General features: G+C 63.0%; 48 protein-coding genes and 4 pseudogenes (1 of these 52 cut by a window edge). 23 read left to right on the plus strand and 29 right to left on the minus strand.

The annotated features are described in order from the left end of the window. Positions 1 to 395 (minus strand): annotated as a pseudogene (locus ACYVD0_RS12930) (helix-turn-helix domain-containing protein); the annotation flags it as partial. Positions 396 to 674: 279 nt separating this feature from the next. Then, positions 675 to 1001, minus strand: a complete 327-nt coding sequence (grxD, locus tag ACYVD0_RS12935) for a glutaredoxin family protein (protein WP_460427179.1) — start codon at positions 999 to 1001, stop codon at positions 675 to 677. 303 nt (positions 1002 to 1304) lie between these two features. On the opposite strand from grxD, the gene argF reads away from it, so the two are divergent. Next, complete coding sequence (gene argF / locus ACYVD0_RS12940; RefSeq protein ID WP_460427180.1) at positions 1305 to 2225, plus strand: ornithine carbamoyltransferase; 921 nt, start codon at positions 1305 to 1307, stop codon at positions 2223 to 2225. Further along, positions 2222 to 3331, plus strand: a complete 1110-nt coding sequence (locus ACYVD0_RS12945; protein WP_460427181.1) for an ABC transporter ATP-binding protein — start codon at positions 2222 to 2224, stop codon at positions 3329 to 3331. Before argF ends, ACYVD0_RS12945 begins: the two co-directional genes overlap by 4 nt. Before the next feature lie 39 nt (positions 3332 to 3370). On the opposite strand, the gene ybaK is transcribed toward ACYVD0_RS12945, so the two are convergent. Beyond that, on the minus strand, positions 3371 to 3838 hold the full coding sequence (gene ybaK / locus ACYVD0_RS12950; protein WP_460427182.1) for a Cys-tRNA(Pro) deacylase: 468 nt from the start codon (positions 3836 to 3838) through the stop codon (positions 3371 to 3373). 46 nt (positions 3839 to 3884) lie between these two features. Here ybaK and glpD point away from each other — a divergent pair, with 46 nt between their 5' ends. Next, positions 3885 to 5495: a glycerol-3-phosphate dehydrogenase gene (gene glpD, locus ACYVD0_RS12955; RefSeq protein WP_460427183.1), complete on the plus strand. Its 1611-nt coding sequence runs from the start codon at positions 3885 to 3887 to the stop codon at positions 5493 to 5495. On the opposite strand, the gene ACYVD0_RS12960 is transcribed toward glpD, so the two are convergent. Next, positions 5419 to 6408, minus strand: coding sequence for an alpha/beta fold hydrolase (locus ACYVD0_RS12960; protein WP_460427184.1), 990 nt, complete (start codon positions 6406 to 6408; stop codon positions 5419 to 5421). The genes glpD and ACYVD0_RS12960 overlap by 77 nt on opposite strands. 143 nt (positions 6409 to 6551) lie before the next feature. Next, the gene (gene metE / locus ACYVD0_RS12965; RefSeq protein ID WP_460427185.1) at positions 6552 to 8846 is read right to left on the minus strand and encodes a 5-methyltetrahydropteroyltriglutamate--homocysteine S-methyltransferase; all 2295 of its coding nucleotides are present in this window, start codon (positions 8844 to 8846) and stop codon (positions 6552 to 6554) included. 107 nt (positions 8847 to 8953) lie between these two features. Between metE and metR the strand changes: the two genes are divergently transcribed. Continuing rightward, positions 8954 to 9880 (plus strand): LysR family transcriptional regulator, encoded by a 927-nt coding sequence (gene metR / locus ACYVD0_RS12970; RefSeq protein WP_460427186.1) that lies wholly within the window; start codon positions 8954 to 8956, stop codon positions 9878 to 9880. A 126-nt stretch (positions 9881 to 10006) separates the two neighbouring features. Further along, a complete protein-coding gene (locus ACYVD0_RS12975; RefSeq protein ID WP_460427187.1) occupies positions 10007 to 13099 on the plus strand; it encodes a transglycosylase domain-containing protein in 3093 nt (1030 codons plus the stop codon). A 64-nt stretch (positions 13100 to 13163) separates the two neighbouring features. Here the strand turns inward: ACYVD0_RS12975 and putA are convergent, their stop codons facing one another. Both putA and ACYVD0_RS12985 read right to left on the minus strand, forming a co-directional pair. Further along, positions 13164 to 16331 (minus strand): bifunctional proline dehydrogenase/L-glutamate gamma-semialdehyde dehydrogenase PutA, encoded by a 3168-nt coding sequence (gene putA, locus ACYVD0_RS12980; protein WP_460427188.1) that lies wholly within the window; start codon positions 16329 to 16331, stop codon positions 13164 to 13166. 68 nt (positions 16332 to 16399) lie between these two features. Continuing rightward, positions 16400 to 18475 (minus strand): TonB-dependent receptor, encoded by a 2076-nt coding sequence (locus tag ACYVD0_RS12985; protein WP_460427189.1) that lies wholly within the window; start codon positions 18473 to 18475, stop codon positions 16400 to 16402. A 179-nt stretch (positions 18476 to 18654) separates the two neighbouring features. Between ACYVD0_RS12985 and lon the strand changes: the two genes are divergently transcribed. The 3 genes and pseudogenes from lon to ACYVD0_RS13000 form a co-directional block, all read left to right on the plus strand. Continuing rightward, positions 18655 to 21057 (plus strand): endopeptidase La, encoded by a 2403-nt coding sequence (lon, locus tag ACYVD0_RS12990; protein WP_460427190.1) that lies wholly within the window; start codon positions 18655 to 18657, stop codon positions 21055 to 21057. 515 nt (positions 21058 to 21572) lie between these two features. Further along, a pseudogene (locus tag ACYVD0_RS12995) lies at positions 21573 to 22336 on the plus strand (dehydroquinate synthase/iron-containing alcohol dehydrogenase family protein); the annotation flags it as partial. Between the two features lie 57 nt (positions 22337 to 22393). Next, positions 22394 to 23236, plus strand: a pseudogene (locus tag ACYVD0_RS13000) (aldehyde dehydrogenase family protein); the annotation flags it as partial. Here ACYVD0_RS13000 and ACYVD0_RS13005 read toward each other — a convergent pair. Next, a pseudogene (locus tag ACYVD0_RS13005) lies at positions 23236 to 23766 on the minus strand (IclR family transcriptional regulator); the annotation flags it as partial. The pseudogenes ACYVD0_RS13000 and ACYVD0_RS13005 sit on opposite strands and share 1 nt — an antisense overlap. A gap of 199 nt (positions 23767 to 23965) precedes the next feature. Between ACYVD0_RS13005 and ACYVD0_RS13010 the strand changes: the two are divergent. The 4 genes from ACYVD0_RS13010 to ACYVD0_RS13025 all read left to right on the plus strand — a co-directional run bounded on the left by ACYVD0_RS13010 (position 23966) and on the right by ACYVD0_RS13025 (position 26400). After that, positions 23966 to 24361 (plus strand): protease inhibitor I42 family protein, encoded by a 396-nt coding sequence (locus tag ACYVD0_RS13010; RefSeq protein WP_460427191.1) that lies wholly within the window; start codon positions 23966 to 23968, stop codon positions 24359 to 24361. 88 nt (positions 24362 to 24449) lie between these two features. After that, on the plus strand, positions 24450 to 25193 hold the full coding sequence (gene cmoA / locus ACYVD0_RS13015) for a class I SAM-dependent methyltransferase (protein ID WP_460427192.1): 744 nt from the start codon (positions 24450 to 24452) through the stop codon (positions 25191 to 25193). Then, complete coding sequence (cmoB, locus tag ACYVD0_RS13020; protein WP_460427193.1) at positions 25190 to 26149, plus strand: tRNA 5-methoxyuridine(34)/uridine 5-oxyacetic acid(34) synthase CmoB; 960 nt, start codon at positions 25190 to 25192, stop codon at positions 26147 to 26149. The genes cmoA and cmoB overlap by 4 nt, the downstream gene beginning before the upstream one ends. Before the next feature lie 44 nt (positions 26150 to 26193). Beyond that, complete coding sequence (locus ACYVD0_RS13025) at positions 26194 to 26400, plus strand: DUF2905 family protein (protein ID WP_460427194.1); 207 nt, start codon at positions 26194 to 26196, stop codon at positions 26398 to 26400. Here ACYVD0_RS13025 and pdxJ read toward each other — a convergent pair. The 13 genes from pdxJ to rpoE form a co-directional block, all read right to left on the minus strand. Beyond that, a complete protein-coding gene (gene pdxJ, locus ACYVD0_RS13030) occupies positions 26397 to 27143 on the minus strand; it encodes a pyridoxine 5'-phosphate synthase (RefSeq protein WP_460427195.1) in 747 nt (248 codons plus the stop codon). The two genes, ACYVD0_RS13025 and pdxJ, sit on opposite strands and share 4 nt — an antisense overlap. After that, on the minus strand, positions 27136 to 27828 hold the full coding sequence (gene recO, locus ACYVD0_RS13035) for a DNA repair protein RecO (protein WP_460427196.1): 693 nt from the start codon (positions 27826 to 27828) through the stop codon (positions 27136 to 27138). The genes pdxJ and recO overlap by 8 nt, the downstream gene beginning before the upstream one ends. Positions 27829 to 28038: 210 nt before the next feature. After that, a complete protein-coding gene (locus ACYVD0_RS13040; RefSeq protein ID WP_460427197.1) occupies positions 28039 to 29430 on the minus strand; it encodes a polysaccharide lyase family 7 protein in 1392 nt (463 codons plus the stop codon). A 1239-nt stretch (positions 29431 to 30669) separates the two neighbouring features. Continuing rightward, positions 30670 to 31584: a GTPase Era gene (gene era / locus ACYVD0_RS13045; protein WP_460427198.1), complete on the minus strand. Its 915-nt coding sequence runs from the start codon at positions 31582 to 31584 to the stop codon at positions 30670 to 30672. Continuing rightward, positions 31571 to 32260 (minus strand): ribonuclease III family protein, encoded by a 690-nt coding sequence (gene rnc / locus ACYVD0_RS13050; RefSeq protein WP_460427199.1) that lies wholly within the window; start codon positions 32258 to 32260, stop codon positions 31571 to 31573. The genes era and rnc overlap by 14 nt, the downstream gene beginning before the upstream one ends. Beyond that, the gene (locus ACYVD0_RS13055; RefSeq protein ID WP_460427200.1) at positions 32257 to 32634 is read right to left on the minus strand and encodes a DUF4845 domain-containing protein; all 378 of its coding nucleotides are present in this window, start codon (positions 32632 to 32634) and stop codon (positions 32257 to 32259) included. Before ACYVD0_RS13055 ends, rnc begins: the two co-directional genes overlap by 4 nt. A gap of 91 nt (positions 32635 to 32725) precedes the next feature. After that, entirely contained in the window at positions 32726 to 33577 is an 852-nt protein-coding gene (lepB, locus tag ACYVD0_RS13060; RefSeq protein ID WP_460427201.1) for a S26 family signal peptidase, read from the minus strand. A gap of 4 nt (positions 33578 to 33581) precedes the next feature. Further along, positions 33582 to 35381, minus strand: a complete 1800-nt coding sequence (gene lepA / locus ACYVD0_RS13065) for an elongation factor 4 (protein ID WP_460427202.1) — start codon at positions 35379 to 35381, stop codon at positions 33582 to 33584. 147 nt (positions 35382 to 35528) lie between these two features. Further along, on the minus strand, positions 35529 to 36950 hold the full coding sequence (locus tag ACYVD0_RS13070; RefSeq protein WP_460427203.1) for a DegQ family serine endoprotease: 1422 nt from the start codon (positions 36948 to 36950) through the stop codon (positions 35529 to 35531). A gap of 12 nt (positions 36951 to 36962) precedes the next feature. Beyond that, positions 36963 to 37436, minus strand: coding sequence for a SoxR reducing system RseC family protein (locus tag ACYVD0_RS13075; protein ID WP_460427204.1), 474 nt, complete (start codon positions 37434 to 37436; stop codon positions 36963 to 36965). Continuing rightward, on the minus strand, positions 37433 to 38380 hold the full coding sequence (locus ACYVD0_RS13080; protein WP_460427205.1) for a MucB/RseB C-terminal domain-containing protein: 948 nt from the start codon (positions 38378 to 38380) through the stop codon (positions 37433 to 37435). Before ACYVD0_RS13080 ends, ACYVD0_RS13075 begins: the two co-directional genes overlap by 4 nt. Before the next feature lie 8 nt (positions 38381 to 38388). After that, entirely contained in the window at positions 38389 to 38976 is a 588-nt protein-coding gene (locus tag ACYVD0_RS13085; protein WP_460427206.1) for a sigma-E factor negative regulatory protein, read from the minus strand. Between the two features lie 32 nt (positions 38977 to 39008). Further along, positions 39009 to 39590 (minus strand): RNA polymerase sigma factor RpoE, encoded by a 582-nt coding sequence (gene rpoE, locus ACYVD0_RS13090; RefSeq protein ID WP_460427207.1) that lies wholly within the window; start codon positions 39588 to 39590, stop codon positions 39009 to 39011. Positions 39591 to 39950: 360 nt separating this feature from the next. Between rpoE and nadB the strand changes: the two genes are divergently transcribed. Further along, on the plus strand, positions 39951 to 41567 hold the full coding sequence (gene nadB / locus ACYVD0_RS13095; protein WP_460427208.1) for an L-aspartate oxidase: 1617 nt from the start codon (positions 39951 to 39953) through the stop codon (positions 41565 to 41567). On the opposite strand, the gene ACYVD0_RS13100 is transcribed toward nadB, so the two are convergent. Both ACYVD0_RS13100 and ACYVD0_RS13105 read right to left on the minus strand, forming a co-directional pair. Further along, entirely contained in the window at positions 41536 to 41988 is a 453-nt protein-coding gene (locus ACYVD0_RS13100) for a protein YgfX (RefSeq protein WP_460427209.1), read from the minus strand. The two genes, nadB and ACYVD0_RS13100, sit on opposite strands and share 32 nt — an antisense overlap. Next, positions 41972 to 42226 carry an FAD assembly factor SdhE gene (locus ACYVD0_RS13105; RefSeq protein WP_460427210.1) on the minus strand — a complete coding sequence of 85 codons (255 nt, stop codon included), beginning with the start codon at positions 42224 to 42226 and terminating at the stop codon, positions 41972 to 41974. The genes ACYVD0_RS13100 and ACYVD0_RS13105 overlap by 17 nt, the downstream gene beginning before the upstream one ends. 124 nt (positions 42227 to 42350) lie before the next feature. Between ACYVD0_RS13105 and ygfZ the strand changes: the two genes are divergently transcribed. Continuing rightward, positions 42351 to 43292 carry a YgfZ/GcvT domain-containing protein gene (ygfZ, locus tag ACYVD0_RS13110; RefSeq protein ID WP_460427211.1) on the plus strand — a complete coding sequence of 314 codons (942 nt, stop codon included), beginning with the start codon at positions 42351 to 42353 and terminating at the stop codon, positions 43290 to 43292. A 13-nt stretch (positions 43293 to 43305) separates the two neighbouring features. Here ygfZ and ung read toward each other — a convergent pair whose 3' ends face one another. Beyond that, on the minus strand, positions 43306 to 44004 hold the full coding sequence (ung, locus tag ACYVD0_RS13115) for a uracil-DNA glycosylase (protein ID WP_460427212.1): 699 nt from the start codon (positions 44002 to 44004) through the stop codon (positions 43306 to 43308). A gap of 216 nt (positions 44005 to 44220) precedes the next feature. Between ung and ACYVD0_RS13120 the strand changes: the two genes are divergently transcribed. From ACYVD0_RS13120 to ACYVD0_RS13135, 4 genes are all read left to right on the plus strand, one after another. Next, entirely contained in the window at positions 44221 to 45384 is a 1164-nt protein-coding gene (locus ACYVD0_RS13120) for an acyl-CoA dehydrogenase family protein (protein WP_460427213.1), read from the plus strand. A 41-nt stretch (positions 45385 to 45425) separates the two neighbouring features. Then, entirely contained in the window at positions 45426 to 46244 is an 819-nt protein-coding gene (locus ACYVD0_RS13125; RefSeq protein WP_460427214.1) for an enoyl-CoA hydratase, read from the plus strand. A 1046-nt stretch (positions 46245 to 47290) separates the two neighbouring features. Then, the gene (locus ACYVD0_RS13130; RefSeq protein WP_460427215.1) at positions 47291 to 47512 is read left to right on the plus strand and encodes a cysteine-rich CWC family protein; all 222 of its coding nucleotides are present in this window, start codon (positions 47291 to 47293) and stop codon (positions 47510 to 47512) included. Beyond that, positions 47502 to 48194, plus strand: a complete 693-nt coding sequence (locus tag ACYVD0_RS13135; RefSeq protein ID WP_460427216.1) for a pseudouridine synthase — start codon at positions 47502 to 47504, stop codon at positions 48192 to 48194. The genes ACYVD0_RS13130 and ACYVD0_RS13135 overlap by 11 nt, the downstream gene beginning before the upstream one ends. A gap of 179 nt (positions 48195 to 48373) precedes the next feature. On the opposite strand, the gene groL is transcribed toward ACYVD0_RS13135, so the two are convergent. The 4 genes from groL to ACYVD0_RS13155 all read right to left on the minus strand — a co-directional run bounded on the left by groL (position 48374) and on the right by ACYVD0_RS13155 (position 51950). Beyond that, the gene (gene groL, locus ACYVD0_RS13140) at positions 48374 to 50023 is read right to left on the minus strand and encodes a chaperonin GroEL (protein WP_460427217.1); all 1650 of its coding nucleotides are present in this window, start codon (positions 50021 to 50023) and stop codon (positions 48374 to 48376) included. 46 nt (positions 50024 to 50069) lie between these two features. Further along, complete coding sequence (locus ACYVD0_RS13145; RefSeq protein WP_460427218.1) at positions 50070 to 50363, minus strand: co-chaperone GroES; 294 nt, start codon at positions 50361 to 50363, stop codon at positions 50070 to 50072. Between the two features lie 312 nt (positions 50364 to 50675). Further along, the gene (locus ACYVD0_RS13150) at positions 50676 to 51143 is read right to left on the minus strand and encodes an FxsA family protein (RefSeq protein ID WP_460427219.1); all 468 of its coding nucleotides are present in this window, start codon (positions 51141 to 51143) and stop codon (positions 50676 to 50678) included. Between the two features lie 75 nt (positions 51144 to 51218). Continuing rightward, entirely contained in the window at positions 51219 to 51950 is a 732-nt protein-coding gene (locus ACYVD0_RS13155) for a HugZ family pyridoxamine 5'-phosphate oxidase (RefSeq protein ID WP_460427231.1), read from the minus strand. Between the two features lie 110 nt (positions 51951 to 52060). On the opposite strand from ACYVD0_RS13155, the gene ACYVD0_RS13160 reads away from it, so the two are divergent. From ACYVD0_RS13160 to ACYVD0_RS13170, 3 genes are read left to right on the plus strand one after another with little or no spacing between them, the layout of a single operon-like run. Next, entirely contained in the window at positions 52061 to 52819 is a 759-nt protein-coding gene (locus ACYVD0_RS13160) for an SDR family oxidoreductase (RefSeq protein ID WP_460427220.1), read from the plus strand. 39 nt (positions 52820 to 52858) lie between these two features. After that, positions 52859 to 53269 (plus strand): MGMT family protein, encoded by a 411-nt coding sequence (locus ACYVD0_RS13165; RefSeq protein WP_460427221.1) that lies wholly within the window; start codon positions 52859 to 52861, stop codon positions 53267 to 53269. Then, positions 53259 to 54806: an MFS transporter gene (locus ACYVD0_RS13170; RefSeq protein ID WP_460427222.1), complete on the plus strand. Its 1548-nt coding sequence runs from the start codon at positions 53259 to 53261 to the stop codon at positions 54804 to 54806. Before ACYVD0_RS13165 ends, ACYVD0_RS13170 begins: the two co-directional genes overlap by 11 nt. Positions 54807 to 54889: 83 nt before the next feature. Here ACYVD0_RS13170 and ACYVD0_RS13175 read toward each other — a convergent pair whose 3' ends face one another. Further along, the gene (locus ACYVD0_RS13175) at positions 54890 to 55369 is read right to left on the minus strand and encodes a YajQ family nucleotide-binding protein (protein ID WP_460427223.1); all 480 of its coding nucleotides are present in this window, start codon (positions 55367 to 55369) and stop codon (positions 54890 to 54892) included. 164 nt (positions 55370 to 55533) lie between these two features. Between ACYVD0_RS13175 and ACYVD0_RS13180 the strand changes: the two genes are divergently transcribed. Together ACYVD0_RS13180 and ACYVD0_RS13185 are read left to right on the plus strand one after the other, a co-directional pair. Then, positions 55534 to 56484, plus strand: coding sequence for a 2-dehydropantoate 2-reductase (locus ACYVD0_RS13180; RefSeq protein ID WP_460427224.1), 951 nt, complete (start codon positions 55534 to 55536; stop codon positions 56482 to 56484). 45 nt (positions 56485 to 56529) lie between these two features. Then, a protein-coding gene (locus ACYVD0_RS13185; RefSeq protein WP_460427225.1) for a sensor histidine kinase crosses the window boundary here: on the plus strand, positions 56530 to 56884 show its start. 1661 nt of this gene lie beyond the right edge of the window; 355 of the gene's 2016 nt are visible here — the first part of the coding sequence; it begins with the start codon at positions 56530 to 56532; its stop codon lies off the right edge, out of view.

The raw sequence follows: 56884 nt of genomic DNA on the forward strand, positions 1-56884 counted from the left end.
CATACCCCAGATTTCAAAGCCCGCTTGACCGTGGCCGTGCAGGAGGTTTTGCCGGTTTCCTGCTGCAGGCGTGCCTGGACGGTTCTTATCCGGTGGAGATGCTCGGCCACCAGGGCTTGCAGCCGTTTCCGGTCGCACTCGTCGTAGATGGCCGGCCGACCGCTGCGGGCCTTGTCCCTGAGCCCCTCCAGGCCATCGGCTTGCCAGGCATCGAACCAGATGCGACACGGTCTCGCGCGTGACCGCCAGAATGTCGCTGATCGGGTTGATGCTGCAGCCCTTGTGACTGAGCACGATGGCATGGGCACGACGGCGCAAGGCTGGCTTCTCGCCTTGCGTATGGGCATCCATCAACGCCTGGAGTCTGTGTCGGCAAGAGGCGACACGAATTTCATGGGGTGCTCCGGGAGCCACAGGGACAAGGCAACCAGTATGCCGGAAAATTTCCGTTCAGATACTTAGCAGCGCGACGTGCTCCCGGCACCCGAATCGGCTTCTTGAGTAAAGCTCCTGCAGCCCAGAGTCATTTTCCAGACCGAGCTTCGGCTTCAGATACGGTGCATAAATGTAAAGTGCCCGCATTTCTCAATACGGGCACTTTCTAGACTGCCACTTTGAACTATCAGGTTCTCACTCAGCTTATCCGGACGGATGCCTTCGCAGTTTCATGCGCCTCAGGCGTCGGCTTTATTGGCCGTACCCTTGACAACCTGTTGCAACTCACCCTTCTCGAACAGTTCGAGGATGATATCACTACCACCGATCAGCTCACCATTGACCCATAGCTGTGGGAAAGTCGGCCAGTTGGCGTACTTAGGAAGGGTGGTGCGAATTTCCGGGTTCTGCAGAATGTCGACATAGGCGAATCGCTCGCCGCAGGCCATCAAGGCCTGCGCAGCACGGGCCGAGAAGCCGCACTGTGGTGCATTCGGCGAGCCTTTCATGTACAGCAGTACGCTGTTGCTAGCGATCTGCTCTTTGATGGTTTCGATGATATCCATTGAGTCACCTCGGCTGGGCTTTCCGACGAAATCGGCACGATGGCGGCATTGTAACGGAAAACCCAGCTACGCGCTCAACCTTCATGAAACCACCCATGGGACAATCGCCCCTCCAGGCACAATACAGGCATAGACTTTGCTTTTATCGCTTCAAGGGGCGGTTTGCGCGGTTTTGCCTTTTCCCTATAAGATCGCCGCTTTCCCATTTTTCGCCACCTCTTAGTGGCCGCTGCAGGCACAGTCATTTCCGGCGGAGATCCGCCTCGACCTGCGGCTTGTACCGATATAAGAAAGGAACCGATGATGAGCGCAAGGCACTTTCTCTCTCTGATGGACTGCACGCCCCAGGAGCTGGCCAACCTGATTCGTCGCGGCATCGAGCTGAAGGATCTGCGCAACAGCGGTGCCCTGTTCGAGCCCCTGAAGAATCGAGTGCTGGGCATGATTTTCGAGAAGGCCTCGACCCGCACCCGTCTGTCCTTCGAAGCGGGGATGATCCAGCTCGGCGGCCAAGCCATCTTCTTATCTCCGCGAGACAGCCAGTTGGACCGCGGCGAGCCCATCAGCGATACGGCCATCGTCATGTCGCGCATGCTCGACGCCGTGATGATCCGCACTTTTGCCCACAGCACCCTGATCACCTTTGCCGAAAACTCCCGGGTACCAATCATCAATGGCCTATCCGATGACCTGCACCCCTGCCAGCTGCTGGCCGACATGCAGACCTTCTTCGAGCATCGGGGCTCGATTCAAGGCAAGACTGTGGCCTGGATCGGCGATGGCAACAACATGTGCAACAGCTATATCGAAGCCGCACTGCAATTCAATTTCCAACTCATGATTGCCTGCCCCGAAGGTTTCGACCCTAAGCTCGAGTTCGCCGCCATTGCTCCCGAGCGTGTGCGAATCGTCCGCGATCCGCGCGAAGCGGTTGCTGGCGCTCATCTGGTCAGCACCGACGTATGGGCCTCCATGGGCCAGGAGAAGGAAGCCGAAGATCGGCTGGCCCTCTTCAAGCCTTATCAAGTGACCAGCGAGCTGCTCGACCTTGCTGCCGACGATGTCCTCTTCATGCACTGCCTGCCAGCCCATCGCGGCGAGGAAATCAGCCTTGACCTGCTCGACGATCCCCGCTCGGTGGCTTGGGACCAGGCGGAAAACCGCCTGCATGCACAGAAGGCGCTGCTGGAATTTCTCATCGAACCAGCCTACCACCACGCATGACCCATTCCCTACTGCTCAACCTTCGTGACCTCGTCTGTGGTTACCAAGGCCACAGGATCGTCCAACAGATCAATCTGCACCTGAATGCGGGGGATATCGGTTGCCTGCTCGGCCCCTCCGGCTGCGGCAAGACCACCACCCTGCGCGCCATCGCCGGCTTCGAGCCGGTGCAGGAAGGCGAGATCCAGCTGGCCGGCGAAGTGATCTCCCGCGCCGGATTCACCCTGGCGCCGGAGAAGCGCCACATCGGCATGGTGTTCCAAGACTACGCGCTGTTCCCACATCTCACTGTGGCCGAGAACGTTGCCTTCGGCATCCGCAAGCACTCCCGGCGCGAGCGCATAACCGCCGAACTGCTGGAGCTGGTCAAGCTCGCCCAACTGGCCCTGCGCTACCCGCACGAGCTTTCCGGCGGCCAGCAGCAGCGGGTGGCCCTCGCCCGCGCCTTGGCGCCGGAGCCGCAACTGCTGCTGCTCGACGAGCCCTTCTCCAACCTGGATGTGGAACTGCGCCGCAAGCTCAGCCATGAGGTGCGCGACATCCTCAAGGCACGCGGCACCAGCGCGGTGCTGGTGACCCATGACCAGGAAGAGGCCTTCGCCGTCAGCGACCACGTCGGGGTATTCAGGAATGGCCACCTGGAGCAGTGGGACACTCCCTACAATCTCTACCACGAACCACTCACTCCCTTCGTGGCCAGCTTCATCGGCCAGGGCTACTTCATCCGCGGCCAGCTGCTGGCCCCGGAGACGGTACAGACCGAGCTTGGCATGATCCAGGGCAACCGCGCCTACACCTGCCCCATCGGCAGCACCGTGGAGGTCCTGCTGCGCCCGGATGACATCGTCTACGCGCCCGACAGCGAATTGAAGGCCACCATCACCGGCAAGACCTTCCTCGGCGCCTCCACCCTCTACCGCCTGCAGCTGCCCACCGGCAGCCCGCTGGAAGCCATCTTCCCCAGCCACATCGACCATCTGCCCGGGGAGCAGGTTGGCATCAGCGTGGCGGCCGAGCACCTGGTGGTCTTCCCCACCCAGGGCAATGGTACCCTCCAGCCCGAGCTGGCCAGCTCCGGCGTGCGCCGCTACAGTGAAGAGCCCTGATCCAGAGCAGGGCCGGAAGCCGGCCAGCGGCCGGTGGACTCAGCGCCCGATGGCGGCGAAGCTCGCCCGGGCATGGTCGGCCAGCACCTGCGCCGCCAGCTCCACCTCCAGCCCCCGACGGCCGGCACTGACGAAGATGCTCGGGAAGCCCCCGGCCGATTCGTCGACGAAGGTGCGCAGGCGCTTCTTCTGTCCCAGCGGACTGATGCCCCCTACCAGGTAGCCAGTGCTGCGCTGGGCGACGCCCGGATCGGCTATATCGACCCTCTTGACCCTGGCAGCGTTGGCCAGGGCCTTCAAGTCCAGACTGCCGGCGACCGGCACCACCGCTACTAGCAGCTCGCCCTTCTCGGTCGCGGCCAGCAGCGTCTTATAGACTTGCTCCGGCGGCAGGCCCAGCTTCTCGGCCGCCTCCAGGCCGTAGGAAACGGACTTGGAATTATGAGCGTAACTGTGCACACGAAATTCAGCATGCGCTTTTTTCAGCAGATCGATAGCAGGAGTCATGTTCGAAAGTGGAAAATGGGACTATTGAACCGTTACCTTAGCTGAAATGGACAACAACTCCCCAGTTTCCCCTGAACCCCCCGGCGATCCACTCTACGATCTGGTCGTGGTCGGCGGCGGCATTAACGGCGTCGGCATCGCCGCCGATGCCGCCGGGCGCGGCCTGCGCGTACTGCTGTGCGAACAGCACGACCTGGCCGCACACACCTCCTCGGCCAGCAGCAAACTGATCCACGGTGGCCTTCGCTACCTTGAGCATGGCGAGTTCCGCCTGGTGCGCGAAGCGCTAGCCGAACGCGAGGTGCTGCTGGCCAAGGCACCGCATATCATCCGGCCACTGCGCTTTGTCCTCCCCCACCGCCCGCAGCTGCGACCGGCCTGGATGATCCGTGCCGGCCTGTTCCTCTACGACCGCCTGGGCGGCCGCGGGCACCTGCCCGCCTCGCACGCGCTGCGCTTCACGACAGACAGCCCGCTCAAGCCGGAAATCCGCCGCGGCTTCGAATACGCCGACTGCCAGGTGGACGATGCCCGCCTGGTGCTGCTTAATGCCATGGCCGCACGGGAAAGGGGCGCGACCATTTACCCCCGCACCCGCTGCCTGTCCGCACAGCGCCAGCAGGGCCTCTGGCAGATCGAGCTGCAGCGGGCCGATGGCCGTCGCCAGAGTGTCCGCGCCCAGGCTCTGGTGAATGCCACCGGCCCCTGGGTGACCCGCTTCATCGAGGACGCCCTGCACCAGCGCCCGCCCCATCGCATCCGCCTGGTCCAAGGCAGCCACCTGATCGCGCCGCGCCTCTACGAAGGCGACGAGGCCTACATCCTGCAGAACGAGGACCGACGCATCGTCTTCGTCATTCCCTACCTGCAGCGCTACAGCCTGATCGGTACCACTGACCGGGAGTTCGCTGGCGATCCGGCCCAAGTCGCCATCAGCGAGACGGAAGTCGACTACTTGCTGCGGGTGGTCAACGCCCACTTCAAACGGCCGCTACAGCGCAGCGACATCCGCCACAGCTTCTCCGGCGTGCGCCCGCTGCTCGACGACGAATCGCCCGATCCGGCCGCCATCACCCGCGACTACAGCCTCAGTCTCTCCGCCGAGCAGGGCCAGGCTGCGTTGCTTTCGGTGTTCGGCGGCAAGCTGACCACCTACCGCCGGCTCGCCGAAGCGGCGCTGGAGCAGTTGGCACCCTTCCTGCCGCCAATGGGACCGAGCTGGACCGCCAGCACAGCACTGCCCGGCGGCGAAGAGTTGGAGGAGCCGGAAGTACTGGCCGGCACCCTGCTGCAGGAGTTCACCTGGCTGCCCGACGGACTCGCCCAGCGCTGGGCCCATACCTACGGCAGCCGCACCTATCGCCTGCTCGGAGGCGCCCACCACCCCGCCCATCTCGGCGAGCACCTGGGCGGCGGACTGTACGGCCGGGAAGTAGACTACCTGTGTCGCGAGGAATGGGCAGAGCAGGCCGACGACATCCTCTGGCGACGCACCAAGCTTGGCCTGCTGCTGCCGCCGGCCGCGCAACGGCGGCTCGCCGAGTATCTCTGCGAAGGCCCGACCGCCATGCGCAGCACGGCTACAGCCGGGCCAGGGCCCTCTCCCTGCGCTGGCTGTGCAGATACGACAGCACCGCCGCCAGCAGCGGCTCCTTGAAAGCCTCCTGGAAGCGGTGGGCCAGGCCGGGGATCAGCCTCAGCTCGCTGCCCCGCACATGCGCAGCGACATGCACGCCATGCATCACTGGCAGAAGGGGATCGGCAGTTCCGTGCACCACCAGAGTCGGCAGGCGGAGGCGCTTGAGCAGCTTGACGCGACTCGGCTCGGCGAGCAGGGCGAGGATCTGCCGCTTGACACCCTCCGGATTGAAGGCACGGTCGTAGGCCGCCGCCGCCTGCCGCCGGAGCTGCTCGCGGTCGGCCTCGACCTGCGGGCTGCCGAGTGCAGTGAGCAGCTCGACCTGACGCTCGATCGCCACCTCGCGACTGTCCGCCCCACGCCGCGCCAGCAGTTTCAGCAGCGCTTCGCTGGGACCAGGCAGGCCCAGCGCACCGGAACTGGTCATCACCAGGGTCAGGCTCTGCACCCGTTCAGGGGCCAGATCAGCCATGTGCTGGGCGATCATTCCGCCCATGCTGACGCCGAGCACATGGAAGCGCGGCACCTGCAGCTGCTCCATCAGCGCCAGCGTATCCCGGGCCATGTCGCGCAGGGCATAGGGGGCGGACACCGACAACCCGAGCCGATGACGCAATAGCCCGTAGGTCAGGCTGACCTGCGGCACCTCTCCCACCCAGGTGGAGAGGCCGACGTCGCGGTTATCGAAGCGGATCACCCGGAAGCCCTGCCGGCACAGGCCGAGCAGCACCTCGTCGGGCCAGTCGATCAGCTGGCCGCCAAGCCCCATGATCAACAGCAGCGCCGGGTCGGAGTCTCGCCCGATACTCTGGTAGGCCAGCCGCACCGCGCCCGAATCGGCCAGCGCGGTCGGCGCCTGGAGATCGCAGCGGGATGCCGCCAAGCTTGGCAGGCCGCACAGCAGGGCGGCCAGAAGGAGCAATGTGCGCATCGCAAACACCCGGAAAATAAAATTCCATTCAAGCAAAATTATCTGGATGTTCGTTCGAGCGCGTTACCACAGAACCATGACAATTTAATGAAGCCCGCCGAACGGTAGAACTCCGGATTGTCCCTCCCGCCGCGACCGGTCGATCAGGCACCGCCCTCGACCGCCTTACGCATCGCCAGCGCCGCCGCCACCATGTTGGCCAATGCCTCCTCGGTCTCCGCCCAGCCGCGGGTCTTCAGGCCGCAGTCCGGGTTCACCCACAAGCGCTCTGGCGGGATGCGTTCGGCGGCCTGCCGCAACAACGCGAGCATTTCCTCCCGGCCCGGCACCCGCGGCGAATGGATGTCATAGACCCCCGGGCCGATCTCGCTGGGGTAAGCGAAATCCTCGAAGGCCTCGAGCAGGTCCATCTGCGAACGCGAGGCTTCGATGGAGATGACGTCGGCGTCCAGCGTCGCAATGGCCTCGATCATGTCGTTGAACTCGCTGTAGCACATGTGGGTATGAATCTGGGTTTCGTCGCGCACCCCTGAGCTGCACAGGCGGAAGGCCTGCACCGCCCAATCCAGGTAGCCCCCGCGCTCGGCCTGGCGCAGCGGCAGGCCCTCGCGGAAGGCCGCCTCGTCGATCTGCACGATGCGGATGCCGGCGGCCTCCAGGTCCTGCACCTCATCGCGGATCGCCAGGGCCAGCTGCAGCGCCTGCTGCTCGCGCGGCAGATCCTCGCGGGGAAAGGACCACATCAGCATGGTCACCGGGCCGGTGAGCATGCCCTTCATTGGCCTCTCGGTGAGGCCTTGCGCATAGCGGATCCACTCCACCGTCATCGGCCACGGCCGTTGGATATCGCCGACAATCAACGCCGGCTTGACGCAGCGCGAGCCGTAGCTCTGCACCCAGCCGAAGCGGGTGAAGGCATAGCCATCCAGCTGTTCGGCGAAGTACTCGACCATGTCGTTGCGCTCGGCCTCACCGTGCACCAGCACGTCCAGCCCGAGGCGCTCCTGCACCTCGACCGCCTGGCGAATCTGTGCCTGCATCGCCGTGCGATAGCCGGCTTCGTCCAGCGCCCCGCGCCGGTAGGCCTGGCGCGCCTGGCGGATTTCCGCGGTCTGCGGAAAGGAGCCGATGGTGGTGGTGGGGAACGGCGGCAGGTCAAGCTGCGCGCGCTGCCTGCCAATGCGCTCGGCGAACGGCGCCGAGCGCCGCCAATCACTTTCGGCGACTTCCCGCAGACGGGCCTGCACGGCCGGCTTGTGGATGCGCGGGGAATGCCGGTGCGTTTCCCGAGCGGCCCGGCTGTCCGTCAGCGCCACGCGCACCTCGAGCGCCTCGGGCTCCTCAATGGCCCGGGCAAGGATGGCCACCTCCCGGCACTTCTGCACGGCGAAGGCCAGCCAGCCCTTCAGCTCCTCGTCGAGCCGATCCTCCTGCGCCAGGTCCATCGGACTGTGCAACAGCGAGCAGGACGGCGCTACCCACAAGCGCTCGCCAAAGCGCTCGGCGGCCAGCTGCAGCGACTGCAGGGCCTGTTCCAGATCACAGCGCCAGACGTTGCGACCGTTCACCACCCCGAGGGACAGCACCTTGTACGGAGGCAGGCGGTCGAGCACCCCGGCCAGTTGCTGCGGGGCGCGGACCAGATCGATGTGCAGGCCGTCGACCGGCAGGTTCGTCACCAGGCCGAGGTTGTCGTCCAGCGCGCCAAAATAGGTCGCCAGCAGCTTCTTCAATGGTGCCTGCTGGAGCAGGTGATAGGCGCGCTCGAAGGCACTCTTCCAGGCCTGCGGCAGATCCAGCACCAGGATCGGCTCGTCGATCTGCACCCACTCCACGCCTAGCGCGGCGAGCCGGCCGAGGATTTCGCCATAGACCGGCAGCAGCCGCTCGAGCAGCTCCAGCCGGTCGAACGCGCCGTCCCGTGCCTTGCCCAGCCAGAGGTAGGTCAGCGGGCCGATCAGCACCGGCTTGACCCTGTGGCCCAGCTGCCGAGCCTCGGCCACCTCCTCGAACAGTTGCTCCCAGCTCAGGCGGAAGCGCTGGTCGTGGGTGAATTCGGGGACCAGATAGTGGTAGTTGGTATCGAACCATTTGGTCATCTCCAGCGCCTGGGTACCGGCGCAGCCAGACCCGGCGCCACGCGCCATAGCAAACAGGGTGTCCAGGGTGATCCGCCCGTCGGCCGGGCGGAAGCGCCGGGGAATTGCGCCGACCAGCAGCGAATGGGCGAGTACCTGGTCGTACCAAGCGAAGTCGCCGACCGGCAGCAGCCCGATGCCAGCGTCCTGCTGGGCCTGCCAGTGGGCGGCGCGCAGCGAGCGGCCGACCGCGCGCAGGCCGCTTTCATCCAGCCGCCCCTGCCAGTAGGCTTCGAGGGCCTGCTTCAATTCGCGATTGCGACCGATGCGGGGGAATCCGAGGGTGTGTGCCAAGGCCATGCGCTTTTCTCCATATCAGTGAGGGCGGCATTGTCGACAAGGTACCAAGCATGAGACAAACTCAGCTTATTACAGATCATCTTTATAAATTTTCATGAGAGGCTATCATGCTCGAACTGCGCCACCTGCGCACCCTGCACGCACTACGCGAGGCCGGCAGCCTGGTAGAGGCCGCCGAGCGCCTGCACCTGACCCAGTCGGCACTGTCCCACCAGTTCAAGGAACTGGAGGATCGCCTCGGCCTGCAACTCTTCATGCGCAAGACCAAGCCGCTGCGCTTCACCAGCGCCGGGCTGCGCCTGCTGCAGTTGGCCGACGCCCTGCTGCCCCAACTGCGCGGCGCCGAGCGCGATCTGGCGCGCCTCGCCGGCGGCACCGCCGGCCGCCTGCACATGGCCATCGAGTGCCACAGCTGCTTCCAGTGGTTGATGCCGACCATCGACCAGTTCCGCGACGCTTGGCCCGAAGTCGAGCTGGATCTCGCTTCCGGCTTCCCCTTCGCCCCGCAGCCAGCACTGGCCCGCGGCGATCTCGACCTGGTGGTGACCTCCGACCCGCTGGAGATGCCCGGCATCGCCTACGTGCCGCTGTTCACCTACGAGGCGCTGCTCGCTGTGACCAACCAGCACCCACTGGCCGCCAAGCCGTACATCCGACCTGCCGAGCTAGCCGGGGAAGTGCTGATCCACTATCCTGTGGAGCGCAATCGCCTGGACATCTTCACGCATTTTCTCGATCCGGCCGACGTCGAGCCAGCCGGCGTGCGTACCGCCGAGCTGACGGTAATGATGCTGCAGCTGGTGGCCTCCGGACGCGGAGTCTGCTGCCTGCCGAACTGGGCGCTGCACGAGTACAGCGCGCGCGGCTACGTCACCGCCAAGCGACTCGGCGAGAAAGGCCTGTACGCCACGCTGCATGCGGCAATCCGCGCCGACATGCTGGATGCGCCCTTCATGCGCGACTTCCTACTGACCGCCAAGGACACCTCCTTCGCTACCCTGGAGGGGGTCAGCGCGGCGCAGAAAGGCCGCTGAATGCCGGCCGTCCAGACAACGCACAAAAGGGCGGCAAAAGAGCCCCCTCCGAGACCTGCAGGCAACGGCTAAGCTAATGATCTGACGGACAAACAGACAGGCGAGAACCGCCAGGTACAGGTCGATATGGGTGTAATTTGGCAGAGAGATGAACAACGACCCGCGCTCCCCGCGCACGATCTGCCGACCTCCGCTCCGCCCCCTTCCCCCCGACTGCGCTGGCGCCTGCTGCTTTGGTTTGTAGTACTGGCCGGTGCCGCCGTGCTCGGCATGCTGGCCTACTCCGAACTGCAAACCTCGCGCCTGCAGTCCCGGGAATTCAGCCGCTACGCCGGCACCCTCAGCTACTCGGTGGGTGCCGGCCCGAGTCCGGCGATCCACTTCCCCGAATACGGCCCCTACGACCGTCGCCTGGGCTACACGTCGTTGCCCGAATGGCTGCCGCGGCTCGAACAGCGGGGCTTCGAGATCACCCACCAGGCGCGCCTTTCCCAGCCGTTGCTGGATTACAGCCGCCGCCGCCTGTTCCCGCCTTATGAGGAAAAGCCCCAGGCCGGGCTGACCATCAGCGACTGCCGCGGCGTGCCACTCTACAGCTACCGCCTGCCACGGGAATTCTATGCCAGCTACGCCGGCATCCCGCCGCTGGTGATGCACAGCCTGTTATTCATCGAAAACCGCCATCTGCTTGACCCCGCGCAGCCGCTGGCCAACCCCGCGGTGGACTGGCCGCGCTTCGCCAAGGCCACGCTCTCCCAGGTTCGCGAGCTGTTCGGCCTGTCCGGCCAGTCGGCCGGCGGCAGCACCCTGGCAACTCAGATCGAGAAATACCGCCACTCGCCGGACGGATTGACCGACTCGGCCATGGAAAAATTGCGGCAGATGTTCTCCGCCAGCGTGCGCGCCTACCAGGACGGCCCGCAGACAATGGAAGCGCGGCAGAATGTCGTGCGCGACTACCTGAACAGCGTGCCGCTCGCCGCCGCGCCGGGCTACGGCGAGGTGCACGGCCTGGCCGACGGCCTGCGGGTTTGGTACGGCGCCGACTTCGCCCGGGTCAACCAGCTACTCGCCACGCCGGACGCCAGCCCCGCCGAGCGCGGCCTGGCGCTGCGCCAGGTGCTCTCGCTACTGATCGCCCAGCGCCGTCCCACCCACTACCTGATCGTCGGTCGCGAAGAACTGGCCGCCCTCACCGACAGCCACATCCGCCTGCTGCACAAAGGCGGGCTGCTCGACGCCACCCTGGCCGAGGCCGCTCTGGCCCAGCGCGCCGTGTTCCGTGACTGGCTGCAGGAGCCAGCCGTCCAGCCCATCGAAACCACCAAGGGCATCAGCGTCGCCCGCAGCCGTCTGGCCACCCTGCTGCAGCGCTCACTGTACGACCTCGACCGTTTCGACCTGTCTGCCAGCACTCCCCTACAGGGCGAGTTACAGGACGCCGTCACCCGCTACCTTGGCCAGTTGGCCGACCCGGCCTTTGCCGAAGGCGTCGGCCTGTTCGGCGAACGCCTTCTGTCACCGGAGAAAACCACCGAGGTACGCTACAGCTTCACGCTGCTCGAACGCAGCGGCGACAGCTTCCTCGTGCGGGTGCAGACCGACAGCACCGCGCAGCCCTTCGACATCAACGAGGGAAGCAAGCTGGAGCTGGGCTCGACCGCCAAGCTGCGGGTGCTGGCCACCTACCTGGAGATCGTCGCCGAACTGCACGCGCGCTTCGCCGGGCTGGACAGGACCGCGCTACGGTCGGCGGAAACGGTGGTGGAGCCGCTGGACCTACTGACCCGCTGGGCGCTGGAGTGGCTGATGGCGAATCCGGGGGGCAGCCTGCCAGCCATGCTGGATGCCGCCCTCGAGCGGCGCTACTCGGCAAGCTCCGGCGAGAGCTTCTTCACCGGTGGTGGCCTGCACACCTTCGCCAACTTCCGCAAGGAAGACAACGGGCGCCGGCCGACCATGCGCGAAGCGCTACGCGAGTCGATCAACCTGCCCTTCGTGCGCCTGTTGCGCGACATCGTCCGCTACACCATCTACCAGTCGCCGAACAACAGCGTCGCCCTGCTCAAGGACGACCGCGATCCTCGCCGCCTGGAGTACCTGACCCGCTTCGTCGACCGCGAAGGTACGGTGTTCCTGCGCCGCTTCTGGAACAAGTATCGAGACAAGAGCAGCGACGAGCGCCTCGCCACCTTCCTCGAGGGCCTGCGCGTCACCCCGGTGCGGCTCGCCGCGGTGCACCGCTACCTGCTGCCGCAGAGCAGCCGCGCCAGCTTCGACGCCTTCCTGCGCGCCCACCTGCCGAATGACCGTACCCTCACCGAGAAGCGCCTCGACAGCCTTTACCGCAGCTACGGCCCCGGCGCCTTCAACCTGCCGGACCAGGGCTACATCGCCCGCGTCCACCCCCTCGACCTGTGGCTGCTGGGCTACCTGATCCAGCACCCGGCGGCCAGCTACAAAGAGGTGGTGGAGGCCAGCCGCGACGAGCGCCAGGAGGTCTACGGCTGGCTGTTCAAGAGCCGTCACCGCAGCGCCCGGGACAGCCGCATCCGTACCATGGTGGAGGTGGAAGCCTTCCTCGACATCCATCAGCGCTGGCAACGGCTGGGCTACCCCTTCCCCCATCTGGTGCCCTCGCTGGCCACCGCCCTGGGTAGCTCGGGGGATCGCCCGGCAGCACTCGCCGAGTTGATCGGCATCATCCTCAACGACGGCGTGCGCCTGCCGGTGGTGCGCATCGACAGCTTGGAATTCGCCGTCGACACACCCTACGAGACCCGTCTCGGCCTCGCCCCGGACCGCGCTCACCGGGTACTCGCCCCCGAAGTCGCGGCAGCTCTGCGCGGCGCCCTCGCCCAGGTGGTGGAGAACGGTACCGCGCGGCGCCTGCAAGGCAGCTTTCGCCAGGCCGACGGCACACCCCTGACCGTCGGCGGCAAGACCGGCACCGGCGACAACCGCATCCAGCGGGTCGCCCGCGGCGGCTACGTGGTCAGCTCGCAGGCGCTGAACCGCACCGCCACCTTCGTCTTCTATCTCGGACCGAGCCACTTCGGCACGCTCACTGCCTACGTCCCCGGCCGCGCCGCGGAGAAATTCCGCTTCACCTCGGCGCTGCCGGTGCAGGTACTCAAGGGCATGGCGCCGATCCTCCAGCCCTACCTGCAGGGACAAAACAGCCTCTGCCAGGCGGCGCCGGCGACGGTGCAAAACTAAGGCGGACAGTTGCTGCGCTCCCCTGCCCAGGCGGGGAGCGCTGGCGATCACGAAAACGGAGCCCTCACTCTTCCTCGCTCAGGGACAGCAGCGAGGCATTACCGCCCACCGCGGTGGTGTTCACCGCGGTGGAGCGTTCGTGGACGAAGCGCAGCAGGTAGTTCGGCCCACCAGCCTTCGGCCCGGTGCCGGACAGGCCGCAGCCGCCGAAGGGCTGCACGCCGACCACCGCGCCGATCTGATTGCGGTTGATGTAGAGGTTGCCGACCCGCGCCAGGGCCTCGATGCGCCGGGCGGTCGCCTCGTTGCGGCTGTGCACGCCGAGGGTCAGACCGTAACCGCAGGCATTGATCGCCGCGACCACCTGTTCGAGATCCTCCGCGGCATAGCGCACCACATGCAGGAGGGGACCGAAATGCTCCTTCCTGAGCTCGCCGATGCCGCCAATCTCGAACGCCATCGGGGCTAGGAAGTGGCCGTTCAGACCGGGCGGCAGGCTCGCCTCGGCAATAAGGCGGCCCTCGCCCTTGAGCGTGTCGACATGCTCCAGCAGCCCCTGGCGGGCCTCCGCGTCGATCAGCGGGCCGATATCGGTGTCACGGCGCTGCGGCGGGCCGACCCGCAGCTCGGCCATGCCCCCCCTGAGCAGGTCGATCACCGGCCCGGCGATTTCGTTCTGCAGGTAAAGCACGCGCAACGCCGAGCAGCGCTGCCCGGCGCTGGTGAAGGCCGAATGCAGGGCATCCTTGACCACCTGCTCGGGCAGCGCGGTGGAGTCGACGATCATCACATTCTGCCCTCCGGTTTCGGCGATCAGCGTGATCAGCGGCCCGTCGCGCCAGGCCAGGCGGCGGTTGATCAGCCGCGCAGTGTCGGTGGAGCCGGTGAAGCAGACCCCGGCCAGGTGCGGATCGGCGCAACAGGCGGCGCCCAGGCTGGGGCCGTCGCCGGGCAGGAAAGCGATCGCCTCCTTCGGCAGGCCGGCGGCGAACAGCAGCTCCAGGGCACGCGCAGCGATCAGGCTGGTCTGCTCGGCCGGCTTGGCCAGCACGCAGTTGCCGGCGACCAGCGCGGCGGCGATCTGCCCCAGGTAGATCGACAAGGGAAAGTTCCACGGGCTGATGCAGAAGAACAGGCCACGCCCCTCATAGAAGAGTTCGTTGCGCTCGCCGGTCGGCCCCCTGAGCTCCGTGCGCCCCAGGGTCAGGCGCGCCTGGCGGGCGTAGTAGCGACAGAAGTCCACCGCCTCGCGCACTTCGTCGAGACCGTCCTGGATGGTCTTGCCGGCTTCCAGGATGCACAGCGCCACGAGCTCGGTGCGGTGCTCCTCGAGAAGCTCGGCGAGCCGCTCGAGAATCGCAGCGCGCTGCTCCACCGGCGTGGTGTTCCAGCGCGGCCAGGCGGCGGCAAGCCGCTCCATGGCCCGGCCGACCAGCTCGCTGCCGGAACACCACAGGGTCCCGACTACCCGGTCAAGGTCCTGGGGGCAGCGCACCTCGCGCACCTCGCCGGCGAGGACCTGCCCGTCGATTAGCGGTGTCGCCTGCCAGCGGCACTCCAGCTGCACCTGCAAGGCCCGCTCGAACGGCCTCCATTGGCTGTGCACGTTCAGGTTTATTCCCTGTGAGTTTTTCCGCTCCGTTCCGTGAATATCCGCCGGCAGCAGGATGCGCGGGTTGGCCAGGGTGCTGCAGCGGCGCAGCTGCTCCACCGGATGCTCGATCAACGTCTCCACCGGGATGTGCGGATCGACCAGCCGGTGCACGAACGAGGAGTTGGCGCCGTTCTCCAGCAGGCGGCGGACCAGGTAGGGCAGCAGCTCGCGGTATTCTCCCACCGGCGCGTAGATGCGCACCCTGGCCCGGTGCTGCTCAAGGAGGCAGTCGTACAGCGCATCGCCCATGCCATACAGGCGCTGGAACTCGAAGTCGCGTGGCGGGCGGGCCTCGCCGGCCATGGCCAGGATGCAGGCGACGGTGTGTGCATTGTGGGTGGCGAACTGCGGATAGAGCACCCCGCGGGTGTGCTCGCCGAGCAGGTAGCGGGCACAGGCCAGGTAGGAGGTGTCGGTACCCTCCTTGCGGGTGAACACCGGGTAGCCGTCCAGCCCCTGCACCTGACACTGCTTGATCTCGCTGTCCCAGTAGGCGCCCTTGACCAGGCGCACCGGGATGCGCGTATCCAGCTCGCGGCCCAGCAGGGTCAGCCAGACCAGTACCGGCAGGCAGCGCTTGGAATAGGCCTGCACCACCAGGCCGAACTCGCCCCAGCCGCGGATCGCCGGGTCGCAGAGGAGCTTCTCGAACAGCTCCAGGGACAGCTCCAGGCGGTCGGCCTCCTCGGCGTCGATGGTGATGCCGACGTTCATCGAGCGGGCCAGCTCGGCCAGTTCGCGCACGCTGGCGAAGAGTTCGACGAGCACCCGCTGGCGCTGCGCCGCTTCGTAGCGCGGATGCAGCGCCGAGAGCTTGATCGAGATCGACGGCCGCGGCCCGCTGCCGACTTGCGGCTCGCGACCGAGGGCCTCGATGGCCAGGCGATAGTCTGTCAGGTAGCGCTCGGCAGTCCCCTCGGTCAGGGCGGCCTCGCCGAGCATGTCGAAGGAATGGCTGTAGCCCCGCTCGCGGGCCCGGCGACTGTTGCGCAGCGCCTCGGCGATGTTGCGTCCGAGGACGAACTGGCTGCCCATCAGCCTCATCGCCTGGCTCAGCGCCGCGCGGATCACCGGCTCGCCGGAGCGCTGCAGGAGCCGGCCGAGCACCCTCTTCGGCCGGCCGTCGGCGCTTTCCGGGCTGACCAGCCGGCCGGTCATCAGCAACCCCCAGGCAGCGAAGTTGACCAACAGGTTGTCGCTGTGGCCGAGGTGCTGCGCCCACTGTGCCTCGCTCAGCTTGTCGCGGATCAGCGCCTCGGCTGTGGCCGGATCGGGCACCCGCAGCAGCGCCTCGGCCAGGCACATGAGCATCACCCCCTCCTGGGTATCCAGGCTATACTCGCGCAGCAGGGCGTCCAGGGTGTCCTCCGCGTTGCCACGGCGACGCACCGCCTCGATCAGCGTGCGAGCACTCTCGTGGATCGCCGCAATGCTGGCCTCGCCGGGATCGGCCAGCGGCAGCAGCTCGTTCAGCCAGGCTGCCTCGTCGACGCAATAGTTGGCGCTGATGACCGGAAAGAACTCCCCGGCGCTGGTGTCGAGCACATCGTCCTGCAGGACCCGACTGGCTTTGAACATCACCCACCTCCTTTCGCCATACTCGGATTAGACGATAGCAAGTGGCAAGCAGGCCAGTCGCCCCGGACTCAGAAGGTTATCCGCATCCCCAAGGTCAGATTGCGCCCCGGCTGCACGACGTCGTCCTTGATGAAGGAGCTGTGGTCACGGGCCTTCTCGTCCAGCAGGTTATCGCCCTTGAGGTAGACTTGGTAGTCGGCATGCTGGAGCGAGCCGCGATGGGTGAGACTGGCGCCTAGCATGCTGTAGCCGGAGGTTTCGGTCTCGAAATCGGCCAGCCGATGCTGATGATTCACCCGGTAGAACTCCAGCTGGCCGTCGAGACTGGGCATGAAGCGGTGGTCCAGGCGCACGCCGAGACGCCCGGCGGGAATCCGCGGCAGATCGCCGCCGCCATCGAGCAGCTTGCCGCGCACCTGATCGCCGAACAGAGTCACTGCCGTGGCGTCGCTGGCCTGGAAACGCACCTCGCCCTCGGCGCCGGTGAACAGCGCATCCTCCTGGCGGTACTCGATCTCCCGATAGCTGGAGCCGATATCGCGACCGGTGTCAGCGGCGTAGATATAGTCGTCCACCTGGTTGCGGTACAGGGTGAGGCTGAAGGTGGTGCGTCCGGCGAACTTGCGCAGGGTCAGCTCGGCGTTGTGCGAAGTTTCCTCGTCCAATTCAGGGTCGCCCAGCTCGACGGTGCGGGTCGCCGCGTGCGGGCCATTGGCATAGAGCTCCTCCGCGCTCGGCAAGCGCTGCGAACGGCTCAGCGAGAAGCCGAGCGAGTACTCCGGGGCGAAGGTCCACACCGCGCCGGCGGAGAACGAGGTGCCGCGGTGATCCTTGTCCGGCCGGCCCTCGGCCTCGATGTCCTGCCACTCGTGGCGCAGGCCCACCTCGTAGCGCCAGGCGCCGGCGGTGTATTCCTCGAGCAGGAACAGCGCGTGGTTGCGGGTGATGGTCGGCGGTACGTAGGCCTCCTCGCCGCTGGCCTCGAAGTCGCGGCGCAGGGTCTGCCCGCCGAGCACGCCGCGCCAGCCGAACAGCGGCTGGTGGGTCAGTTCCAGGCGGGCATCGCTGGCGTCGTTCTTGAAACGGGTGCTGACACTGCCACCCTCGACCTCCTTGTGCCCATAGCGGGTATGGGCGGCGCGCAAGCGCGCCAGCTCGAAGCCGGGCAGCGGGTCGCTCAACTCGCCGCGCAGGTCCCAGCGTCGCTGGTGCATGTCGATATAGGGCCGTCCTCCCCCGTGATCATGGTCATCATCGTGCCCGTCGTCATGATCGTCATGATCGTCATGATCGTCATGATCGTCATGATCGTCATGATCGTCATGATCGTCATCGTCGTCCCCGCAGTGCCAGGCCGCGGGCCCGTCGAGATGACAGTCCGCGTGCTGGTGGCCAAGCAGTCCATAACGGTTGTCCTGCTCGCTGTAGGCCGCGCCGAGATAACCGCGCTCGCCGACGAAGCTGGCGCCCAGGCTATAGGTGTCGGTGTCGTTGAAGGAGCCCTCCTGCTTGCTCGGTGAGCCATGGATCTCGTAGTCGTCGGCCTGGCGCTTGACCCCCTCCACGCGCACCGCGAAGTGGCCGCTGCCGGCGGTGATGCCGAACACCCCGGAGCCCTCGTTGGCGACGCTGTTGGCACGCAATTCCAGTTCGCCCTCGTAGCCGTTTTCCGGGACGTAGGTGGGCACCTTCTTGTCGATCACGTTGACCACCCCGCCAATCGCACCGCCACCGTAGAGCAGGGTCGCCGGGCCCTTCAGCACCTCGATGCGCTCAGCCAGCAGCGGCTCGCTGGTCACCGCGTGGTCCGGGCTGATGTTCGAGGCGTCGAGCACGTCCACACCGTCGCTCAGCATCTTCACCCGCGCGCCCTGCTGGCCGCGGATGATCGGCCGCCCGACACCCGCGCCGAAGCTCGCCGAACGCACGCCGGGAAGGCCTTCCAAAGTCTCGCCGAGAGTCGCCTCGCGGCGCAGGATCAGCTCGTCGCCCTCCAGCACCTCTGCCGGGGTAGTCATTTCGTGGGGCTTCTTGGCCAGGGCGCTGGCGCTGACCACGGTGGACTCCAGCTCCACCGGCTCGCTCGCCCAGGCGGCCGGGACCAGGGTCAGCCCCAGGGTCCAGACGAGGGGATGGCGCTTCATGCTTGTCTCCAGAGTGCGGACGGCGAAAGGCCAGGCAGAGGGCCGGGCCGCGTCGGGGCGGTGAATCTAACATGTTATATCGTAACAATTAAGCCCCCTGCCGACGGCCGTCCTGCGGATTGAAAAAACCGCTCCAGCGCCCCATCTATAGTCGGCAAAGCTGCCAGACAAGGTGAGTCATGAACGACCAGGAAATCGCGCCCGAGATCGTCGAGGAAGAAACCGCGACCAACAGTCTCGTCCTGCCCGAACAGACCCCGCCCGACCAGGTGTACATCATCCCGATCCACAACCGTCCGTTCTTCCCGGCCCAGGTGCTGCCGGTGGTGGTCAATCCCGATCCCTGGGCGGAAACCCTCAAGCGCGTTGCCAAGACGCCGCAACGCAGCCTGGCGCTGTTCTACATGGATCCGCCGCCGGAGAGCGCCGAGGACTTCGACCCGGACAAGCTGCCCGAACACGGCACCCTTGTGCGTGTGCACCATGCCAGCCAGGAGGGCGGCAAGCTGCAGTTCGTCGCCCAGGGTCTGACCCGCGTGCGCATCCGCGGCTGGCTGAGCCGCAAGCCGCCTTATCTGGTCGAGGTGGACTACCCGAAGAGCGCCCAGGACCCACGCGACGAGGTCAAGGCCTACGGCATGGCGCTGATCAACGCGATCAAGGAGCTGCTGCCGCTCAATCCGCTGTACAGCGAGGAGCTGAAGAACTACCTGAACCGCTTCAGCCCCAACGATCCCTCGCCCCTGACCGACTTCGCCGCCGCGCTGACCAGCGCGCCGGGCGACGAGCTGCAGGAGGTGCTGGACACCGTGCCGGTGCTCAAGCGCATGGAGAAGGTCCTGCCGCTGCTGCGCAAGGAGGTGGAGGTCGCGCGCCTGCAGAACGAGCTGTCCGCGGAGGTGAACCGCAAGATCGGCGAACGCCAGCGCGAATTCTTCCTCAAGGAGCAGTTGAAGATCATCCAGCGCGAGCTGGGTATCACCAAGGATGACAAGAGCGCCGACGCCGACGAATTCCGCGCCCGCCTGGAGGGCAAGACGGTGCCGCCGGCAGCGCAGAAGCGCATCAACGAGGAGCTCAACAAGCTGTCGATCCTCGAAAGCGGCTCGCCGGAATACGCAGTCACCCGCAACTACCTGGACTGGGCAACCAGCATCCCGTGGGGCGTCTACGGCGAGGACCGGCTCGACCTGGCCCATGCCCGCAAGGTGCTCGACCAGCACCATGCCGGGATGGACGACATCAAGGCCAGGATCATCGAGTTCCTGGCCGTTGGCGCTTTCAAGGGCGAGATCGCCGGCTCCATCGTGCTGCTGGTCGGCCCGCCGGGAGTGGGCAAGACCAGCATCGGCAAGTCGATCGCCGAATCCCTCGGCCGTCCGTTCTACCGCTTCAGCGTCGGCGGCATGCGCGACGAGGCGGAGATCAAGGGCCACCGTCGCACCTACATCGGCGCCCTGCCGGGGAAACTCGTACAGGCGCTGAAGGAAGTCGAGGTGATGAACCCGGTGATCATGCTCGACGAGATCGACAAGCTCGGCGCCAGCCATCAGGGCGACCCGGCTTCGGCGCTGCTGGAGACCCTCGATCCCGAGCAGAACGTGGCCTTCCTCGACCACTACCTGGACCTGCGTCTGGACCTGTCCAAGGTGCTGTTCGTCTGCACGGCGAACACCCTGGACTCGATTCCCAACCCGCTGCTCGACCGCATGGAGGTGATCCGTCTGTCCGGCTACATCGCGGAGGAGAAGTTCGCCATCGCCAAGCGCCACCTGTGGCCGCGCCAGCTGGAGAAGGCCGGAGTGCCGAAGAGCCGCCTGTCGATCGGCGACGGCGCGCTGAAGGCGGTAATCGAGGGCTATGCCCGCGAGGCCGGCGTACGCCAGCTGGAGAAGCAGCTCGGCAAGATTGTGCGCAAGGCGGTAGTCAGGCTGCTGGATGATCCAGACGCCAAGGTGAAGGTCGGCCCCAAAGACCTCGAGGACTACCTGGGCATGCCGCTGTTTCGTAAGGAGTGGCACCTGAAGGGCGTCGGTATCATTACTGGCCTGGCATGGACCAGCATGGGCGGCGCCACCCTGCCGATCGAGGCAACGCGTATCCATACCCTCAACCGCGGCTTCAAGCTGACCGGCAAGCTCGGCGATGTGATGAAGGAGTCGGCGGAAATCGCCTACAGCTACATCAGCTCGCACCTCAGGCAGTACAAGGGCGATCCGACCTTCTTCGACCAGGCCTTCGTCCACCTGCATGTGCCGCAAGGCGCGACGCCCAAGGACGGCCCCAGTGCCGGCATCAGCATGGCCAGCGCCCTGCTTTCTCTGGCACGCAACCAGGCGCCGAATCAGGGCGTGGCGATGACCGGCGAACTGACCCTCACCGGTCAGGTGCTGGCCATCGGGGGGGTACGCGAGAAAGTGATCGCCGCCCGGAGACAGAAGATCTTCGAGCTGATCCTGCCGGAAGCCAACCGTGGCGACTTCGAGGAGCTGCCGGACTATCTCAAGGAAGGCCTCACCGTACACTTCGCCAAACGATTCTCCGACGTGGTCAGGGTGCTGTTCCCCCAGGACAAGCCCTGATCCTCCGAGTGGGCGCCCCCGTCCGCTATTCCTGCTTCAGAGTTCAGAGCCGGACAGGCCGACCACCAAGCCGTCTGCCCGGCCCCTTTCCCCACCATCCCCCTCCTCCTGCCTGTCTCCCAAGCCTGCCCGGTTGACGGGTGGATCTGCTCTGCCTCAGCCCCGTCCCTGCTTGACACAAGGCAAACCATGAATAACGATAAAAAAACATATCGTTTTCCACAAAAACAATAAAGGAACAACGCTATGCTCGCCATCTCCGGCATAGCTCCATCCCTCGTTCTGCTCATATGCTTCGCCTACCGGGGAATCAACGCCCTGGTTCTCGCCCCGTCCCTGGCGCTGCTGGCCGTGCTGCTCAGCGGCGAATCTCGCCCCTCACCATCGTGCTCACCTGCGGCATCCTCATCTACGGCGGGGCCTCGCTGTTCGTCGTCGGCTTCGCCGTCTACCCCATCGCCGCCCTTTTCCGTGAGACGGACGCGCCCAAGCGGCTGATTCCCGGCGCCATCGCCCTGGGAGCGCTGACCTTCACCACCACCGCCGGCACCGGCTCCGAGGTGACCCGCTTCACCATCATCACCGACGAGGCCAGTGACGAGAAAATGCTCTGCGCCGGAATCGGCTTCATGCCGCTGGCTGCACTGATCGACTACGACCTGACCCTCTCGCTGCCGGCCCGGACCACCGCCGACACCGGCATCGATGCCTTCACCCACGCCATCGAGGCCTACGTCAGCCGCAAGGCCAATCCTTACAGCGACAGCCAGGCCATCGCCGCCATGCGCCTGATCGGCCCGACGCCTACCGCGACGGCAGCGACCGGGCAGCGCGCGAGGCGCTGATGCTCGGCTCGACCCTGGCCGGGGTGGCCTTCTCCAATGCCTCAGTGGCCCTGGTGCACGGCATGAACCGGCCGATCGGCGCCTTCTTCCATGTGCCGCACGGGCTGCCCAACGCCATGCTGCTGCCCAGCGTCACCGCCTTCTCGATCCCCGCCGCCGAGCGGCGCTACGCTGAGTGCGCGCGCGCCATCGGCATAGCCGGCGAGACGGACGGCGATGCCAGGGCCAACGAGCGGCTGCTGGCCTTCCTCCATGAGCTGAACGCCGAACTCCAGGTGCCGACTCTGGAGCAGTTCGGCGCCGAACGTGCGCGCTTCGAACAGCTGCTGCCGACCATGGCCGAGCAGGCACTGGCCTCCGGCTCGCCCGGCAACAACCCGCGCGTGCCCGACGCCGCACAGATCGTCGAGCTATACCAGGGCCTCTGGCGCTGAACGCCAGGCTCTTCACCCCCCCTATCGAGAACAAGAGAACCAACGCCATGCCCCCTCATCGGACATTTGATCGACGGCGAGCGCCGCAGCGACGCAGCCCACACCCAGGACGTCTTCAACCCGCCACCGGCCAGGCCGAAAAGTGCGTGGCACTGGCTGCCAAAGCCACCGTGGAGGACGCCATCGCCGCCGCCCAGGCGGCCTTCCCCGCCTGGCGCGACAGCGCGCGCGGATCATGTTCCGCTTCAAGGAGCTGCTGGAGCAGAACGCCGCCCGGATCTGCCAGTTGATCGGCGAGGAGCACGGCAAGATTGTCCATGACGCCGCCGGCGAGTTGCAGCGCGGCATCGAGAACGTCGAATACGCCTGCGGTGCGCCAGAGCTGCTCAAGGGCGAGCACAGCCGCAACGTCTGCCCGGACATCGACTCCTGGAGTGAATTCCAGCCGCTCGGCGTGGTGACCGGCATCACCCCGTTCGACTTCCCGGTGATGGTGCCGCTGTGGATGTTTCCCATGGCCATCGTTTGCGGCAACCGCTTCGTCCTCAAGCCCTCCGAACGCGCCCCCAGCTCGACCCTGTTCGTCACCGAACTACTGAGGCCGGCCTGCCGCCGGGCGTGCTGAACGTGGTCAACGGCGACAAGGAAGCGGTCGACGCCCTGCTGCACGATCCGCGCGTGCAGGCGGTCAGCTTCGTCGGCTCGACGCCCATCGCCGAGCGCATATACCGGACCGCTGCTGCCAACGGCAAACGTTGCCAGGCACTGGGCGGCGCGAAGAACCATGCCATCGTGATGCCCGATGCTGACCTCGACAACGCGGTCAACTCGCTGCTGGGCGCCGCCTTCGGCTCCTCCGGCGAGCGCTGCATGGCCCTCTCGGTAGCCGTGGCGGTGGGCGTGATGGTGTTGCGTGACAGCCGCTGCAGCGGCAGGCTGCGCAGGATCTGTTGGCGGCGCGCCCTGGGAAAGCTGCTCAGGTACAGCTTGCCGCTGGCCGAGCACCACACCGGGACATGGGAACCGACGGGCAGATGGATCTGCAGCGGCCAGTTACTCTGCACCCGGTCGTAATAAACCATGTCGATGCCATCGGGTATGGCGATACCGCAGGTTTCACCGGTTTCCTTCGCCAGGCGCTGCAGGATCGACTGGCGCAGCGCCTTGTGTCGGCTGGCGTACAGCACCCCCATGGCGATCCGCTGCAGGCGATCGCTGGGAACGATCAGTCCGCGCAGGTTCACCTGCAGGTAACCGTCGGCCTGCAGCTGCTGCAGCAGGCGATGGATACTGAGCTTGGGGATATCCAGCATGAAGGCCAGCTCGGCCGGGGAAAGCGCACGCTCCGCCTGCGCGACGGCCTCGATGATTTCCAGGACGCGCGAGATGGAAGACCCCTTGCTCTTGCGCTCCGCTTGTTCACCTGTCACCCGAAACCTCTCCAATTGCCGAACCGCCCTATCCACCGGTGCGCTTGCACCGTCACCATTTTCCTTCCCGCCCGACACGCCTATCCAACCGTGCCGGACAACTTCTCTACACATCACGGCAATAGGCCGCTTTTGCAGCACTGCAGACGCCCGTGGTTCCGGCTATTCTCCTCCCATCGCCCTCGCCAGGAGCTCTTGCATGCGCCTCGCCCTGCCATACCTGCTGCCCATCGGCCTCGTCTGGCTGACGGGCTGCGCGCACAGCGGCAGCGCCACCGTCACCCTCGAGGAGGACGATGACTGCCCGCTGCAGCTGGAAAGCCACCAGCAACTGGTGCTGACGCTGCCCAGCAACCCCTCCACCGGCTACCGCTGGCAGGTGCGCGAATCCGCCTCGCGGGTACTGCGCAGCCTCGGCCCGGAGGTCTACAGCTCGGCGGAACAACCCGCTGTGGTCGGCAGCGCCGGGCAGTCGACCTGGCGCTTCCAGGCCGTGCAGGCCGGCCAGGACAGCCTGCTGCTGGTCTACCGGCGGCCCTGGGAGACTGGCGTGGAACCGGAGAAGGTCTTCGACTGCGCCATTACCGTCGAATGACCGCTTGGCGCACGCCGCTCGGCACCGCTGTATGGGCGGGGCGCTCTTGGCTAAAATGCCGCGCCCTGCCATCAGCTGCGGAAGCCATGTGAAACACTCCCCCGACCGCCTTTTCGCCCACCCCCTCGCCGAAGTGCCGGACTTCACCTTCAACGAGGACGTGGCCCGGGTGTTCCCGGACATGATCAAGCGCTCGGTGCCGGGCTACCCGGCCATCGTCGAGAACATCGGCGTGCTCGCCGCGCAGTTCGCCGGCCCCGGCACCCGCCTCTACGATCTCGGCTGCTCCCTCGGCGCCGTCAGCCAGGCGCTGCGCCGTCACGTGAAGAGCGAAGGCTGCCGGGTGATCGCGGTGGACAACTCACCGGCCATGCTCGAACGCTGCCGCGAATACCTGTACGCCCAGGACGCCATGTTCCAGGAGCTGCTGCCGGTAGAAACCGTCGAGGCGGACATTCTCGCTCTGGACCTCGAGCCGGCGTCCCTGGTGGCGATGAACTTCACCCTGCAGTTCATCCCGCCCGAGCGGCGCCTGGAACTGCTCGGCCGCATTCGCCGGGCCCTGCTGCCGGGTGGAGCGCTGATCCTCTCGGAGAAGCTGCGCTTCGCGGATGCCGAGGAACAGGCCCTGCTCGGCGACCTGCACATAGCCTTCAAGCGCGCCAACGGCTACAGCGAGCTGGAGATCGCCCAGAAGCGCAGCGCCATCGAAAAGGTGATGCTGCCGGACAGCCTCGAGGAACATCGCCGACGCCTGCAGACCGCCGGCTTCCGCAAGGTAGTTCCCTGGTTCCAGTGTCTCAACTTCGCCTCGCTGATTGCCCTGCCATGATCGACCTGACGCCCCTCCTCCGCCGCCTCACCGGTACTCCCCTCGCCGCCTGGGCCGACACGCTCCCGGCGCAGTTGGATGACCGGCTGACCCGCAGCCATGGCGACCTACAACGCTGGCAGGCGGCATTGCAGGCCCTGCCCGAGCTGACTGCCGAGCGCATCGAGCTGGGCGAGCGGGTACAGCTCACCGGCGCCTGCGACGAAGCGATCCGCACCACCCTGCGCCAGGCCCTGCTCAGCCTGTCACCCTGGCGCAAGGGCCCCTTCGACGTGTTCGGCGTGCATGTCGACACCGAGTGGCGCTCGGACTGGAAGTGGCAACGGGTCGCTCCGCATCTGGAGCTAAGCGGCCGGCGCATCCTCGATGTCGGCTGCGGCAACGGCTACTACATGTGGCGCATGCTTGGCGCCGGTGCCGACTGCGTGGTCGGCATCGATCCCAACTGGCTGTTCTTCTGCCAGTTCCTCGCGCTCCGGCGCTACCTGCCGGAACTTCCCGCCTGGCACCTGCCCCTCGCCCTGGAGGACCTGCCAGAGAAGCTGGAAGGCTTCGACACGGTGTTCTCCATGGGCGTGCTCTATCACCGCCGCTCGCCCATCGACCACCTGCTGGCGCTCAAAGACTGCCTGCGCCGGGGCGGTGAGCTGCTGCTGGAAACCTTGGTGGTGGAAGGCGACGCCAGTACCGTGCTGGTGCCGGAGGACCGCTATGCGCAGATGCGCAACGTCTGGTTCCTGCCCTCGGTGGCATCCCTGGAACTGTGGCTGCGCCGCGCCGGCTTCGTCGAGGTGCGCTGCGTGGATGTCGCCGTCACTTCCGTCGAGGAGCAGCGTGCCACCGAATGGATGACCTTCCAGTCGCTGCCGGACTTCCTCGATCCGGCCAACCACGGCAGGACCGTCGAAGGCCTGCCCGCACCGACTCGCGCCACGCTGCTGGCACGCAAGCCATAAGACCGGGCGGCCAGTCCGCCCCTCACCCTGACGGAGATGATCGGATGGCCCGCTGGTTGATGATCCTCGGAGCAGCCCTGCTGCTGCTTGGCATCGCACTGTACTACGCACCCTGGCTGTTCGGCTGGTTCGGCCGGCTACCGGGCGACATCCGCATCGAAACGGCGCGCGGCAAGTTGTTCATTCCCTTCACCTCGATGCTGCTGGTCAGCCTGGTGGCAAGCCTGCTGCTGAACCTGTTCCGCCGCTAGCGGCGCCCTGCGGCGCCCTGCATCAATGCCTTCATCTCCCGCACCGCTTCCTTGAAGCCGACGAACAGGGCTTGCGCAACTATAGCGTGGCCGATGTTCAGCTCGTGCATTCCTGGAATCGCTGCCACCGGCTCGACGTTGTAATAATGCAGACCGTGACCGGCATTGACGATCAGCCCATGGCTCAGTCCGTACTCCACACCGTCGCGGATGCGCGCCAGCTCGCGGGCCGTTTCCGCCGGAGTGTAGGCGTCGGCGTAGCGTCCTGTGTGCAGCTCGATAGTCGGTGCGCCGATCCGCGCGGCGGCCTCGATCTGCTGTGGCTCGGCGTCGATGAACAGCGATACCTCACAGCCGATCCGCGCCAGACGTTCCACCGCAGCGCGGATGCGCGCCTCCTGACCGGCGACGTCCAGCCCCCCCTCGGTGGTCAGCTCCTGACGGGTTTCCGGAACGAGGCAGGCGTGCGCCGGGCGGATCTGCTCAGCGAAGGCGAGCATTTCCTCGGTGACGCCCATCTCGAAGTTCATCCGCGTCTGCAGCACCTCCTTGAGCACCCTCACATCGCGGTCCTGGATGTGCCGGCGGTCCTCGCGCAGGTGCACGGTGATGCCGTCGGCGCCGGCCTCCTCGGCATCCAGCGCGGCCTTGACCGGATCCGGATAACGGGTGCCACGGGCCTGGCGCAGGGTCGCCACATGGTCGATGTTCACGCCGAGCAGAATGCGGTTGGCTTCAGTCACGGGGGGGCTCCTTGGGATTCATGAAGAGCTCGCGGCTGACCAGCGGCCGGCCGCCAAGATGGGGCGCCAGGGCCTGGCGCATCAGGCGCTTGGCCGCGGCCAGGGCGCCGGGGAACTGCCAGTCGGTCTCGGCCATGGCAAGCAGCTCGCGGCCCTGGAACAGGCCAGGTTGCAGCTGCTCAACCGGCTCCAGACCGGCATCGGGCAGCAGCCGGTAGAGACTGTCGGCAAGCACCGGCCGGCCGTGCAGATCGCGATCCAAGGAAAAACCATAGCCCAGTTCCGCCAGCAAGCGCCATTCGAAGGCACGCAACAGCGGCTCCAGCGGGCGTCCGCCGGCCAGGGCATCTAGGGTCAGGGCGTAATGGTCGAACAACGACGGCAGGGGATCCTCGGCGGGCAGCAGACGGATCAGCAGTTCGTTCAGGTAGAGCGCGCCGAACAGGCTCGCGCCGGTCAGCCAGTAGGAAATACCGCTGCTTTCCAGACGGGCGACGGTTTTCAGCTCACCCCGACCGCGCAACTCCAGTTCCAGTGGCACAAACGGTCGGGCCAGGCTGCCAGACTTGCCGCGCGCAGCGCGCAATACGGCGCGCAGTCGCCCTTGCGGGGTAAAGAAATCCGCCAGCGCGCTGCTTTCCTTGTAGGGGCGGCTATGCAGGATAAAAGCAGATTGGCTAATCATGGTATGAGAAGGCAGGAAAGATCCATTTCCTGCCTTTTTCCGGCTCTAGCAGTTTGCTGAAAAACCCCTTGGCCAGCATGAAGCTGCGCTTTTTTCAAGTGGGGACGAGACATCTTACACTGGATTGTATCTGTCTTTTACTCGGAATCAGCGAATAAATTGAATCATGACACTGAATCGAGGTTTTTTCAGCAAACAGCGAAATAGCCGCTAGACAACAAGAGCACTGGCATCAAGCATGCTGTCATCAATACCAATAACCTTCACGAGCATGACATCTTCGGCAGAACCTTCGGCTCCATCAGCATCAACGTAAAGCTCGTGGGTATTATCGGCCACTTCCTTGAAGCTGATAAAACCATTAGCGCTCAGCTCCTTCAAAGACATATCATCGCCGCCACGCGAGAAGCTCTCCACCAGGGCAGAAATATCAATCAAGTCTCCCGCTCGGAAATCGGTAATAGTATCGCCTGCATCCTCAAGACTCGCGAAAGCGAATTTGTCTGTACCGCTCCCACCTTCGAGCAAGTCTTTGCCAGGGCCGCCCTGCAATACATCGTTTCCTGCAGTGCCATACAGCTTATCATCGCCGGCATTTCCATATATCTTATCATTGCCGCTGTTTCCATGCAGCTCATCATCACCATCACGGCCGTACACTTTGTCGTCGCCGGCATTTGCACGAATGACATCATTCCCCGTGGTTCCAGTGAGTGCATTGTCGCCATCATCACCCGTCAAGGTTTGAGACGAGTCTGAAACAGAATTCGTGCTGCCAGCAGCGCTGCTACTGGTACCAGTATCGGTGCTGCTATTGGCTTGGGTATCGGTATTAGTAGTGCTGCTAGTACTTTTTGTAACCTGATCCAGCAGACCGCCAAGACCACCACCACTGGTGTGAGCAAAATCTAGGCCATAGAACGATACTTGGGCCTCCCCCTTACCGCTACTCTCATTGACCCCCAAGTAAGCGCCCGCCTTGAAATAAAGCTTATCCGACTGCCAGACAGAGTTAATCTTGGAGGTTGACGTGTATGTCTTCCCATCGGCATAAACCTCAACCGTCAAGGCATCTCCCTTGGCATCGATTTTATAGGAAAACCTCTCGTCCAGAGATATGTTGGGTTCGTTGCCATTGGAATCCTTGAGGGCAAATGTCGTCTCGGCATTCTTGGGTCCGGCTCGATCATTTACAAAATATACTTTTCCATTTTCATAATAAAGACGGACAAGCTCATCATCCTCACCATGAATCTGACCGACAACCACCCGGCCCGGGCTACCATCGGACTTTTGCGGGACCTTATCTACCTCAAGGGTCGCCGTCATGGTGCCCCCCTCGCTGAGTTTCCAAGCGGCACGCTCGCTTCCATTCATTTCGCGCAGCTCGGAACGCGCATACTTGGAGCCGCCGGTCGTTGCGCCATCTACCATGGCGGAAAAAACCATGGCCCCATCCGGCGCATCATAAAAATACTTAGAGTTTTCATACCCCAAAAGATTTTTTACTTCTACGGCCACACCACTGGTGCCGCCCTTACTATCAACCGGCAAAGTAATCTTCCAGTTGCGAAGGTCGATAAGATCCGAGTTGTAAGCCATTTTTCCTCTCAGTTATTCATCTAATTTAAACACATCCTGTGAGTTGGTTAAAAAAAGCGTCAAGTCGAGCAGCAGACCACCGCCTCCAATCTGGAGGAGCAATGAGCCAAGCCGCAAATACAGCTAAACCGACTGACGCGAGACAGCCGCCAAAACTGGCCGCAATACTTGAGTAGTCCGAATAAGGTTCACCCCCTGCTACCAGATTCGGTCTCGAAGAATACATCAGGACACATGACAGCCCGATATAAAGAATGAATCAGTCGCGATACCAGCCCCCTACTGACGAAGTTCAGCCACCAGCATCAACTACAACTTTTGGCGCAAAATGCTTCCTCAAACCAATTATCGGCAAGCTGCATAGACATAGCATGGGACATTTACTATTTGAATACCCCTATTTTTACCACCATAAAAAAAACCAAAGCGACTCCATGGCTCACCAACCGTGAACCACACTAGAAAATTCTTGTCGTCTATATATCAAAACAATTTTTACCTGCAGACCGCCCAGCAGCATGGACTGGCCGACAGATATCCTGAATGCACTAAGCCATCCACCTATAGTTGCGAAAAGTGACAGGCACCCACAAACATGTCAACCACTCCAAGAACAGCCGTATGCGATCTCCCATGAGGGGGATATAGCACTAATCCACCGAATAACGCACCTACTTCCTCCTCAATACAGTAACCGTATTGCACTTACCTCTTTTAAGAGCCACCGATTCTGACCAACTTTTCCCGACGTTTCCAGTCCATTCGTCGCCTCGCTTAAGCGATACGGCAGTCAAAAGCCAATAGATCACTATATCGTTATGAAAAATATAAAGTGCCGACGAAGTTTAAACGAGCGAATTATCCAAAGAATACACCCGATAATGCTGCCGATTGGTCAGGATGATTTTGTACATACCAGCCTTCGGCCCTCCTTCGAGGACGCAGGGAGTCATGGTTTGAACTCAAGCAGTAACAGGGGGAAATATGCAGGAAGTCCGCCCGGAGCGGCTCGGCCTCGACTGTATGCCCAGCAGCCAGGGCATCCTTCTGTAACCCCTCTGGGAAGGGCCACTGCGCGCATAGGCTCAAGGGCACGAGGCCATTACTTGGCAGGAGTGAGGTGGAACCACCGACGGGTCCCGGAAGGAGGAGATTTGAGGATGAGCCGAGCGTTGGCGATGAATATATCTTGCCCGATGCATCCAACAATTTTTTGCAAACAGCAGAAAGGAAATGACGCTAACTATCACGATAGCCCAACGAATGAAGCGCTCGCTCGTCATCGGACCAGCCGCTCTTAACCTTAACCCACAGGTTAAGCATGATTTTGGAGTCGAACAGCACCTCCATGTCCTTGCGTGCCTCCTGGCCAATGGATTTGAGCCGCTCGCCCCTCTCGCCGATGATGATTTTCTTCTGCCCCTCGCGTTCGACCAGGATCAGCGCGTGGATGTGCAGGATCCGCCCCTCCTGCTTGAAGTCCTCGATCTCCACGGTGACCTGGTAGGGCAGTTCAGCACCCAATTGGCGCATGATCTTCTCCCGCACCAGCTCGGCGGCGAGGAAGCGGCTGGAGCGGTCGGTGATCTGGTCTTCCGGAAAGAAATGCTCACTCTCCGGCAGTCGCTCGGCGACCAGCCGCTCGAGAGTATCCAGATTCTGTCCATGCAATGCTGAGATGGGCACGATCTCTGCGTTGGTCAGTTGCTGCGCCAGCCATTCCAGATGGGGCAGTAGCTCGGCCTTGTCCTCGAGTCGGTCGGCCTTGTTCACCGCGATCAGAACCGGCCCCTGCACGTACTGGAGGCGCTCGAGCACCAACTGGTCCTCTTCAGTCCAGCGCGTGCGGTCGACCATGAAGACCACCACGTCGACGTCCTTCAATGCCGCCGAGGCGGTCTTGTTCATGTAGCGGTTGAGTGCCTTGTCGTTCTGCTTGTGCAGGCCGGGTGTATCGACGTAGATCGCCTGTACCTTGCCCTCGGTCTTGATCCCCAGCATGTTGTGCCGGGTGGTCTGCGGCTTGCGCGAGGTGATCGCCAGCTTCTGCCCGAGAACATGGTTGAGCAGCGTGGACTTGCCTACATTAGGACGGCCAACGATGGCTACGTATCCGCAGCGCGGCGGGTTTGCTTTTGCTTCAGTCATTGCCATTCTCCACCCCGAGGGCTACCAGTGCCGCCGCTGCCGCCACCTGCTCGGCGATGCGGCGACTGGCACCCTGACCGTAGGTCTTGTCGTTCAGGAGGGCAACCTGGCACTCGACGAAAAACGTCCGGCAGTGTGGCTCGCCCTGGATGTCTACCACTTCGTAGCGGGGCAGCTCACAGGCCCGGGACTGGAGGAACTCCTGCAGGCGGGTCTTGGGGTCCTTGTTGGTGTCGACCAGGGTCAGGCTATCCAGCTCGCCGGCCAGCCAGTCGAGCACGCGCTCGCGCACCGTCTCCAGACCGGCATCCAGGTAAATGGCACCGATCAGCGCCTCCAAGGCATCGGCAAGGATGGACTCGCGACGGAAGCCGCCGCTCTTCAGCTCGCCGGAGCCGAGGCGCAGGTGGTCGCCGAGGTCGAAACCACGTGCTAGCAAGGCCAGCGTCTCGCCCTTGACCAGCCGTGCCCGCAGGCGCGACAACTGCCCTTCGCGGGCTTGGGGAAAGCGCTGAAACAGTGCCTCGCCAGCGACGAAGTTGAGGATGGCATCGCCAAGAAACTCCAGCCGCTCGTTGTTGCGACTCGCAAAACTGCGATGGGTCAACGCCAGGAGCATTAGATCCTGGTTCTTGAAAGTATGACCGAGCTTGCGCTCAAGACGATTCAGGGAGGAGCTCACGGCATGGGCACACGGAATTCTTTATCGAAACTCACCACCAGATCGAGGTTCTCGATCAGCGGCTCGCGCTTCTCATATTTTAGATGAGCACGGAACTCATTGTTTTCGAAGGTCACTTTCAGCACCTCTTGCAAATTCAGGTCTCGAAGGTTATTGACCTGCATACCCTTGCTGACATGGGCATAGAAGTCTCCTACGCTGCGGATATCTGCAGCTCGCTCCGTTTCGATAGAGGTGATGATCTTCTCCATAGACATATAATCGAAATAATGCGGCATCATCTTGAATGCCGTACTGGCAAAAAATGCCACCACGGCCAGCACGACTAACCAACTCAGTATCGACAGTCCTTTCTGCGAATGAGGGAATTTCATGCTCGGTCTCTTTCATCCAGCCATTGACTGTGGACACAGCCTATAGGGGGCTGCCTCCCGTGTTGGCGAGTACTGCACATTTGCCGAGGGCTTAGTGGATCAGGCCGACGCGGGCGAAGTTCGGCAGATTTTGCAGTTTGGGCTCCGGCCAACTCATCCAGACAGCGAAGGCCTTGCCGACGATGTTCTCGTCCGGAACCATGCCCTGCATTTCGTCAGTAATCTGCGGATCGTTCCAGTAGCGGCTGTCGTTGGAGTTGTCGCGGTTGTCGCCCATCATGAAATAGTGGCCGTCTGGCACTACCCATTCACGAGTAGGCTCGGCATGGCGTCTCGTTTCCTTGCGGATTAAATGCTCGACATCGCCGAGCTGCTCTTTGTAAAGCGCCGCACTGCCCAGAATCCCGGACGCCTTGCCCAGCAACTGTTCGGCAATCGGGGCCCCATTGACGAACAGGCGCTTGTCGCTGCCATAGCGGATATGGTCGCCGGGCAAGCCGACCACCCGCTTGATATAGTTAATACTCGGCTCGCTTGGGTAGCGGAATACCATGACATCACCACGCTGCGGCTCGCCCACCTCGATCACCTTGGTGTCCAGCACGGGCAGGCGGATACCATAGGCGAATTTGTTCACCAAAATGAAGTCGCCAACGTCCAAGGTAGGCCTCATCGAGCCCGAGGGAATCTGGAAGGGCTCTACCAGGAAGGAGCGCAGTACTAACACGATCGCCAAGACCGGGAAGAACGACTTGCCATATTCGACCAGCAGCGGCTCCTTGTTCAGGCGCTCCACCACGCTCTGGTCGGGCTTGCCGACACTACCCTCATATGCGGCAATTGCCGCTCGCCGGCGCGGCGCCAGCAAGACTAGATCCAGCAGGGCCAATGCACCGCTGACCAGAACCGCCAGCACCAGCAGCAAAGGAAAATTGATCGACATAGGGCTAACTATCTACCTTGAGCACGGCGAGGAAGGCTTCCTGCGGAATCTCCACACTGCCGACCTGCTTCATCCGTTTCTTACCGGCCTTCTGCTTCTCGAGCAACTTGCGCTTTCGGCTCACGTCGCCGCCATAGCACTTTGCCAGGACATTCTTTCTCAGCGCCTTCACTGTGGTTCGTGCCACGACTTGCCCGCCGATGGCGGCCTGGATGGCCACATCGAACATTTGTCGGGGAATCAGCTCCTTCATCTTCTCGGTGAGCGCCCTCCCCTTTTGATGGGACTTGTCGCGATGCACGATGAGCGCCAGGGCATCCACCTTTTCGCCATTGATCAGCACATCCAACTTGATCAGGTTGGCGGGCTGAAAGCGATCGAAACTGTAATCCAGCGAGGCATAACCACGGCTGACTGACTTCAGTCGGTCGAAGAAGTCCAGTACCACCTCGTTCATCGGAAGGTCATAGCTGATCTGTACCTGGCTGCTGAGGAACTGCATGTCGCGCTGGACGCCACGCTTCTCGATGCAAAGATTGATGACGTTACCCAGATGCTCCTGCGGCACCAGGATATTGGCGCGCACGATCGGCTCGCGCATTTCGGCAATGGAGGACAGATCCGGCAACTTCGACGGATTATCAACATAAACCATATCGCCATTCTTTAGCAGGACCTCGTAGACCACCGTCGGCGCTGTAGTGATCAGATCCAGGTCATATTCGCGCTCCAGACGCTCTTGGATGATCTCCATGTGCAGCATGCCGAGGAAGCCGATGCGGAAACCGAAACCGAGCGCATCGGAGCTTTCCGGCTCGTATTGCAGCGCGGCGTCGTTCAGCGTCAACTTCTGCAGCGCCTCGCGGAAATCTTCGAAATCGTCCGAGCTGACAGGGAACAGACCGGCATACACCTGCGGTTTGATCCGCTGGAAGCCTGGCAGCATGTCCACATCGGGAGTGCTGGAGAGCGTCAGGGTATCGCCTACCGGCGCACCGTGGATGTCCTTGATGCCAGCAATGATGAAGCCCACTTCGCCCGCCTTGAGGTCGGGCATCTCGGTGTGCTTCGGGGTGAAGACTCCGACGCTGTCCACTTGATGGGCCTTACCAGTGGACTTCACCAAAATTTTGTCGCTCTTCTTTACCCGGCCGTGTTTGACCCGTACCAGCGAGACCACACCCAAGTAGTTGTCGAACCAGGAATCGATTATCAACGCTTGCAACGGCGCCTCAATCTCGCCTTCGGGGGGAGGGATGATCTGGACCAATTGCTCCAGCACGTCGAGGACGCCCATCCCACTTTTGGCGCTGCATGGGACAGCAGCGCTGGCATCAATACCGATAATATGCTCGATCTCGTCCTTGACCCGCTCCGGCTCGGCTTGGGGCAGATCCATCTTGTTCAGCACGGGCATCACTTCCAAGCCCTGCTCAATGGCGGTATAGCAGTTGGCGACCGATTGCGCCTCCACGCCCTGACCGGCATCCACCACCAGCAAGGCGCCCTCACAGGCGGCCAGAGAACGGCTGACTTCATAGGTGAAGTCGACATGACCAGGGGTATCGATGAAATTCAGCTGGTAGGTTTTGCCGTCCTGCGCCTTGTAGTGCAAGGTCACACTGTGGGCCTTGATAGTGATACCACGTTCGCGCTCTAGGTCCATGGAGTCCAAAACCTGGGCCTCCATCTCGCGATCCGAAAGGCCGCCGCAGATCTGAATGAATCGGTCCGCCAGTGTCGACTTGCCATGATCGATATGGGCGATGATGGAAAAATTGCGGATATGACTGAGGTCACTCACAGTTCAGCACTCGAAAAGGCTCGGGCGGGCTAGCCGTCGAAAATAGCAGGGGAGTTTAACTGATCAATATTACCAACGTCACGCACTACCTCGCTTGACAAACATAAAAAAGGGCGGTCAAACCGCCCTTTTTAAGTCTGAAAGGCTTCATTCAGCCAGTTTGAAAGTGATGAAACTGGCTCTTCCCTGACGCAGCACCCGCATGGACACCGAACGGCTTTTCGGCAGTGCACCAGCCACTTCGGCAAAGGTCTTCGTCGAGTCGATCGCTTGATTGTTCAGATGGGTGATCACATCGCCAGGCCGCAAGCCGATCACGGCCGCCGGACCGTTCAATACTTCACGAATCACCACACCACCCTTGAGGTCGAGGGACTTCTTCTGCTCGGGAGTCAGTTCAGTGACAGTCACCCCCAGACGGTTGCTGCTTTGCTCCACGCCCGCAACGCTTGGCTGAACCCCATCTCCCTCCTCCGGCAAGGCTCCCACCGTGATGGCAATATTTTTCCGAACCCCATCACGCACCACTTCGAGATTGGCCTTGGTTCCAGGCTTCAACCTGCCAACCAGGTGCGGCAGATCGGCCGACATCACAATCGGACGGCCATCCAGGTTGAGAATGACATCTCCGACCTGCAAGCCTCCTTTATCCGCCGGGCCCTCTTCCAGCACCTGGGCAACCAGCGCCCCTGCCGGCTTGTCCAGACCGAAGGATTCGGCCAGATCCTTGTTGACTTCCTGAATGACCACGCCCAGCCAGCCGCGTACAACCTTGCCGGTCGCCTTCAACTGGTCGGCCACCCCCATGGCAACTTCGATGGGGATGGCGAAGGACAGCCCCATGAAACCGCCTGACCGGGTAAAGATCTGCGAATTGATACCGATCACCCGCCCCTCCAAGTCGAAGAGCGGTCCCCCGGAGTTGCCGGGATTGATTGCCACATCGGTCTGGATGAAAGGCACATAACTCTCATTCGGCAGACTCCGCCCCGTGGCACTGATGATGCCGGCCGTCACCGAATGGTCAAAACCGAAGGGCGAACCGATAGCCACAACCCACTCCCCCACCTTCAACTTATCGGTACGACCAAGCTTGACGGTGGGAAGGTTCGAGCCTTTAACCTTCAGCAGGGCCACATCGGTAAGTGGATCGGCACCGACCAGTTCGGCCTCGAGTTCACTGCGATCGGACAGTCGAACGATAATTTCATCAGCATCGGCAACCACATGGTTGTTGGTCAATACGTAGCCATCCGCAGAAAGGATGAAGCCCGACCCCAAGGAATGCGCCTCGCGATGACGACCACCATTCGGCGTACGTGGAACCTGCGGAATATTGCGTTCCAAGAACTCCCTGAAGAACGGGGGAAGACCTTCGAGATCAGGCATCCCCTGCACCATGGCACGATCCGGAAGCTTCTGCCGGGTGCTGATGTTGACTACCGCAGGAGAAGCTGCCTCTACCAACTCGGTAAACTCCGGCAATTGTGCCTGCGCGAGCAGCGACTGCCCAAGCAACAAGACACCTGCCAAGACGGAGGCGAAGGGCTTAAAACCAAATTTCGACATACTGCTCTCCACTCAAAAAGCCGCACGCCCAGCATACCCCTGGGGAACGCCAAGCAAAGTACGCAACACCACTGGCTGCAATGCCGGATTGTTTATCTGGCGTCGACTCACGCTGCGTACCACGATCCAAACAGAGGCAAATCCCAGAAAACCGGCGAAAATCACTAGCGGCTCCCTGAAACCGAACCATTGGGCGGAAATGGCAAAGATAAACAAGCCGAGCAAGGGCAACAGGTAGACCGCGAGGGCGCTGCGCAACAGTAAATCTTTCCGTATGCCGATGACTACAGGGTCGCCAACCTGAAGCGGCATGGCCGACAAGGCACGAATGCGCCTGCGATGCCCCCCCGTCCTCAGCCCCTCCAGCAGAAGGCCCCGGTCACAGCCGATGCTTGCGGCACAACCGGAGCAGCTAGTCTTGCTCTGGGCTTCAACCCATACAGCCCCACGCTCGATCGCCACCACCCGGCCCTGCTCTTCGATCATCGATCAGCCTGTTCCTCACTCGCACGCATCGATAGCGCTATGCGCTCGGCCGTTCCCAGAGGAATCTCGCCGATAACGGTAATCATCATATCGCCATCTGCAGTCGACATGCGCTTGGATACTGCGACGGTCGGACCCAGCTGGCTGCGCGCGTCTTCGACGAGAGCGCCACGCAACGGCTCGATGAACACCGAAAAACGCGTCAAACCATCACCGTACATTAAATAGATAATGGTTTCACCTGAGATGGGACTGGGCTGGGCGTGCACACTGCGCAGAGTGAAGCCTGGCGGCAGCCATTCGGAGCGCCAAGAGCCTTGCTCCGGCCCCTCGGCTTCCAAGATTTCGACCGGGCGGCAGGCCGGTCCCGGCTCCAGCTTATCTCTGGCAATTGTTGCGGGCGTGTCCAGCTGCGTGAACTGGAAACGCTCGAGCAGGTGGCCTTTCTCGTTCAGCAGGAGAGACTTGAGCGGAAGGGAGGTCTCACGATCAAGATGCAACTCGAAACCGTAGCGATACTGATCGCGCGGCAGAATAGTCAACACCACTGAGGCACGGCCGGCAACCCGGGACTCACCAACCATTCGGATTTCATACCACTCAGCCAGCTTCTGCGGATCCAGCGGTCGCGGTGGCCAAGGTTCCCCTTCAATCAATTGATCGGCCAAAGCGCTGCTCCCGCACTGAAGGCGCCCATCGACTCGTACCACCTCCACGGGCGAGCCATCCAACTTCAAAAGACGCTCTCTCGATCCCCCATTCTGGCTGGCTTGGTGCCAGATGGCATGAGTGGAAAAGCTGCCATTACGTTCGTAGACAAAGATGCCTTGAAAACTTTGTTGCCTCTCAGCCTTCAGCAGGCGATTCAGCCAATTTTGCGCGTCGGCAGCATGTACTGGCATCATCAAGCTGCCACCGAGAAAAAGCAGAGAAAAAAAACGCATGCTCCTCCTCAGCGGTTTTCCAGACTGGCCGCACGGGCATAGGGCAAGGCACCCTCAGCCCCACTCACAGCCGACTGCTGCACATGTTGGCGAAGGTAGGCCGGAAGCCTTTTCTCATGCCAATCCGAGTCTTGGCCCGCCTCATTAGGCAAGGGCTCCTGGGACTGCCCGGCGCCCTCAGTGTAACCAGCCAAAACCGGCGCCCCCTGTACCTGCGGTACCGGCAGGGAGGTTTGCGGTACTCGCTGGGCCATTCCGGCACCAGTCAACTCGCTTTGGTTGTACAGGCGAACGCCCGCCAACACTGCAACAGTCACCGAAGCCGCCACCGCCAAACGCCCAACCACCCCCCAGGAGAAGCGCCTAACCTTAGGGGCATTTTCTGTAGACAACGCGGCCGAGACCGCCGCTGCGATATCCAGACGCGGCTCCAGCAACTCCTTATGCATGGCGGCCCGTGCCAGCTGATAGCGCGACCAGGCGGCCCGAAACTCAGCATCGTCCTTGCTGGCAGTGAGCACACGATGCAACTCCATCTCGTCCGCCTCGCCATCCATTACCGCGGACAGCGACTCATATAGGGCTTCACGACTCATGACGTTACCTCTCTCGGCTGACGGCCGCAGTCTCAGGTTTCCTGCAGTAATGGCTGCAGCGCTTTATCAATCGCCTCACGCGCCCGAAAGATGCGTGAACGCACAGTTCCAACCGGACATTGCATAACACTGGCAATATCTTCATAACTCAGCCCATCGAACTCGCGCAGTGTCAATGCCATACGTAGATCTTCCGGCAGTTGCTGGATGGTTCGATGTACGGTGACCTCGATTTCATCCCGCAGGAGAGAACGCTCCGGCGACTCGATATCCTTCAGGGCATGGTCACCCTCGTAGAACTCGGCATCACATGCACTCACATCGCTGTCCGGAGGACGTCGCCCACGGGCCACCAGATGATTCTTCGCAGTATTGATGGCAATACGGTACAGCCAAGTGTAAAAAGCGCTGTCGCCGCGAAAATTGCCGAGCGCACGGTAGGCCTTGATAAAAGCCTCCTGAGCAACATCCTGAGCCTCATGGGCATCATGCACGAAACGCACTATCAAACCGAGAATCTTGTGCTGGTATTTCAATACCAGCAAATCAAAGGCCCGCCTGTCACCACGCTGCACCCGCTCGACCAACTGCTGATCCTGCTCCTGGTTTAACATGAATACACCTCGTTAAACCCTAGGGGGCATAGCCATAGCATCAGGCATCGGATCACCTTGTTTCTATTGACACGGGTATTAAGCAAAAATTCCCCCCCCAAGCGAGGCCTACCGTAGAAAGCGAACAACCTCGAACGGATCAACCAACCTGAACTACCCGCCATGAGAATAGCCACTCACTGGGCTAGCCACGCTCTCTCTGAGCTTTCATGTCGCCAACCGGTGTGCCATCCTGTTGCAGCCGGTATTTGATGTCAAAAAGGGCACAGAGTTCCCCTGACAGCCCTGCAGCCAAGTCGGCGATTGTGCCAAGCCCGACCTTCTTCTACTAGCAGTCTTTGCTTTTCCGGATTCTTCAACATGAGCCAACATTTTCAGCATGATGTCCTGATCATTGGCAGCGGTGCGGCCGGCCTGACCCTGGCACTCACTCTGCCGCCCCACTTGCGCATCGCGGTTCTGAGCAAAGGGGAACTCGCCAACGGCTCGACCTTCAGGGCTCAAGGCGGCGTCGCGGCAGTGCTGGATGATACCGACACCATCGAGTCCCATGTCGAAGATACGCTGATCGCCGGTGCAGGCCTATGTAGAAAGGAGGCAGTGCGCTTTACAGTGGAGCATAGCCGGGAAGCCATCCAATGGCTGATCGAGCAAGGCGTCCCCTTCACCCGCGAAGACCCCACGATGCATGATGACGGCGGTTTCGCATTCCATCTGACCCGCGAAGGCGGCCACAGCCACCGGCGCATCATCCATGCCGCTGACGCCACCGGTGCAGCCATCTTCAAGACCCTGCTGGCCCAGGCCCAGGAACGGCCGAACATCGAGCTGCTCGAACAACATGTCGCCATCGACCTGATCACCGAAAGCAAGCTCGGCTTGCCCGGCAGGCGCTGCCTGGGAGCCTACGTACTCAACCGTCAGAGCGGCGAGGTCGATACCTACAGCGCGCGCTTCACCACACTTGCCTGCGGCGGAGCAGCCAAGGTCTATCTCTACACCAGCAACCCCGACAGCGCCTGCGGCGATGGCATTGCCATGGCCTGGCGCGCCGGCTGCCGGGTAGGTAACCTGGAATTCAACCAGTTCCACCCCACTTGCCTGTACCATCCGCAAGCCAAGAGCTTCTTGATCACTGAAGCCCTGCGCGGCGAAGGTGGACTACTCAAGCTGCCCAATGGCGAGCGCTTCATGCCACGCTTCGACTGCCGAGCCGAGCTGGCCCCACGGGACATCGTCGCCCGCGCCATCGACCATGAAATGAAGCGCCTCGGGATCGACTGCGTGTATCTGGACATCAGCCACAAGCCGGCGGATTTCATCCAGTCTCACTTCCCGACCGTCCATGAACGCTGCCTGGATTTCGGCATTGATATTACCAGCGAACCAATCCCTGTGGTCCCCGCCGCCCACTACACCTGCGGCGGCGTTGTCGTCGACAGCCTCGGGCGGACAGACATCCCCGGCCTCTATGCCATTGGCGAAACCAGCTTCACCGGCCTGCATGGCGCCAACCGCATGGCAAGCAACTCCCTACTGGAGTGCTTCGTCTATGCCCGCTCCGCGGCACTCCACATGCTCGGGCAAATGACGGACATTGATCTGCCAAGCGATCTACCGAGCTGGGATGCCAGCCAGGTTACTGACTCCGACGAGGACGTGATTATCGCACACAACTGGGACGAACTGCGGCGCTTCATGTGGGACTATGTCGGCATCGTGCGCACCAACAAGCGCCTGCAGCGCGCCCAGCACCGGGTCAGACTACTGCTCAGCGAAATCGACGAGTTCTACAGCAACTACAAGGTCAGCCGCGACCTGATCGAGCTGCGCAACCTGGCCCTGGTCGCCAATCTGATGATCCGCTCGGCCATGCAGCGCCACGAAAGCCGCGGCCTGCACTATACACTCGACTATCCGGACATGCTGCCCGAAGCTCGCGACACTATTCTGGCGCCACCCACCTACGCCGACTGAATTTCAGCCGCACCCGCAATCGTCGATGGACATCCTGCGCCAGCGCATCGCGCGGGATGCACAAGCCCCTCACCCGCCGCTCCTCCGGCAGACGAAAGCGCAGAACGATCACCTGCGGCAGGGCCAGGCTGTCCTGCCGCAACTGCACCGGCCTCCAGCCATTGCGCGCACTCCACAGCTGCCAGCCTTCGGCAGTTCGGCGTACGCCCCTGAAGGCAGTGGGATGGGACAGCAGGATCTGTCTGGGCAGACACCAGGCCGCATGTGCCAGACACAGCGAGGCACCGAGCAGGCGGCTCCAGAAGGGAATATCGGCCAGAGCGAAGGAACCCAGGGCAAGCGCCTGGGCGATCAGATAGGCTGCCAGCAGCTGCCGCGAAGGCTGCCAGCGGCACTCGAAGACATCATTTGGGTTGGACACGATCCAGGATCATGTTCACCATGCGGTACAGATCAAGATCGGCCGGCTCTTCCCGGCGCATGAACCAGCCGAACATGTCCTGATCCTCGCACTCCAGCAGCTTGCGGAAGCGCGCCTGGTCCTCGACATCCAGATTAGAATAGGCCTCCTTCACGAAAGGCACCAGCAGCACGTCCAGCTCCAGCATGCCGCGCCGGCTGTGCCATAAAAGTCGGTTGAGTTCGATATCGTCGGCCATGGGATGGGATTCCTTATTAAAGAAGGCTCGCATTATAGCGGCGTCGGGACACTCCGGCACCGCTGACAAGGCACGGACCGACCTCTATGATGACAGCCATTCCTTATCAACTGCAGTGATACTCATGGCCGATACCGCTTGCTTCTGTGCGCTGGTCCACGAAGGCGTGTTAGCCGTTCGTGGTCCGGACGCCGACAAATTTCTTCAGGGTCAGCTGACCTGCAACCTCAACTATCTAAAGGACGGCAGCTCCAGCCTCGGCGCCCGTTGCACGCCGAAAGGGCGGATGATATCGAGCTTTCGCCTCATCCCCGATCTGGACGGCTTTCTCCTGGCCATGGCCAGCGAACTGATCGAGCCACAGCAGACTGAGCTGAAAAAGTTCGCAGCCTTCTCCAAGTCCCAATTATTCAATGAAAGCGGCGTCTGGACCCGCTTCGGCCTGCTCGGCGGCGATGCCGCCTTGATCGGCCTGGGTCTGGACCTGCCTCAGGAGACCGGCCAGGTCGTGCGCAACGGCGAACTCCTCGTCATCCGTTTGGAGGGTGAGCGTGCCGAGCTCTGGGCTCCAGCCGAGCAAGCCGAGGCGCTACGCGCCCGGCTGGCCGGCTACTTGCCCGAGGCTCCGCTGGAGTGCTGGCTGCTGGCTCAGATCCGCGCCGGGATCGGCCAAGTCTTCGGTGCGACCCGCGAGTTGTTCATTCCGCAGATGATCAACCTGCAAGCGGTCGGTGGGGTGAGCTTCAAGAAGGGCTGCTACAGCGGTCAGGAAATCGTCGCGCGCATGCAGTACCTGGGCAAGCTCAAGCGCCGCCTGTACCGCCTCGCGCTGGACAGCAGCGAAGCACCGGCGCCCGCCACCGAGCTATTCTCCCCCGTACACCGCACCAGTGTCGGCGAAGTGGTCCTGGCCGCTCCGGCGGAAAGCGGCGTCGAACTGCTCGCAGTTCTACAGGAGGATGCCGTCGAGGATGGACGCGTCAGCCTGGGCGCACCCGAAGGTCCCACCCTGCACCTGCTCGACCTCCCCTATAAACTGAACCACGAGCTGGAAGCCCAGCGCTAGGGCAGCTCCGCCTTCAGGGCATATCCGGCAGGCGCCAGTCAATCGGCGCCAGGCCGTGCTGCTCGAGAAACCGGTTGGCACGGCTGAAATGGCCGTTGCCTATGAAACCGCGATGGGCCGACAACGGCGAGGGGTGCGCGGAGCAGAGGATCAGGTGCTTGCTCGGATCGATCAGACGCCGCTTGCTCTGGGCATGGGCGCCCCAGAGCATGAACACCAAATGCCCCCGCCGCTGGCTGACCACCTCGATCACCCTATCGGTGAACTGCTGCCAGCCCATGCCGGCGTGCGACCCGGCGTTGCCCCGCTCCACCGTCAGCGAAGTGTTGAGCAACAGCACACCCTGCTCAGCCCAGTGCTGCAGATAGCCATGTTTCGGCATGTCGATATTCAGATCGCGCTTGAGCTCCCTGAAGATGTTCTGCAGCGACGGTGGCACCGGCACGCCCGGCTGCACCGAGAAGCACAGGCCATGGGCTTGGCCGGGCCCATGGTAGGGGTCCTGACCGATGATCACCACCTCGACCCGATCCAGCGGCGTCGAATTCAGCGCATTGAAGATCAGTGCCCCCGCTGGATAGATCTCCTTGCCGACAGCCTTCTCCCGTCGCAGGAAATCGCTCAGCTCCCGCATATAGGGCTTGTCGAATTCATCGTGGAGCGCTTCCTTCCAGGAAGCCTCCAGCTTGATGCGGTCCTCGGCGCTGCCCATACCCTTCCCCCCTTGCAAATGACCGAGGCACGCTAGAGAAGCCCTGCCGCCAAGTCAAGGCATAGGCTTGCGATGAAAACCCTCCACAATGCCGCTATAACAACATAAAGAAGCCCATTTCTTTCGGCCACCGGAGAAACCTGCTCGACCGCCAAGAGAGCCGACACCTGGCACGTCAATACCGGTGCACAGCAACGAAAAACGGGAGTACCGCCGATGGATTTCGAGCTTACCGAGGAACAACAACTGCTGATCGATAGCGCCCAGGCCTTCGCCAGCCGCGAACTGGCACCGCACGCTGCCGACTGGGATCGCGAACACCACTTTCCGCTGGCAGCGATCCGCCGAGCCGCCGAACAGGGCTATCTGAGCCTCTACATCGACGAGGCGGACGGCGGCGTCGGCCTGTCGCGCCTCACTGCCGCCCTGATCTTCGAACAGTTGGCCGCCGGCTGTGTCGCCACTACTGCCTATTTAACCATCCACAACATGGCCTGCTGGATGCTAGCCCGCTTCGCCGATGACGCGCTGAAAACGACCTGGCTACCGCGCATGATCGCGGGCGAGCTGCTCGCCTCCTACTGCCTGACCGAACCGGATGCCGGCTCCGATGCCGCCCACCTGCGCACCCGGGCCCGGCGCGACGGCAACAACTATGTACTGCAAGGTAGCAAATGTTTCATCTCCGGCGCCGGAAGTACTGACGTGCTGATCGTCATGGCCCGCACCGGGGAAGATGGCGCCAAGGGCATCTCCTGTTTTCTGGTGCCGGCCGATGCCAAAGGCATCCGCTACGGACGCAACGAACTTAAGATGGGCTGGCGCGCCCAGCCGACCCGCACCGTCACCTTCGAGGACGTACGCATTCCCACAACCAATTGCATCGGCCCGGAAGGCCAGGGGTTCGTCTATGCGATGCGGGCCCTGGACGGCGGCCGCATCAATATCGCTAGCTGCTCCCTCGGCGCGGCACGGGCGGCCTTGGATCAATCGCTGGGCTACCTCAGGGAGCGCCGGCAGTTCGGCAAGCCGCTGGCCGCGTTCCAGGCCCTGCAGTTCAAGCTCGCCGACATGCTCACCCAGCTCACCGCCAGCCGGCAGATGGTGTTGCTGGCCGCCGACCGACTGGACCGTGGCCATCCACAGGCTAGCCTTTATTGTGCGATGGCCAAGCGTTTCGCCACCGACCAGTGCTTCGAGATCTGCAACGAGGCCCTGCAACTTCATGGCGGCTACGGCTATCTGAACGACTATCCGCTGGAGCGCTGGGTGCGCGACAGCCGCGTGCACCAGATCCTCGAAGGCACCAACGAAATCATGCGAGTGATCATTGCCCGCCATCTGCTGGAGAAGGGCAGCACGCTGGAGCGGCTGCTGTAATCCGGGCGGCCATCGGCCTGCCACCCAAGGAAAACGCCGCCATGAGCCATGCCATAGAAACTTATCATCCCGGCCTGTTCGACCTGACCCACAAGCTGATGGTGGAAAAGCACGGACATACCGCTCTGATCACCATCAATCACCCCCCGGCCAACACCTGGGACCGCGATTCGCTGATCGGTCTCCGCCTGCTGCTCGAGCACCTCAACCGCGACGACGGCATCTACGCCCTGGTGGTGACCGGCCAAGGTGAAAAGTTTTTCAGCGCCGGCGCAGACCTCAAGCTGTTCGCCGATGTTGACAAGTCCCGCGCTCGCGAGATGGCCCGACGTTTCGGCGAAGCCTTCGAGGCGCTGCGCGATTTCCGCGGCGTTTCCATCGCCGCGATCAACGGCTATGCCATGGGGGGCGGCCTGGAATGTGCGCTGGCCTGCGACATCCGCATCGCCGAGCGCCAGGCTCTGCTGGCTCTGCCGGAAGCGGCAGTGGGCCTTCTACCCTGCGCTGGCGGCACCCAGCTACTGCCCTGGCTGGTCGGCGAAGGCTGGGCCAAGCGCATGATCCTCTGCGGCGAGCGGGTGAATGCCGAAACCGCCCGGCATATCGGTCTGATCGAGGAAGTAGTCGAGCCTGGCGAATCCCGCGGTCAGGCCCTGCTGCTGGCGGCCAAGGTGGCGCAGCAGAGCCCGGTCGCGGTACGCGCCATCAAGCCGCTTATCCAGGGCGCCCGTGAGCGCGGACCCAACGGCTGGCTGGCGGAGGAGCGTGAACGCTTCGTCGACATCTTCGAAGCCGAAGATACCCACGAGGGCATCAACGCCTTTCTCGAGAAGCGAACCCCGCAGTGGCGCAACAGGTAGGCAGCTTTCATAACTTGCCCCAGCAGCGGAATCCAAGGCCTCTGCGGGGCAGCCTTTCTGACCGCCTCGCTCGGCATGCCCCTTCCGACCCGGAGAGGGCAGCGCGAAGCTCAGTCGTGCCAGTCGTCCCGGTCATGCAAATGACCGGGACCCGAGGGGCGATGGGAACGATGCTGGTCCCAATCGGAATACCTGTTCCGCCCGGAATGCTGATCCCGCTTGTTCTCTACCATGCGTAAATAGCCGCCTCGATGCTCACCTTGTGAGCGGGCGCCCTGCGCCACTCCTGGTGCTGCTCATGGCGCTCATGGCGGTCCTCCCAGCGCCCGCTGTAACGCGGAACTGCCTTCCGCTCCGCGTGCCAGTCCCGGTGGCCGAGAGAGGGAGCAGGGTAGCGATGATCCAGGCGACGGCGATAACTGTCATCGTAAGAGTGATATCGATAAGCGTCATTGGAATAGTGATAGCGGTCTATACCATCATCCTCACGGGAATAATGATGATGACGTCATGATCGTATACGGCGCATCCGTTCAGGAACAGGCCCGGCAGGACAACCAACAGAGATCGGCATAGCATGATGGACGCTCTCCTAACACAACGAAGGCCAGCATTTGCTGACCTTCGCTAGAGGACATCCTTTTGTCATTGAAAGGGTATAGCCGTTCAACAGTTACCCTTCTTGGCCTGCCCCGGCGGGCAGAAATGCCCGCTATGGCCTCCGTGACCAGCACCGCCCAGACCAACATGTACATCGTCCCCGAGTTTTGCACGAACACCCGGCGCACTAATACTGCACCCACTCAACAGCAAAATTGCACCCAAAAGGCACACAGACAAGCCGCGCATAGAATACTCCTCGCATTTTCTAAATGCATAAAATCAAATGAAAACAAAAAGTTACCGGGAGAAAGCCAGCAAAATCGCAAATTTTCTAAGGTTATTCTAAGCTCGGTTGCTTTCCCTTTGCTATTACCCTTCGGCGGACTTGTGCACTGGTTCGGTGAGCCGCACTCGTGTCGCACCATGTCAGCGCAACCTTTGCCATGATCCCGAATGTAGATTCCAGACGCTGCCCCCTGTGCAGCAATGACAACGCCTGCGGCCTGGCCAGCCCGTCTCAGGGCCAGGGCGAATGCTGGTGCTTTTCCAGACCAGCCAATCCCGACGCGCTAAAGTGCCTGCCAGCGGATCTCCGCGGCCAGGCCTGCCTGTGCCCCCGCTGCCTGCAGCAGCTTCACGCCGAGACGACGCCCGATGCGCCTTGACCGCTTTCTTGGCAATCAGCCCTGCTTCAACCGCCGGGACGCCCACCTGCTTCTGGCCGGCGGACGGGTGCGCGTCGACGGCCAGGTGGTTCGTGACGGACGCTTCGAAATTCACGAGTTCAGCCGGATCGAACTGAACGACGGAGTGCTGCAGACTGGCAGGGCTGCGCGCTATTTCATGCTGCACAAGCCTGCAGGAGTAGTCAGCGCCACCTGCCATGAGCAGCACCGTACCGTGCTCGACCTCCTGAACGAGCCGAACAGGCAGGAACTGCATCTGGCCGGGCGCCTCGACCTCGGCACCACCGGCCTGCTGCTGATCACCAACGATGGACGCTGGTCACGCCGCATCACCCATCCACAGCACAAGCTGGCCAAGGTGTATTACGTGGAAACCGCCGAGCCGATCGGCGAGGAATATATCGAGACGTTCGCTCACGGCCTCTACTTCGCCTTCGAGGATCTGCTCACCCAACCTGCTCGACTGGAAATTCTCGGTAGCCGTAGCGCCCGGCTGACGCTGTTCGAAGGGCGTTACCATCAGGTCAAGCGGATGTTCGGGCATTTCCGCAACCGCGTGCTGCGCCTGCACCGGGAAAGCATGGGGCCATTGCAGCTGGAGTCTGGGCTGATGCCCGGCCAGTACCGCCCCCTGACTCAGCAAGAGATCGAGCTGATCTGAAGGGAAAGGCCAGCCAAGATAGATAAAAGTGGGGTATGAATATGAAAAGGCAGACAATCGTAGAGCGCGGCCCAGAACTGGGGAATACCTGAAAAGCAGACGCCCCGAACAAGTCGGGGCGTCTGGGAAGCCTTCTATCCTGCCAGGCAGGGGGAAGGCCTGGAGCGGAGCAGCCCGGTTTACATCATGCCACCCATGCCACCCATACCACCCATGCCACCCATGTCCGGCATAGCCGAAGCCGGCTTGTCTTCAACGATGTCGGCAACCATGGCTTCGGTGGTGACCATCAGGCCGCCGATGGAGGAGGCAGCCTGCAGCGCAGAACGGGTGACCTTGGCCGGATCGAGGATACCCATCTCAATCATGTCGCCGTACACGCCGCTGGCGGCATTGAAGCCAAAGTTGCCGGAACCCTGCTTGACCTTGTCGACCACTACGCTCGGCTCATCGCCAGAGTTGGCGACGATCTGGCGCAGCGGCGCTTCGACGGCACGACGCAGCAGGGCGATGCCGACATCCTGGTCTTCATTGTCGCCCTGCAGGCCCTCGATGGCCTGCAGGGCGCGCACCAGAGCCACGCCACCGCCGGGGACCACGCCCTCTTCCACCGCAGCACGGGTCGCGTGCAGGGCATCTTCGACACGGGCCTTCTTCTCTTTCATTTCGACTTCGGTGGCGGCGCCAACCTTGATCACGGCAACGCCACCGGCCAGCTTGGCCAGACGCTCCTGCAGCTTCTCGCGATCATAGTCAGAGGAGGTTTCCTCGATCTGCTTGCGGATCTGCGCCACGCGGGCCTCGATGTCGGCCGGGGCGCCGGCACCGTCGATGATGGTGGTGTTTTCCTTATTCAGGACGACGCGCTTGGCGTTGCCCAGGTGCTCCAGGGTGGCGCCTTCCAGACTCAGGCCGACCTCCTCGGAAATCACAGTAGCGCCGGTCAGGATGGCAATGTCCTGCAGCATGGCTTTGCGGCGATCACCGAAGCCCGGTGCCTTTACGGCGGCGACCTTGACGATGCCACGCATGTTATTGACCACCAGGGTGGCCAGAGCTTCGCCTTCGACGTCTTCGGCGACGATCAGCAGGGGGCGGCCGGACTTGGCCACAGATTCCAGCACCGGCAGCAGTTCGCGGATGTTGGAGATCTTCTTGTCGACCAGCAGCAGCAGCGGGTTATCCAGCTCGGCAACCATAGTGTCGGGCTTGTTGATGAAGTAAGGCGACAGGTAGCCGCGATCGAATTGCATACCTTCGACGACGGACAGCTCGTTCTCCAGACCTGAACCTTCCTCGACGGTGATCACGCCTTCCTTGCCAACCTTGTTCATGGCCTCGGCGATAATGTCACCGATGGAGGTGTCGGAGTTGGCGGAGATGGTACCCACCTGGGCGATCGCCTTGGAGTCGGCACACGGCTTGGCCAGCGACTTCAGCTCGGCGACGATGGCATGGGTGGCCTTGTCGATGCCACGCTTCAGGTCCATCGGGTTCATGCCGGCGGCAACAGCCTTCAGGCCTTCGTTGACGATGGCCTGGGCCAGCACGGTGGCGGTGGTGGTACCGTCGCCGGCCTCATCGTTGGCCTTGGAAGCCACGTCTTTCACCAGCTGGGCGCCCATGTTCTCGAACTTGTCCTTGAGTTCGATTTCCTTGGCCACGGACACGCCGTCCTTGGTGATGGTCGGTGCGCCGAAGCTCTTGTCCAAGACCACGTTGCGGCCTTTCGGGCCGAGGGTTGCCTTGACGGCATCGGCCAGGACGTTCACGCCTACCAGCATTTTCTTGCGGGCGGAATCACCGAATTTGACTTCTTTTGCAGCCATTTTGATCGTTCCTCAATCTTGGATTTTTTACGGAGACTCGCGGAAATCAGGCTTCGATGACAGCGAGGATTTCGTTCTCGCCCATCACCAGCAGATCTTCGCCATCGACCTTGATGGTGTTGCTGCCGGAATAGGGACCGAACACCACCTTGTCACCGACCTTCAGGGCCAGCGGACGGACTTCGCCGTTGTCCAGCACGCGACCAGTGCCGACAGCGACGACTTCGCCACGGTTCGGCTTCTCGGCAGCGGAACCGGGCAGCACGATGCCGCCAGCGGTCTTGGTTTCTTCTTCGCTACGACGAATCACGACGCGGTCATGCAGAGGACGAAGCTTCATTGTCGATCTCTCCTAGTTTTCTATCGTTTCAGCAACCGATGCCTTCATCGGCCCGTTAGTAAAAGCCGGCATTGCCGGTTGCGGCCCGCAGCACGGGACCGCAAAAGATAGCCTGTCTTCCGACAGGAACCTTGCGGTGACCGCTAGATGTGGGCGCTCAAGGGCATTTCAAGGGTATTGGAGAAAAATTTTCCATTCCGCCGCTCGGTCGGACGCAAAGGAAAGACAAAGCGCGCAGGGGGGACTGGCGCTGCGGCGAAGGAGGCTCTGATCCCTAGCGAGGCCCCCGGGATCAAAATGGAAGGGAGCAGATCAATCGTCCCGGCGCTCGTACTCACCCTCGATGACGTTGGGCCGGGAGGCGTCCGGGCCGGACTGCCTGGAGCGGGCAGCCCGATCATCGAAGAAAGCCCGCTGGCGCAATGCCTGTTCCTCGGCGCGCCGATGCAGGCGGCCCAGCAACAGGCGCCGGGTGAAGGGCAGCAAACAGGGCACGGCAAGCAGGTCGCTGACGAAGCCCGGCAGCAGCAACAGGCCACCACCGATGGCGACCAGCAGCCCTTCAAGCACTTCCTGCTCCGGCAACTCGCCGCGGGCCAGTCGCTCGCGGGCGCGCCAGGCGGTCGCCACACCGGCAACGCGCAGGACCAGACCACCCACCAGCACGCCGAGAACGATCAGCAGCAGCGTCGGCAGGACTCCGATCACTGAGCCGACCTTGATCATCACAGCCAGCTCGAGCAGGGGAAACAGCAGAAACAGCAGTAGAAAAGCACGCATCAATGATTTTCCCCAGGAGGAAGAGCTTCTTCCGATCCCTTATCCTGAACTAAATGAGCCCCTTCCACCGCCAATTCAAGCCTCGCCCTGCCCGGTGATCGGCCAGACTGGGGCATGAGCCAACTGTACCAAAACCTGGCGCACCATGGCAGGATTGTTACAGGATGCGGGGAAGGACAGCCAGTACAGTGCCTGACCGATACGCAGATGAAAGCCTTCGCTGTCGATGCCGGTCATTTCCGCCGGCTCGTCGGCCGGCAGCCCGGCCAGCTCAACATAATGGGCGATAGCCTTGGCATGGTCGCGATTCATGTGCTCGATCATACCGGCTTCGACCTCGCCAGCGAAGGGGTTGGCCAGCTCCACACCCTCCAGCCAGTGAATCGAACCGAAACCGCCGATAAAGCGCCAGCGCACCGGCTCCAGCACCCAGAAGTCAAAGTTGTGGGCGCGATGATAGTTCCGCGCGGCCGGGAAATAGCGGTAGTAGCGCGCAGCGGCAGCCTCGATCAGGACCTCGTCCAGCAGTTGCCGGGCCTCAGCCACGAGCGTCAGGCGTCCTGTGGCCTGCACGTCGAGCGCCCCGCGCTCGCCGACCAGCAGCGAGCACCTGCCGTCGGCCTGAAGGTTGCGGGTGTGCTGGGCGATTCGACTGATCAGGATCAGCGGACGGCCCGTCGCATCCAGGCAGTAGGGCACCGCTGATCCGAAAGGGAAGCCAGGGAACCTCTGGGACAGGGTTGCTAGCGCTCCACGGTACTCTTTGAGTAATAATTGTCGGGCATCCTTTAGGTCCTTCACCTTCACGCTCACCTTATGACTCCTCGTCGAAGATCCATTGCAACGGACAAGTGCCCAGCATAACGAGTAACGGCACCGACAAGGCAACAGTGAATCCATCCCAAAGGGGATATCAGATGCAGCTGAATGATAAGGTCATCATCATCACCGGAGCTTGTCAGGGACTGGGGCGGTCCATGGCCGAATATCTGGCAGCCAGGGGCGCAAGGCTCGCGCTGGTCGATCTCAACCCGGAAAAGCTCGACGCAGTCGTGACGGCTTGCAGGGCAGCCGGCGGCGAGGCGCGTGCCTACCTGTGCAATGTCACCAATGAAGAGCAGGTCATGCAGATGGTAGGCCAGGTGGCGAAGGACTTCGGGGCGATCAACGGTCTGGTGAATAACGCCGGCATCCTCCGCGACGGCCTCACCGTCAAGCTCAAGGATGGCGAAGTGAGCACCCTGAGCCTGGCCCAGTGGCAGGCGGTGATCGATGTCAACCTGACCGGCGTGTTCCTCTGCACACGGGAAGTGGCGGCGAAGATGGTCGAACTGGGCAACCGCGGCGTGATCGTCAACATTTCCTCCATTGCTAGGGCCGGCAACATGGGCCAGGCCAATTATTCGGCGGCCAAGGCCGGGGTGGCGGCCGATACCGTAGTCTGGGCCAAGGAGCTGGCCCGCTACGGCATTCGCGTAGCGGCCATCGCCCCCGGGTTCATCGAAACCGGGATGACCGCCAGCATGCGTCCCGAGGCACTGGAAAAGATGACTGCCGGCATCCCCCTCAAACGTATGGGCAAACCCGCGGAAGTCGCCCATGCCGCAGCCTTCATCTTCGAGAACGACTATTTCACCGGCCGCGCCATCGAATTGGATGGCGGTCTGCGCCTGTAGGACGACAGGCTCCAGGTGAAGGCCCGGAGCCGTTCCCCGATGCATCCAGACATCCACAGCCAACTCCGCGAGCCCGCAGCGGAGGATGCCGCCAGCCGCCGCCAGGCCCTGTATCAGACCCTGGCCCGGGTGCCGGTCGGCCAGGTGGTCAGCTACGGACGCCTTGCCGAACTGGCCGGACTTGGCCGGGCCGCCCGCTGGGCCGGTCGCCTCCTGGCGCAATTGCCGGAAGACACCCGCCTGCCATGGCACCGCGTAGTCGCCGTCGACGGCCGGCTCTGTCTTCCGCCGGGCAGCCCCGCCGGCGACGAGCAGCGCGCCCGTCTGCGCGCGGAGGGGCTGACCATTCGCGACAATCGCGTGGATATTCGCCGGCACGGCTGGCATCCGAATGACGCTGCGGTTAGAGTGCGCCCTTTGCCCGCCACCACGAAGCCCCATGTCCCATAAATCCTGGCGTGATGCCCTCGCCGCCTATGCCAGCCCCGCCACCCTGGCCCTACTGCTGCTTGGTTTTGCCGCCGGTCTGCCGTACATGCTGGTGTTTTCCACCCTGTCGGTCTGGCTGCGCGAAGCTGGGGTCGCCCGCGAGACCATCGGGTATGCCAGCCTGATCGGACTGGCCTACGCCTTCAAGTGGATATGGGCTCCCCTGCTTGACCAGTGGCGCCTACCGCTGCTCAGCCGCCTTGGCCGGCGGCGCTCCTGGCTGCTGTTGTCGCAGACACTGATCGCCCTGGGACTGGTCGGGATGGCCCTATGCGATCCGCAGTATACCCTGCCCTGGCTGATTGCCCTGGCCGTGCTGGTCGCCTTTGCCTCGGCCACCCAGGACATCGCTGTGGACGCCTATCGCCTGGAGATCGCCGAAGACAGCCGCCAGGCCGCCCTGGCTGCCAGCTACATGGCCGGCTACCGGGTATCCGCCCTGCTGGCCACCGCTGGTGCTCTGTATTTCGCCGACTGGTTCGGCTCCACCAACGAGTTCTACAAGAACTCTGCCTGGAGCTCCACCTACCTGGTGTTCGCCCTGCTGATGCTGCCTGGCCTGACCACCACCCTGCTAATGCGCGAACCCTCAGTCCCCCTGCAGACCCAGCAGGAGGCGGCACGCTACAGCTTCAACCACCAGATGCTGTCGATCCTGGTGCTGATCGTGCTGATGGTCTCGGTGCCGGCGACTTTCACCCAGCTCTATAACAGCGACATCCTGCAGGTGCTGCAGGGGCGCATGGGCGTGGTCGAGCTGATCGGTGAAGACCGCGCCTTCCTACGCTTCCTGCTCTACTTCATCCTCTCCACCCTGTGCCTGTCGGCCATGGGCCGGCGCAGTCTGGCACCGGTACTGACCCCGATCAGCGACTTCACCCACCGCTACCGCTGGCAGGCCCTGCTGCTGCTCGGCCTGATCGCCACCTACCGCCTGTCGGATACGGTGCTCGGCGTGATGGCCAACGTGTTCTACATCGACCAGGGCTTCACCAAGGAACAGATCGCCAGCGTCAGCAAGCTGTTCGGCCTGGTCATGACCCTGCTCGGCGCCGGCTTCGGTGGCCTGCTGATCGTCCGCTTCGGCATCCTGCCGATCCTCTTCATCGGCGGTGCGGCCTCCGCCGCCACCAACCTGCTGTTCCTCATGCTCACCAGCATGGGGGCCAACCTGGAGATGCTGGTGCTGACCATCTCCTGCGACAACTTCAGCTCCGGCCTGGCCACCTCGGCCTTCGTCGCCTACCTGTCAAGCCTGACCAGCCTGAAGTTCTCTGCCACCCAGTACGCCCTGCTCAGCTCGATCATGCTGCTGCTGCCGCGGCTGATCGGCGGATATTCCGGCGTACTGGTGGAGAAGCACGGCTACGGCCAGTTCTTCTTGTTCACCGCCCTGCTCGGCGTGCCGACCCTCCTGCTGATTCTCTGGCAGTCGCGGCAGCAGCCACTCGGCCCCGAGCCCTCGGAAGATGGCGATGCCGTTACCGAACGCCCCTGATCCGCTGCCCAACCACAACGCAATCGCCCCGGCTTGACCGGGGCGATTGCATTCTGGGCACGGCAACCCACAGCTTGGCCGGGTCAGTCGCGGAAGTTGTTGAACTGCAGCGGCATGCCCAGCTCCTGGGTACGCAGCAGGGCAATGGCTTCCTGCAGATCGTCGCGCTTCTTGCCAGTGACGCGCACCTGTTCGCCCTGGATCGCCGCCTGCACCTTGAGCTTGGCGTCCTTGATCAGCGCGACGATCTTCTTCGCCAGCTCCTTGTCGATGCCTTCGCGCAGGATCACCTCCTGCTTGACCACCTTGCCCGAGGCATAGGAGTCCTTGTACTCCAGGCACTGGATGTCGATCTTGCGCTTGATCAGGGCCAGCTTGAGGATCTCGATCATCTGCTCGAGCATGAAGTCGGCCTCCGCGGTCAGGGTGACCGTCTTCTCCTTGAACTCGAAGCTGCCTTTGCCACGCAGGTCATAGCGACGGTCCAGCTCTTTGATCGCATTGTCGACGGCATTGGTGACTTCGTGCTTGTCCAGTTCGGACACCACGTCGAACGAGGGCATGGAATTCCTCCAGTTGAGGGCGCGGCCGGCATCGCAGCAAGCGCCTGGCTTGACGGTTGAAGTGACCACTCATTATAACGGCTCGACCGCGGCGCATCGCCGGGCCGTGCCGCCGAGCACAGACCGCCGCCTTTGCCCGCTCCAGCCAATCAGCGAGTCCTGCTATGTCTCTCTCCCCGCTCGACGCTCCCCAGGCCCCAGCCCGCGAGACCACCTGGCACGTGCTCGGCGCCGGCAGCCTGGGCAGCCTCTGGGCCGTGCGCCTGGCCCGCGCCGGCCTGCCGGTGCGGCTGGTCCTGCGCAACCCGCAGCGGCTGGCGGCCTACCGGGCCGCCGGCGGCCTGCGACTGGTGGAGGGCGGAACGGAACGGCTGTATCCAATTCCTGCCGAAAGCCTCGATGCCGATACTCCCATCCGCCGCCTGCTCCTGGCCTGCAAGGCCTATGATGCAATGCCGGCAGCAGAGCGCCTGGCGCCACGTCTGGAACCAGGCGCCGAACTTGTCCTGCTGCAGAACGGACTCGGCAGCCAGGACGCGGTGGCCGCCCGGCTGCCGGGGCGCCGCTGTCTACTCGCTTCGACGACCGAGGGAGCCTTCCGCAACGGCGACTTCCGGACAGTGTTCGCCGGCCAGGGCCATACCTGGCTCGGCGATGCAGGCCCGCCGCCGGCCTGGCTGGACGAACTGGTCGCAGCCGGCATTCCCCACGCATGGAGCGAAACGATTCACAGCCGGCTGTGGCGCAAGCTCGCCCTCAACTGCGCGATCAACCCGCTCAGCGTCCTGCACGACTGCCGCAATGGCGGCCTGCAGGAGCATGCCGGGGAAGTCACTGCGCTCTGTGCCGAGCTGGCCGAACTGCTGCGCCGCTGCGGGCAGCCGGCCGCCGCCGAAGGCCTGCAGGAGGAGGTCGAGCGGGTGATCCAGGCCACTGCAGCGAATTATTCGTCCATGCATCAGGATGTAGCCTGCGGCCGGCGCAGCGAGATCGCCTACCTGCTCGGCCATGCCTGCCACGAGGCCGGACGCCGGGAGCTGCGTCTGCCCCGTCTGGAGGCGCTGCACCGCCGCCTACGGCGGCATTTAGCCGAACGCGGATTGCCGATCGACTGAGGCCCGCGCTAACCTGCCCGCTCCTTCCCCAGCCGCGTGATGCCCATGGGTCTGCGTCAGCGCCTCGAAAATCTGCCGGTCGGCCGCAAGCTCCTGGCGGCCCTGGTGGTTCTGCTCGCCGCCGTGCTGCTGCTGGCCAACCTGGCCTTCATCAGCGCCGCCTACTGGATCTCCCAGCAGAGCATGACGCCCCAGGCGCTGGGCACCTTCGGCCAGCTGATTGCCAGCCCGCCGCTCGCCCGTCAGGCCATCGCTTCGCCGGAAGCGGCCCAGGAGGTGCTGCAGCGTCTGGAACCCTATGCCCCGCTGCGCAGTGCCGCCCTGTATGGCAGTGATGGGCAGTTGCTCGCCCAGCTGCAAAGAGGCGACGCCCTGAACCTGCCTGAGCACGTTGACAAAC

Source organism: Azotobacter armeniacus, assembly GCF_054779355.1.

What these genes read in the sequence shown, in the direction of transcription:
- grxD (WP_460427179.1), bottom strand. Translation starts at nt 1,001, where the DNA reads ATGGATATCATCGAAACCATCAAAGAGCAGATCGCTAGCAACAGCGTA.
- argF (WP_460427180.1), top strand. Translation starts at nt 1,305, where the DNA reads ATGAGCGCAAGGCACTTTCTCTCTCTGATGGACTGCACGCCCCAGGAG.
- ACYVD0_RS12945 (WP_460427181.1), top strand. Translation starts at nt 2,222, where the DNA reads ATGACCCATTCCCTACTGCTCAACCTTCGTGACCTCGTCTGTGGTTAC.
- ybaK (WP_460427182.1), bottom strand. Translation starts at nt 3,838, where the DNA reads ATGACTCCTGCTATCGATCTGCTGAAAAAAGCGCATGCTGAATTTCGT.
- glpD (WP_460427183.1), top strand. Translation starts at nt 3,885, where the DNA reads ATGGACAACAACTCCCCAGTTTCCCCTGAACCCCCCGGCGATCCACTC.
- ACYVD0_RS12960 (WP_460427184.1), bottom strand. Translation starts at nt 6,408, where the DNA reads ATGCGCACATTGCTCCTTCTGGCCGCCCTGCTGTGCGGCCTGCCAAGC.
- metE (WP_460427185.1), bottom strand. Translation starts at nt 8,846, where the DNA reads ATGGCCTTGGCACACACCCTCGGATTCCCCCGCATCGGTCGCAATCGC.
- metR (WP_460427186.1), top strand. Translation starts at nt 8,954, where the DNA reads ATGCTCGAACTGCGCCACCTGCGCACCCTGCACGCACTACGCGAGGCC.
- ACYVD0_RS12975 (WP_460427187.1), top strand. Translation starts at nt 10,007, where the DNA reads ATGGGTGTAATTTGGCAGAGAGATGAACAACGACCCGCGCTCCCCGCG.
- putA (WP_460427188.1), bottom strand. Translation starts at nt 16,331, where the DNA reads ATGTTCAAAGCCAGTCGGGTCCTGCAGGACGATGTGCTCGACACCAGC.
- ACYVD0_RS12985 (WP_460427189.1), bottom strand. Translation starts at nt 18,475, where the DNA reads ATGAAGCGCCATCCCCTCGTCTGGACCCTGGGGCTGACCCTGGTCCCG.
- lon (WP_460427190.1), top strand. Translation starts at nt 18,655, where the DNA reads ATGAACGACCAGGAAATCGCGCCCGAGATCGTCGAGGAAGAAACCGCG.
- ACYVD0_RS13010 (WP_460427191.1), top strand. Translation starts at nt 23,966, where the DNA reads ATGCGCCTCGCCCTGCCATACCTGCTGCCCATCGGCCTCGTCTGGCTG.
- cmoB (WP_460427193.1), top strand. Translation starts at nt 25,190, where the DNA reads ATGATCGACCTGACGCCCCTCCTCCGCCGCCTCACCGGTACTCCCCTC.
- ACYVD0_RS13025 (WP_460427194.1), top strand. Translation starts at nt 26,194, where the DNA reads ATGGCCCGCTGGTTGATGATCCTCGGAGCAGCCCTGCTGCTGCTTGGC.
- recO (WP_460427196.1), bottom strand. Translation starts at nt 27,828, where the DNA reads ATGATTAGCCAATCTGCTTTTATCCTGCATAGCCGCCCCTACAAGGAA.
- ACYVD0_RS13040 (WP_460427197.1), bottom strand. Translation starts at nt 29,430, where the DNA reads ATGGCTTACAACTCGGATCTTATCGACCTTCGCAACTGGAAGATTACT.
- era (WP_460427198.1), bottom strand. Translation starts at nt 31,584, where the DNA reads ATGGCAATGACTGAAGCAAAAGCAAACCCGCCGCGCTGCGGATACGTA.
- ACYVD0_RS13055 (WP_460427200.1), bottom strand. Translation starts at nt 32,634, where the DNA reads ATGAAATTCCCTCATTCGCAGAAAGGACTGTCGATACTGAGTTGGTTA.
- lepB (WP_460427201.1), bottom strand. Translation starts at nt 33,577, where the DNA reads ATGTCGATCAATTTTCCTTTGCTGCTGGTGCTGGCGGTTCTGGTCAGC.
- ACYVD0_RS13070 (WP_460427203.1), bottom strand. Translation starts at nt 36,950, where the DNA reads ATGTCGAAATTTGGTTTTAAGCCCTTCGCCTCCGTCTTGGCAGGTGTC.
- ACYVD0_RS13075 (WP_460427204.1), bottom strand. Translation starts at nt 37,436, where the DNA reads ATGATCGAAGAGCAGGGCCGGGTGGTGGCGATCGAGCGTGGGGCTGTA.
- ACYVD0_RS13080 (WP_460427205.1), bottom strand. Translation starts at nt 38,380, where the DNA reads ATGCGTTTTTTTTCTCTGCTTTTTCTCGGTGGCAGCTTGATGATGCCA.
- ACYVD0_RS13085 (WP_460427206.1), bottom strand. Translation starts at nt 38,976, where the DNA reads ATGAGTCGTGAAGCCCTATATGAGTCGCTGTCCGCGGTAATGGATGGC.
- rpoE (WP_460427207.1), bottom strand. Translation starts at nt 39,590, where the DNA reads ATGTTAAACCAGGAGCAGGATCAGCAGTTGGTCGAGCGGGTGCAGCGT.
- nadB (WP_460427208.1), top strand. Translation starts at nt 39,951, where the DNA reads ATGAGCCAACATTTTCAGCATGATGTCCTGATCATTGGCAGCGGTGCG.
- ACYVD0_RS13105 (WP_460427210.1), bottom strand. Translation starts at nt 42,226, where the DNA reads ATGGCCGACGATATCGAACTCAACCGACTTTTATGGCACAGCCGGCGC.
- ygfZ (WP_460427211.1), top strand. Translation starts at nt 42,351, where the DNA reads ATGGCCGATACCGCTTGCTTCTGTGCGCTGGTCCACGAAGGCGTGTTA.
- ung (WP_460427212.1), bottom strand. Translation starts at nt 44,004, where the DNA reads ATGGGCAGCGCCGAGGACCGCATCAAGCTGGAGGCTTCCTGGAAGGAA.
- ACYVD0_RS13120 (WP_460427213.1), top strand. Translation starts at nt 44,221, where the DNA reads ATGGATTTCGAGCTTACCGAGGAACAACAACTGCTGATCGATAGCGCC.
- ACYVD0_RS13125 (WP_460427214.1), top strand. Translation starts at nt 45,426, where the DNA reads ATGAGCCATGCCATAGAAACTTATCATCCCGGCCTGTTCGACCTGACC.
- ACYVD0_RS13130 (WP_460427215.1), top strand. Translation starts at nt 47,291, where the DNA reads ATGATCCCGAATGTAGATTCCAGACGCTGCCCCCTGTGCAGCAATGAC.
- ACYVD0_RS13135 (WP_460427216.1), top strand. Translation starts at nt 47,502, where the DNA reads ATGCGCCTTGACCGCTTTCTTGGCAATCAGCCCTGCTTCAACCGCCGG.
- groL (WP_460427217.1), bottom strand. Translation starts at nt 50,023, where the DNA reads ATGGCTGCAAAAGAAGTCAAATTCGGTGATTCCGCCCGCAAGAAAATG.
- ACYVD0_RS13145 (WP_460427218.1), bottom strand. Translation starts at nt 50,363, where the DNA reads ATGAAGCTTCGTCCTCTGCATGACCGCGTCGTGATTCGTCGTAGCGAA.
- ACYVD0_RS13150 (WP_460427219.1), bottom strand. Translation starts at nt 51,143, where the DNA reads ATGCGTGCTTTTCTACTGCTGTTTCTGCTGTTTCCCCTGCTCGAGCTG.
- ACYVD0_RS13160 (WP_460427220.1), top strand. Translation starts at nt 52,061, where the DNA reads ATGCAGCTGAATGATAAGGTCATCATCATCACCGGAGCTTGTCAGGGA.
- ACYVD0_RS13165 (WP_460427221.1), top strand. Translation starts at nt 52,859, where the DNA reads ATGCATCCAGACATCCACAGCCAACTCCGCGAGCCCGCAGCGGAGGAT.
- ACYVD0_RS13170 (WP_460427222.1), top strand. Translation starts at nt 53,259, where the DNA reads ATGTCCCATAAATCCTGGCGTGATGCCCTCGCCGCCTATGCCAGCCCC.
- ACYVD0_RS13175 (WP_460427223.1), bottom strand. Translation starts at nt 55,369, where the DNA reads ATGCCCTCGTTCGACGTGGTGTCCGAACTGGACAAGCACGAAGTCACC.
- ACYVD0_RS13180 (WP_460427224.1), top strand. Translation starts at nt 55,534, where the DNA reads ATGTCTCTCTCCCCGCTCGACGCTCCCCAGGCCCCAGCCCGCGAGACC.